Source organism: Stenotrophomonas sp. 109824_Sma, assembly GCF_056480025.1.
The window spans coordinates 2,928,598-2,982,795 of record NZ_CM151078.1 but is presented as its reverse complement, the minus strand read 5'-3'; the positions used below and the strand labels follow the sequence as shown (position 1 = coordinate 2,982,795).

General features: G+C 65.4%; 58 protein-coding genes (2 of these 58 cut by a window edge). 35 read left to right on the top strand and 23 right to left on the bottom strand.

Going from position 1 to position 54,198, the window contains the following annotated elements:
• Positions 1–871: the 3' portion of a Smlt3024 family type IV secretion system effector gene (locus ACZK1G_RS14185; protein ID WP_049444340.1), read on the top strand. The gene continues 455 nt to the left of window position 1, outside the view; only the last 871 of its 1,326 coding nucleotides appear in the window; its start codon lies off the left edge, out of view; it ends in the stop codon at positions 869–871.
• A 96-nt stretch (positions 872–967) separates the two neighbouring features.
• Entirely contained in the window at positions 968–1,423 is a 456-nt protein-coding gene (locus ACZK1G_RS14180) for a hypothetical protein (protein WP_049444338.1), read from the top strand.
• A 130-nt stretch (positions 1,424–1,553) separates the two neighbouring features.
• Here the strand turns inward: ACZK1G_RS14180 and ACZK1G_RS14175 are convergent, their stop codons facing one another.
• The 7 genes from ACZK1G_RS14175 to ACZK1G_RS14145 form a co-directional block, all read right to left on the bottom strand.
• Positions 1,554–1,931 carry an EF-hand domain-containing protein gene (locus ACZK1G_RS14175; RefSeq protein ID WP_049444336.1) on the bottom strand — a complete coding sequence of 126 codons (378 nt, stop codon included), beginning with the start codon at positions 1,929–1,931 and terminating at the stop codon, positions 1,554–1,556.
• A 30-nt stretch (positions 1,932–1,961) separates the two neighbouring features.
• Positions 1,962–2,348, bottom strand: a complete 387-nt coding sequence (locus tag ACZK1G_RS14170; RefSeq protein WP_049444334.1) for a hypothetical protein — start codon at positions 2,346–2,348, stop codon at positions 1,962–1,964.
• 91 nt (positions 2,349–2,439) lie between these two features.
• Positions 2,440–4,410 carry a MacB family efflux pump subunit gene (locus tag ACZK1G_RS14165; protein WP_424143891.1) on the bottom strand — a complete coding sequence of 657 codons (1,971 nt, stop codon included), beginning with the start codon at positions 4,408–4,410 and terminating at the stop codon, positions 2,440–2,442.
• On the bottom strand, positions 4,407–5,600 hold the full coding sequence (locus ACZK1G_RS14160; RefSeq protein WP_049444330.1) for an efflux RND transporter periplasmic adaptor subunit: 1,194 nt from the start codon (positions 5,598–5,600) through the stop codon (positions 4,407–4,409). The genes ACZK1G_RS14165 and ACZK1G_RS14160 overlap by 4 nt, the downstream gene beginning before the upstream one ends.
• 135 nt (positions 5,601–5,735) lie before the next feature.
• On the bottom strand, positions 5,736–6,185 hold the full coding sequence (locus ACZK1G_RS14155) for a hypothetical protein (protein WP_080347494.1): 450 nt from the start codon (positions 6,183–6,185) through the stop codon (positions 5,736–5,738).
• A 292-nt stretch (positions 6,186–6,477) separates the two neighbouring features.
• On the bottom strand, positions 6,478–7,827 hold the full coding sequence (locus tag ACZK1G_RS14150) for a sensor histidine kinase (protein ID WP_049444328.1): 1,350 nt from the start codon (positions 7,825–7,827) through the stop codon (positions 6,478–6,480).
• On the bottom strand, positions 7,827–8,501 hold the full coding sequence (locus ACZK1G_RS14145; protein ID WP_049444326.1) for a response regulator transcription factor: 675 nt from the start codon (positions 8,499–8,501) through the stop codon (positions 7,827–7,829). The genes ACZK1G_RS14150 and ACZK1G_RS14145 overlap by 1 nt, the downstream gene beginning before the upstream one ends.
• A gap of 214 nt (positions 8,502–8,715) precedes the next feature.
• Between ACZK1G_RS14145 and ACZK1G_RS14140 the strand changes: the two genes are divergently transcribed.
• Positions 8,716–8,997 (top strand): hypothetical protein, encoded by a 282-nt coding sequence (locus ACZK1G_RS14140; protein ID WP_049444324.1) that lies wholly within the window; start codon positions 8,716–8,718, stop codon positions 8,995–8,997.
• A 54-nt stretch (positions 8,998–9,051) separates the two neighbouring features.
• Here the strand turns inward: ACZK1G_RS14140 and ACZK1G_RS14135 are convergent, their stop codons facing one another.
• On the bottom strand, positions 9,052–11,193 hold the full coding sequence (locus ACZK1G_RS14135) for a TonB-dependent siderophore receptor (protein WP_478447600.1): 2,142 nt from the start codon (positions 11,191–11,193) through the stop codon (positions 9,052–9,054).
• A 72-nt stretch (positions 11,194–11,265) separates the two neighbouring features.
• Positions 11,266–11,910, bottom strand: coding sequence for a TetR/AcrR family transcriptional regulator (locus ACZK1G_RS14130; RefSeq protein ID WP_049444320.1), 645 nt, complete (start codon positions 11,908–11,910; stop codon positions 11,266–11,268).
• Between the two features lie 82 nt (positions 11,911–11,992).
• Between ACZK1G_RS14130 and ACZK1G_RS14125 the strand changes: the two genes are divergently transcribed.
• Complete coding sequence (locus ACZK1G_RS14125; RefSeq protein ID WP_101765728.1) at positions 11,993–13,522, top strand: FAD-dependent monooxygenase; 1,530 nt, start codon at positions 11,993–11,995, stop codon at positions 13,520–13,522.
• 45 nt (positions 13,523–13,567) lie between these two features.
• Here ACZK1G_RS14125 and ACZK1G_RS14120 read toward each other — a convergent pair whose 3' ends face one another.
• The 4 genes from ACZK1G_RS14120 to ACZK1G_RS14105 all read right to left on the bottom strand — a co-directional run bounded on the left by ACZK1G_RS14120 (position 13,568) and on the right by ACZK1G_RS14105 (position 16,118).
• Positions 13,568–13,813: a hypothetical protein gene (locus tag ACZK1G_RS14120; protein WP_049444316.1), complete on the bottom strand. Its 246-nt coding sequence runs from the start codon at positions 13,811–13,813 to the stop codon at positions 13,568–13,570.
• Positions 13,814–13,937: 124 nt separating this feature from the next.
• The gene (locus tag ACZK1G_RS14115; protein WP_014037661.1) at positions 13,938–14,207 is read right to left on the bottom strand and encodes a hypothetical protein; all 270 of its coding nucleotides are present in this window, start codon (positions 14,205–14,207) and stop codon (positions 13,938–13,940) included.
• 103 nt (positions 14,208–14,310) lie between these two features.
• Positions 14,311–14,787 (bottom strand): hypothetical protein, encoded by a 477-nt coding sequence (locus tag ACZK1G_RS14110; RefSeq protein WP_049444314.1) that lies wholly within the window; start codon positions 14,785–14,787, stop codon positions 14,311–14,313.
• 92 nt (positions 14,788–14,879) lie between these two features.
• Positions 14,880–16,118 carry an NADH:flavin oxidoreductase/NADH oxidase family protein gene (locus ACZK1G_RS14105; RefSeq protein WP_101765727.1) on the bottom strand — a complete coding sequence of 413 codons (1,239 nt, stop codon included), beginning with the start codon at positions 16,116–16,118 and terminating at the stop codon, positions 14,880–14,882.
• Positions 16,119–16,207: 89 nt separating this feature from the next.
• Here ACZK1G_RS14105 and ACZK1G_RS14100 point away from each other — a divergent pair, with 89 nt between their 5' ends.
• Positions 16,208–16,687 (top strand): MerR family transcriptional regulator, encoded by a 480-nt coding sequence (locus ACZK1G_RS14100; protein ID WP_049444310.1) that lies wholly within the window; start codon positions 16,208–16,210, stop codon positions 16,685–16,687.
• 18 nt (positions 16,688–16,705) lie between these two features.
• Here the strand turns inward: ACZK1G_RS14100 and ACZK1G_RS14095 are convergent, their stop codons facing one another.
• On the bottom strand, positions 16,706–17,917 hold the full coding sequence (locus tag ACZK1G_RS14095; RefSeq protein ID WP_049444308.1) for an MFS transporter: 1,212 nt from the start codon (positions 17,915–17,917) through the stop codon (positions 16,706–16,708).
• A 221-nt stretch (positions 17,918–18,138) separates the two neighbouring features.
• On the opposite strand from ACZK1G_RS14095, the gene ACZK1G_RS14090 reads away from it, so the two are divergent.
• The 18 genes from ACZK1G_RS14090 (at position 18,139) to ACZK1G_RS14005 (ending at position 36,018) form a co-directional block, all read left to right on the top strand.
• Positions 18,139–18,396 carry a hypothetical protein gene (locus ACZK1G_RS14090; RefSeq protein ID WP_049444463.1) on the top strand — a complete coding sequence of 86 codons (258 nt, stop codon included), beginning with the start codon at positions 18,139–18,141 and terminating at the stop codon, positions 18,394–18,396.
• Between the two features lie 35 nt (positions 18,397–18,431).
• On the top strand, positions 18,432–20,111 hold the full coding sequence (locus ACZK1G_RS14085) for a type IV secretory system conjugative DNA transfer family protein (protein ID WP_101765726.1): 1,680 nt from the start codon (positions 18,432–18,434) through the stop codon (positions 20,109–20,111).
• Between the two features lie 431 nt (positions 20,112–20,542).
• The gene (locus ACZK1G_RS14080) at positions 20,543–20,989 is read left to right on the top strand and encodes a hypothetical protein (RefSeq protein ID WP_042358796.1); all 447 of its coding nucleotides are present in this window, start codon (positions 20,543–20,545) and stop codon (positions 20,987–20,989) included.
• Between the two features lie 89 nt (positions 20,990–21,078).
• On the top strand, positions 21,079–22,125 hold the full coding sequence (locus ACZK1G_RS14075) for a VirB8 family type IV secretion system protein (protein ID WP_101765725.1): 1,047 nt from the start codon (positions 21,079–21,081) through the stop codon (positions 22,123–22,125).
• Positions 22,122–22,901 (top strand): TrbG/VirB9 family P-type conjugative transfer protein, encoded by a 780-nt coding sequence (locus tag ACZK1G_RS14070; protein WP_101765724.1) that lies wholly within the window; start codon positions 22,122–22,124, stop codon positions 22,899–22,901. The genes ACZK1G_RS14075 and ACZK1G_RS14070 overlap by 4 nt, the downstream gene beginning before the upstream one ends.
• Positions 22,898–24,151 (top strand): TrbI/VirB10 family protein, encoded by a 1,254-nt coding sequence (locus ACZK1G_RS14065; protein ID WP_101765723.1) that lies wholly within the window; start codon positions 22,898–22,900, stop codon positions 24,149–24,151. Before ACZK1G_RS14070 ends, ACZK1G_RS14065 begins: the two co-directional genes overlap by 4 nt.
• A 14-nt stretch (positions 24,152–24,165) precedes the next feature.
• Positions 24,166–25,209 (top strand): P-type DNA transfer ATPase VirB11, encoded by a 1,044-nt coding sequence (virB11, locus tag ACZK1G_RS14060; protein WP_049444303.1) that lies wholly within the window; start codon positions 24,166–24,168, stop codon positions 25,207–25,209.
• 3 nt (positions 25,210–25,212) lie between these two features.
• Positions 25,213–26,196 (top strand): lytic transglycosylase domain-containing protein, encoded by a 984-nt coding sequence (locus ACZK1G_RS14055; RefSeq protein ID WP_101765722.1) that lies wholly within the window; start codon positions 25,213–25,215, stop codon positions 26,194–26,196.
• 73 nt (positions 26,197–26,269) lie between these two features.
• Entirely contained in the window at positions 26,270–26,677 is a 408-nt protein-coding gene (locus tag ACZK1G_RS14050) for a TrbC/VirB2 family protein (protein ID WP_049444299.1), read from the top strand.
• Positions 26,670–26,978, top strand: a complete 309-nt coding sequence (locus ACZK1G_RS14045) for a VirB3 family type IV secretion system protein (RefSeq protein ID WP_080347493.1) — start codon at positions 26,670–26,672, stop codon at positions 26,976–26,978. The genes ACZK1G_RS14050 and ACZK1G_RS14045 overlap by 8 nt, the downstream gene beginning before the upstream one ends.
• Positions 26,979–27,059: 81 nt before the next feature.
• Positions 27,060–29,507, top strand: coding sequence for a VirB4 family type IV secretion/conjugal transfer ATPase (locus tag ACZK1G_RS14040; protein WP_101765721.1), 2,448 nt, complete (start codon positions 27,060–27,062; stop codon positions 29,505–29,507).
• Positions 29,504–30,355, top strand: a complete 852-nt coding sequence (locus ACZK1G_RS14035; RefSeq protein WP_101765720.1) for a hypothetical protein — start codon at positions 29,504–29,506, stop codon at positions 30,353–30,355. Before ACZK1G_RS14040 ends, ACZK1G_RS14035 begins: the two co-directional genes overlap by 4 nt.
• A 61-nt stretch (positions 30,356–30,416) precedes the next feature.
• On the top strand, positions 30,417–31,565 hold the full coding sequence (locus ACZK1G_RS14030) for a TrbL/VirB6 family protein (protein ID WP_101765719.1): 1,149 nt from the start codon (positions 30,417–30,419) through the stop codon (positions 31,563–31,565).
• 39 nt (positions 31,566–31,604) lie between these two features.
• Positions 31,605–32,147 (top strand): DUF4189 domain-containing protein, encoded by a 543-nt coding sequence (locus ACZK1G_RS14025; protein WP_101765718.1) that lies wholly within the window; start codon positions 31,605–31,607, stop codon positions 32,145–32,147.
• Positions 32,148–32,365: 218 nt separating this feature from the next.
• Entirely contained in the window at positions 32,366–32,689 is a 324-nt protein-coding gene (locus ACZK1G_RS14020; protein ID WP_101765717.1) for a DUF4189 domain-containing protein, read from the top strand.
• Positions 32,690–33,049: 360 nt separating this feature from the next.
• Complete coding sequence (locus ACZK1G_RS14015) at positions 33,050–33,586, top strand: hypothetical protein (protein ID WP_101765716.1); 537 nt, start codon at positions 33,050–33,052, stop codon at positions 33,584–33,586.
• A 57-nt stretch (positions 33,587–33,643) separates the two neighbouring features.
• A complete protein-coding gene (locus ACZK1G_RS14010; RefSeq protein ID WP_101765715.1) occupies positions 33,644–34,651 on the top strand; it encodes an XVIPCD domain-containing protein in 1,008 nt (335 codons plus the stop codon).
• Between the two features lie 98 nt (positions 34,652–34,749).
• Complete coding sequence (locus ACZK1G_RS14005; RefSeq protein ID WP_424143698.1) at positions 34,750–36,018, top strand: hypothetical protein; 1,269 nt, start codon at positions 34,750–34,752, stop codon at positions 36,016–36,018.
• A 54-nt stretch (positions 36,019–36,072) separates the two neighbouring features.
• On the opposite strand, the gene ACZK1G_RS14000 is transcribed toward ACZK1G_RS14005, so the two are convergent.
• Genes ACZK1G_RS14000 through ACZK1G_RS13990 form a run of 3 tightly spaced genes read right to left on the bottom strand, consistent with a single transcriptional unit; the run spans position 36,073 to position 38,748 of the window.
• On the bottom strand, positions 36,073–37,398 hold the full coding sequence (locus ACZK1G_RS14000) for an XVIPCD domain-containing protein (protein ID WP_101765713.1): 1,326 nt from the start codon (positions 37,396–37,398) through the stop codon (positions 36,073–36,075).
• Positions 37,395–38,048, bottom strand: coding sequence for a hypothetical protein (locus ACZK1G_RS13995; protein WP_049444281.1), 654 nt, complete (start codon positions 38,046–38,048; stop codon positions 37,395–37,397). Before ACZK1G_RS13995 ends, ACZK1G_RS14000 begins: the two co-directional genes overlap by 4 nt.
• A gap of 43 nt (positions 38,049–38,091) precedes the next feature.
• Entirely contained in the window at positions 38,092–38,748 is a 657-nt protein-coding gene (locus tag ACZK1G_RS13990; protein WP_233490785.1) for a hypothetical protein, read from the bottom strand.
• Positions 38,749–39,009: 261 nt separating this feature from the next.
• Here ACZK1G_RS13990 and ACZK1G_RS13985 point away from each other — a divergent pair, with 261 nt between their 5' ends.
• Positions 39,010–39,516: a GNAT family N-acetyltransferase gene (locus ACZK1G_RS13985; RefSeq protein WP_101766420.1), complete on the top strand. Its 507-nt coding sequence runs from the start codon at positions 39,010–39,012 to the stop codon at positions 39,514–39,516.
• A gap of 12 nt (positions 39,517–39,528) precedes the next feature.
• On the opposite strand, the gene ACZK1G_RS13980 is transcribed toward ACZK1G_RS13985, so the two are convergent.
• The 3 genes from ACZK1G_RS13980 to ACZK1G_RS13970 form a co-directional block, all read right to left on the bottom strand.
• Positions 39,529–39,735, bottom strand: coding sequence for a hypothetical protein (locus tag ACZK1G_RS13980; RefSeq protein ID WP_101765711.1), 207 nt, complete (start codon positions 39,733–39,735; stop codon positions 39,529–39,531).
• Between the two features lie 57 nt (positions 39,736–39,792).
• Positions 39,793–40,230, bottom strand: coding sequence for an acetyltransferase (locus tag ACZK1G_RS13975; RefSeq protein WP_101766419.1), 438 nt, complete (start codon positions 40,228–40,230; stop codon positions 39,793–39,795).
• A gap of 68 nt (positions 40,231–40,298) precedes the next feature.
• Positions 40,299–41,066, bottom strand: a complete 768-nt coding sequence (locus ACZK1G_RS13970) for an NAD(P)H-dependent oxidoreductase (RefSeq protein WP_101765710.1) — start codon at positions 41,064–41,066, stop codon at positions 40,299–40,301.
• A gap of 78 nt (positions 41,067–41,144) precedes the next feature.
• Between ACZK1G_RS13970 and ACZK1G_RS13965 the strand changes: the two genes are divergently transcribed.
• The 5 genes from ACZK1G_RS13965 (at position 41,145) to ACZK1G_RS13945 (ending at position 45,110) form a co-directional block, all read left to right on the top strand.
• Positions 41,145–41,504, top strand: coding sequence for a winged helix-turn-helix transcriptional regulator (locus ACZK1G_RS13965; protein WP_014037629.1), 360 nt, complete (start codon positions 41,145–41,147; stop codon positions 41,502–41,504).
• Positions 41,505–41,579: 75 nt separating this feature from the next.
• The gene (gene tadA / locus ACZK1G_RS13960) at positions 41,580–42,104 is read left to right on the top strand and encodes a tRNA adenosine(34) deaminase TadA (protein WP_101765709.1); all 525 of its coding nucleotides are present in this window, start codon (positions 41,580–41,582) and stop codon (positions 42,102–42,104) included.
• Between the two features lie 74 nt (positions 42,105–42,178).
• Entirely contained in the window at positions 42,179–42,751 is a 573-nt protein-coding gene (gene orn / locus ACZK1G_RS13955) for an oligoribonuclease (RefSeq protein WP_049444269.1), read from the top strand.
• 161 nt (positions 42,752–42,912) lie between these two features.
• A complete protein-coding gene (locus tag ACZK1G_RS13950; RefSeq protein WP_049444267.1) occupies positions 42,913–43,785 on the top strand; it encodes an EcsC family protein in 873 nt (290 codons plus the stop codon).
• 209 nt (positions 43,786–43,994) lie between these two features.
• The gene (locus tag ACZK1G_RS13945) at positions 43,995–45,110 is read left to right on the top strand and encodes an alkene reductase (RefSeq protein WP_049444265.1); all 1,116 of its coding nucleotides are present in this window, start codon (positions 43,995–43,997) and stop codon (positions 45,108–45,110) included.
• Between the two features lie 87 nt (positions 45,111–45,197).
• On the opposite strand, the gene ACZK1G_RS13940 is transcribed toward ACZK1G_RS13945, so the two are convergent.
• Both ACZK1G_RS13940 and ppsA read right to left on the bottom strand, forming a co-directional pair.
• Entirely contained in the window at positions 45,198–46,091 is an 894-nt protein-coding gene (locus tag ACZK1G_RS13940) for a mechanosensitive ion channel family protein (protein ID WP_014037624.1), read from the bottom strand.
• Positions 46,092–46,235: 144 nt separating this feature from the next.
• Positions 46,236–48,614 (bottom strand): phosphoenolpyruvate synthase, encoded by a 2,379-nt coding sequence (gene ppsA / locus ACZK1G_RS13935; protein ID WP_049444262.1) that lies wholly within the window; start codon positions 48,612–48,614, stop codon positions 46,236–46,238.
• Between the two features lie 144 nt (positions 48,615–48,758).
• Between ppsA and ppsR the strand changes: the two genes are divergently transcribed.
• The 5 genes from ppsR (at position 48,759) to ACZK1G_RS13910 (ending at position 53,010) form a co-directional block, all read left to right on the top strand.
• Entirely contained in the window at positions 48,759–49,580 is an 822-nt protein-coding gene (ppsR, locus tag ACZK1G_RS13930; protein ID WP_014037622.1) for a posphoenolpyruvate synthetase regulatory kinase/phosphorylase PpsR, read from the top strand.
• 148 nt (positions 49,581–49,728) lie between these two features.
• Entirely contained in the window at positions 49,729–50,238 is a 510-nt protein-coding gene (locus ACZK1G_RS13925; RefSeq protein ID WP_032956108.1) for a DUF1249 domain-containing protein, read from the top strand.
• A 42-nt stretch (positions 50,239–50,280) separates the two neighbouring features.
• Positions 50,281–50,769 (top strand): NUDIX hydrolase, encoded by a 489-nt coding sequence (locus ACZK1G_RS13920; RefSeq protein WP_101765708.1) that lies wholly within the window; start codon positions 50,281–50,283, stop codon positions 50,767–50,769.
• Positions 50,770–50,912: 143 nt separating this feature from the next.
• Complete coding sequence (locus ACZK1G_RS13915; protein WP_197622263.1) at positions 50,913–51,530, top strand: DUF2239 family protein; 618 nt, start codon at positions 50,913–50,915, stop codon at positions 51,528–51,530.
• A gap of 118 nt (positions 51,531–51,648) precedes the next feature.
• Positions 51,649–53,010, top strand: a complete 1,362-nt coding sequence (locus ACZK1G_RS13910) for an MATE family efflux transporter (RefSeq protein ID WP_101765706.1) — start codon at positions 51,649–51,651, stop codon at positions 53,008–53,010.
• 64 nt (positions 53,011–53,074) lie between these two features.
• Here ACZK1G_RS13910 and ACZK1G_RS13905 read toward each other — a convergent pair whose 3' ends face one another.
• Positions 53,075–53,725: a class I SAM-dependent methyltransferase gene (locus ACZK1G_RS13905; protein WP_101765705.1), complete on the bottom strand. Its 651-nt coding sequence runs from the start codon at positions 53,723–53,725 to the stop codon at positions 53,075–53,077.
• Between the two features lie 347 nt (positions 53,726–54,072).
• Between ACZK1G_RS13905 and ACZK1G_RS13900 the strand changes: the two genes are divergently transcribed.
• Positions 54,073–54,198: the 5' end (the start) of a CDP-alcohol phosphatidyltransferase family protein gene (locus ACZK1G_RS13900; RefSeq protein WP_014037616.1), read on the top strand. The gene runs 489 nt beyond the window's last position; the window shows 126 of its 615 coding nt (coding positions 1–126); its start codon is at positions 54,073–54,075; the stop codon falls past the right edge of the window.

The window sequence follows — 54,198 nt, the reverse complement described above, 5'->3', positions numbered from 1 at the left end:
GAAGCTGGAGCAGATCTGGACCAACATGCTCAACAATGACTACGCCGGGGGCCCGCGCGTAGGCAACACCAGCGTCGATGCCATCAGCCAGATGGGATGGGCGAAGGGCGGGCAGTACCTGACCCGGTTGAGCGTGCTGGAAGCCACCCAGGCACTGGAGGGCCGCTCGGCGGTCGATCCGAACGTCATCGGTGGCAACAGCTACTACGCGATGTACTTCGAAGCGGACAGGAAGTGGGTCAGCGTCAGTGCAGGCGGCGGCCACATGTCGCTGCGCGAGATCACCGATCCCGCCCGTATCGCCGAACTCAACGACGCCCGCGAGGTTCGTCTGGAGCGGCAGGAGAAGCGGACCCAGTTCCACCCGGACGACCCGTACCGGACCATTACCCGCAGCCCGCTTACCGCAGCGGTGGACGCCGTGCCGGATCCCGCACAGGCACCGATCCGTCTGGCCGACATTGGTCCCGGCCATCGTGAGTACGCATTGATGCAGCAGGTGCGCGAAGGCGTGGCCGCGATCGATGCGAGTGCTGGGCGAACCCATGATGAGAACAGCGAGCGCCTCGTGGCGAGCGTCATGGCATTGGCGCGCCGCAACCAGCTCGAACGTGCCGACCATGTGCTGCTGAGCGCGCAGACCGCCGATCACCCGGCCGGCCGCAACGTGTTCGTGGTGCAGGGCGAGTTGAATGATCCGGCGCATCTGCGGGCCTCCATGCCCACGGACCGGGCAGTGCAGACACCAGTCGAGCAGTCACTGCAGGCGCTGCAGGCCGTCGGTGCGGATCGTGAACAGGCACATGCGCAGCGCCATCAGCAGGAAATCGATGTGCAGGCACGCGACACCCCGGCCATGCGCATGGGCTAGGGTCCGGGCTTGCCGTAGCCCCTGCCTCACGCGGTCTTTGCAACTCGGTGCGCGGGCATTGCTAAGTTCGCTTGGCATCCCTCACAGGAACCTGCAATGACCCGGACGTCCCCGCTTGTCCTGCTGGGCCTCTGCCTGGCCCCGGCCCTGGCCTTCGCCCAATCCGACCGGCAGGTGGCCGAAGACATGGTCACCCGCGCCGCCAACGTCTGCCCAGGCCACAGCACCGAGCGCACGGCGCCTACGGTGAAGAAGGTACCGGTGGGCGCGCTGCGCGTCATGCTCGACCGTGGCCTGGTGATGTGCCCGGACCGCCGTCTGGATGCCTCTGCACCCGCAGTGTTCTACGGCCGCGTGGGTGTATTTGGCTGGAATCCGGAGGTGCCAGCGGCTGCGACGGTGGTTGTCGCCAAGATCGACCAGATGACCCGCAAGGATGAGTACCCGGTGGAAACGCTGGTGTGGGATGCCAAGGGCACGGCCCTCTCCCAGCAGACGGTTCCGGCGTTCGAGCCGCGCCCGGGTGCGGCGGTGCTGTACAAGGTGCGTTGAGCGCCGCGCGCTGGCGGGTAGATGCCCACCTTGGTGGGCATCCTGGTCCTCGCGCGCGGTGACGGAGCCGTGCCCACCAGGGGGGGGGCACCTGCCAAAGCGATGCGACGTGGCATCCGGTACCGGGGGGCTACTTCGCCGGGGCATCCGCGGTCTGTGCGGCCACCATGGCCTGCTGCATCTCCTTCAGCGACAGATAGCCATCGCCATCAGTATCCAGCCCCGCGAAATACTTCGCGATTTCCGGCACCACTGCGGCTTCCTTCCTGCTGATCTTCCCGTCTTTGTCGGCATCCATTTCCTTGAACGCGGCGTCGATGGAATCTGCCTGCCTGTTGAAGCGTGCTTGCTGGTACTTCGCGTACTCGGCCTTGTCGATGTGGCCATCGCCGTTGCTGTCCATGACGGCGAAGCTGGAGTCGATATAGGCCTGTTTCGGGTCGTCGCTGGCGGCGTGGCCGATCAGCGGTGCGGCGCACAGGGCGATGATGAGTAGCGTCTTGTTCATGCGGTCGGTTCCTTCGGGATGCAGGGCAGGTCAGCGGCAGGGATGGCTGTAGCCATCCGAACCGCGGTAGGTGTCGTTGCGGCGGTCGTAGTTGCCGTAGCGGTTCATGCAGTAGTCGGCGCGCTCGCGGGTCTCGCGCTCGCGCTTGGCCGCGGCGGCGATCACGCCAGCCACCACCGCTGCGCCGACCACGCCCACCACCACGCGCTTGGCCTTGGCATCGTCGCGCCGGTCGCGCTCACGCTCGCGCTCGCGGCGCTCCCAGTCTTCGCGCTGGCGGACCTGGTAGCCCTGGTCCCAGCCGGAGCGGTAACCATCGCGGTACTGTGCGTGAGCCTGGCCCGCGTAGGGCAGCAGCACCAGCAGTTGCAGTGCGGCACCCAGCAGCAACGCTGTACGTCCTGTCTTCTGAAACATCGTTCCGCTCCTGTGCGGCTGTGTCGGTCGTGCCAGTACAGCGCTCGGACATTGCGCGAACCTGTAGTCGTCTGCGCTGGCCACCTCTCGTTCAGCGCACCAGCGCCTCCACCGGGTCCAGCTGCGCCGCACGGCGCGCCGGCAGGAAACCAAAGCCGATGCCGATCAGGCTGCTGCAGGCGAACGCGGCCAGGATCGAGGTTGTCGAGAACACCAGCGAGAAGCCGATGTCGGCCAGTGCCAGCACTGCTCCCAGCGCCAGCGCCACGCCGATGCCGAGCACGCCACCGAGCAGGCAGACCAGTACCGACTCGATCAGGAACTGCTGCAGGATGTCACTGCGGCGCGCGCCCACGGCCATGCGCACACCGATCTCGCGGGTGCGCTCGGTCACCGACACCAGCATGATGTTCATCACCCCGATGCCGCCTACCACCAGCGCGATGGCGGCAATGGAACTGATCATCAGCGTCAGGATGCGGGTGGTCTGCTCGATCGACGTGCGGATCTGCGCGTTGTTGCTCATGTAGAAGTCCTGGCGCCCGTGGCGTCGCTCCAGCAGCCGGCGGATGGCGGCCTCCGCGGCCTGCATGCCCACGGTGTCGGACACCCGCACGGTGATGCTGGACACATGGCTCTGCCCCAGCATGCGCGCCATGGCGGTGGTGTAGGGCACCCAGACCTGCAGCAGCGAGGCATCGCCGACGGCGCCGGCTTCCTTCTTCACCACGCCCACCACCCGCACCGGGACATTGCCCAGCAGCAGGGTCTGGCCGATCGGGTCTTCTTGCGCGGCGAAGAACCGTGCACGCGTGTTGGCATCGATCACCACCACCTGCTGGTAGCCGGCGACGGCGGGCTGGCCAAAGAAGCGGCCTTGCCCCAGCTTCAGGCCATGCACGCGGAAGTACTGCTCACTCACGCCCTGCATCTGCACGTTGGCCGAGCGGTTGCCACGCTGCGCAGTGCCGCTGCTGGCGACGCCGGGCGTGGCGCTGTCCACGAACGGTTGCCCGGCCAGCGCCGCGCTGTCGCCGGGCGTCAAGGTCTCGACTTGTGCAGCGTGCACATCGCCGAAGCCGGAGCCCGGATAGACCTCGATGGTGGTGGTGCCCAGCGAAGCGATGTTGGACAGGATGGCCTGGCGCGCGCCGGTACCCAGTGCGACCACCGAGACCACCGAGGCAATGCCGATGATGATGCCGAGCATGGTCAGGAAGGTGCGCATGCGGTGCGCGTTCATCGCGCGCAGGGCCATGCGGAAGGCTTCGCTGAAGCGGTCGCGCAGGGCCTGCCAGCCGGTGCCTTCACTGCGCGGCTGCAGGGTGGCTGCGATGCTGCTGGCGAGGCCAGTCGCGGCAGCGGTGGGGCGATCGTCGACGATGCGTCCATCGCGGATCTCGATGATGCGCTGCGCATGCTCGGCCACGGCCATGTCATGGGTGACCAGCACCACCGTATGGCCTTCGGCGTGCAGTTCGCCCAGGATCTTCATCACCTCCTTGCCGGACTGGGTGTCCAGCGCGCCGGTGGGCTCATCGGCGAAGATCACCGCACCGCCGTTCATCAGCGCGCGCGCGATCGACACGCGCTGCTGCTGCCCGCCGGACAGCTCGCCGGGCAGATGCAGCATGCGTTCGCCCAGGCCCAATCGCTGGAGCAGGGCTTGGGCGCGGGCATGGCGCTCGGCGCTGGGTTGGCCGGCGTAGATGGCCGGCACTTCCACGTTGCCCAGCGCGGTCAGGTCGGTCAGCAGGTGGTAGCGCTGGAAGATGAACCCGAAGTGCTCGCGGCGCAGCTCGGCCAGCTCGTCCGGCGACATCTGCGCGGTCTCGCGACCGGCGATCTGATACGCGCCGGACGAGGGCCTGTCCAGGCAGCCCAGAATGTTCATCAGGGTGGATTTGCCCGAGCCGGATTGGCCGACGATGGCCACCAGCTCACCGGCGCGGATATCCAGGTCGATGCCATCGAGCACGACCAGGGTCTGTTCGCCCGCTGCGAATTCGCGACGGATGCCGCGCACACGCAGCAGCGGCGTGTCCTTCTCTGTGTCCATCATGGCTGTGCGGCGGCTGCGGCGGCGACGGCATCGCCGGTCTGGGCCAGTACCACCTGTTCGCCTTCCTGCAGGCCACTGCGTACTTCCACGTTGATCTGGTCGTCCAGCCCGGTGGTGATGCGTCGCGGGGCAGGGTGGCCGTCCGCGCCGCGCACCTGCACGCTGTAGCTACCGTCGGCGGCACGCGCACCCAGCGCGGCCGAGGGAATGGTCAGCACGCCCCTGGCACGCCCCAGCACGATGCGTACCTGCGCCGTCATGTAGCTGCGCAGGCGGCCATCGGCGTTGTCCACGTCGAACTGGCCGTTGTAGTACATGGCCGTACGGCTGGCGCCCGCCGAAGCGCTGCCGGGCGCGAAGCCGGAGGTGTCTTCGTTGGTGATCGACTCGGGTGCCGGTGCGATGTCGCGCAGCGTGCTGCTGTAACGTCGGTCACTGTCACCCAGGATGGTGAAGAACGCCTCCTGTCCCAGTGCGGTGTGGACCACGTCGGCCTCGGAGATCTCGGCGTAGACGGTCATCACGTCCTGGTTGCCGAGCATCACGATGGTCGGTGCACTCTGTACCGCGTTGACGGTCTGGCCCTGGCGAGCGACCACGGCCAGCACGGTGCCGTCGGTGGGCGCGGTGATGCGGGTGTAGCCCAGGTTGGTCTGCGCCACATCCACATCGGTCTGCCGCTGCACCACCTCGCCATCGAGCGCGGCGATCTGTTCACGGGTGGCATCGACCTTGGCCTTGGCCGCATCGTAGTCTGCGCGCGCGACCAGTTGCCTTGAAACCAGCGCCTGCTGGCGTTGCAGGGTCAGCTGGTACTGGCGGAGGTCGGTGGCCAGCGCATCGCGGTTGGCGCGCGCGGTGCGATGTGCCGCCTGCGCACTCAACAACGCGTTGCGCTGGGTGCGCGAATCGATATCGGCAATCGGATCGCCCGCCTTTACCTTGTCCCCCAACTTCACATGCAGGGTTTCGATGCGGCCGGAGACCTGCGCGCCCACGCTCACCAGTCGCGAGGGCTTCAGTGTTCCGGTGGCTTCCACGATCTGTTCGATGTTGCCGCGGGTGACCGGTGCCAACTGCAGTTGCGGTGGTGGTGCAGGCCGGAGCCACGCGAAGAGCGCCAACAGGGTGCAGAGGGTTGCGGCCGCAATGATCAGCACGCGGCGGCGGTGGCGCGGTGCGGTGCTCATCGGCACAGCATCCAGGAAAGACAGGGCATCGTGAGTCCTCGCGACAGATGGGAGTGCACGCCGGCAGGGCAGGCGTGGATGGCCGTCGAGTCTCAGTGCGCCAGATTGCGTGAACCTTGCGGAGGTGCGGGCGTTTCAGTAGGCGGCGCCCTGCGTGAGCAGTGCCATCGCGATGAACTGGAGCATGCTGCCGAGCGCCAACAGCACGTGGCGGAGGCGTTGCGCTGCCGTGGGCAGGGTCGAAAGCTGGCACAACGCGCCGACAAGCAGCACGGCGCAGATCGCAACGGGCAGCGTTGCGGTGGCGGCGATGATCGCGATGATCATCAACGTTGCAGCAAGCATCACGGCGGCTGCATGTGTATCGAGGGACCGCAGCAGCGGGGGAACGGGGCGTGGTGCAGCCCCCCGCCACACTGCCAGCATGTGCAGCGCGGCGTGCACGGCGACGAACACCACCACGGCGGTGGCCGTTGCGTGCGCGTGCCGATACGCGGAAGCCACCAGCGCAAGGCCTGGGAGCAGCAGGAACAGCGCGGCGAACAGGCGGATCAGCACGCCTGCCCGCTCGCGTTCGGGAATCATCCGCAGCCAGTGCGGCCAGTGTTCCAGCCCACGCGCGCGGCCTGCATGCGCCCGACAGTTCCACGCTGCGGCGGTCAGGCTGGGCGCATTCCGTGGAGGCGGGGTGGGTGTGGAAGAGGGCGGTGGAGAAGCTCCCTGTGTCACATGCAGGCTTCCTGTCAGATCCGGACGCAGCACCTTCAGCGGTGCTGCTCACCTGGATGCTGGGCAGCGAACATTGCCGCAACCTTGCGCATCAATCGCGATCGCTGTGCGTGGACAGCCGGTAGTCATCCACGGGGAAGGGATGTGCTCAGTTCGCCGGCGCCGACGTGCTGGTGACGCCTGGATGCAGGGGGAACTCGACGCGGATCAGGGCGCCGCCGCCAGGTGCATCCAGAATCGTGACGTGGCCGCCGTGACGGTCGATCACCTGCCGCACCAGGTTCAAGCCCAATCCGGCGCCGGTCTGCCGGGGGCGCAGGCGCTGGAAGGGTTCGAACACGCGTTCGCGCTGGTCGACCGGAATGCCGGGGCCGTCGTCTTCCACCTCAAGGCAGCTGCCCTGTACGCGCACGATGATGTGGCGTCCACCGTGCTCGGCAGCATTCAGCACCAGGTTGGAGAGCACCCGTTCGATGGCGCCGGACTCGCCCAGCACCGGGAAGTTCGGTTCCACCGCCACGGCGACTGTCTTGTCGGACTGGATCAGCAGGGGGGCCAGATCGGCGACGACCCGCTTGGCCACGCGGGCCAGGTTGAGGGAGTCCTTCGGCCCCTCTGCTTCCATGCGGTGCAGGTCCAGCAGCTGCTCGGCCAGCGTTGCCAGCCGAGCGACTTCCACGGTCAGGCTGCGCGAGGTGGAATCGTCGGTGGCATCGATCTTCACCCGCAGGATGGCGATGGGCGTACGCAGCTCGTGGGCGGCGGCGGCGATGAAACGGCGCTGCCGTTCGTGCCCTTCGTCCAGGCGGTCCAGCGCTTCGTTCACTGCGGTCACCAGGGGGGCGATCTCTACCGGTACGGCGGTCTCTGTCAGGCGGATGCCGCGACGGCTGGCAGAGATGTTGCGGGCTTCCTGCGCGATGCGTTCCACGCCGGCCAGGGCGCGGCGCACGATGATAGGGGTCAGGATGATGGTGGCCAGGCCCAGCAGCAGGAAGATCGGCAGGGTGATGATGTGCGCGGCCAGCGCCATCTGCCAGGTCAGCGAATCGGTTTCGCCATGCGCCATGATGGTCAGCTTGCCGGCCGGGCCGCTGTGCTGGCGTATCACCACGGCCAGGCCATCGTTGCGGCCGCGTCCGCGCAGGTCGCCATAGGGAATGCCGTCGAGGGCGCCGACCAGCGACGCGTAGGCGGGTGGAACGTGGCCGAACGTCACATGGTGGCCCTGCTCATCTTCGGCGATGAACCACGCGTCGGGGACGATCTTCAGCAGTTCGGCCAGCTCCGGCGTGTGTTGCACATACAGTTCGCCCTTGCTATCGCGGTGAACGGCCTCTGCCGCCACCGGGGCGAAGGTCTGGATGGTGTAGTAGCCGCCGCTGTCGACACGCACCAGCACCATCAGCAATGCGAAGAACGCCACCAGCAGTGCGAGCAGCTGGTAGATCAGCGTTTTGACGATCAGCGGGCGCTTCAGTGAGGGACGACGCGCCATTACTTCGTTTCCCGCATCAGATAGCCGACACCCCGGATGGCATGGATTTCCACTCCCGCATCGGCGTCGGCCAGCTTGCGCCGCAGGCGTGAGACATGCGAGTCCAGCGTATTGGAATGGATGCCGTCGTCGAAGCCGTACACCGCCATCTCGATGGATTCGCGCAGCACGGTGCGGCCCAGCCGGCGGGCGAGGGCCGCCAACACTCGGATCTCGCGGCGCGGAAGCTCCAGCCGCTGTCCGCCCACGCTGGCCTCGCCCGAGGTGGGGTCGAACAGCAGCCGGCCGATGCTCACCGGCTCCACCTGCATGCCGCTCGGACGGCGCCCGGCCGCGCGGATCCGCGCGAACAGTTCTTCCAGCGCGAAGGGCTTGGCCAGGTAGTCGTCGGCGCCTTCATCCAGGCCGGCGATGCGGTCCGGCAACTGCCCCAGCGCGCTGAGCACTATGATCGGCACTCCGGGATTGCGTCCGCGCAGCACGGGAATGAGCCCCAGACCGTCACCATCGGGCAGGGTGCGGTCCAGCAGCACCAGGTCGTGCGATCCGGAGAGAGCAGCCTCGCGGGCCAGGGCCACGGTGCTGGCCAGATCCACCACGTAGCGCTCGCGCTGCAGGGCAGACTTCAAGGTGGCGGCCAGTTCGGCTTCGTCTTCGATCAGCAGGATGTGCATCGGCGGGAATCGGGCGGGAAGGGGGCTCAGGGGAGGGGCGTCTGCACGCGCCGGCACCGTATTACAGGAACATTGCGTGAACATGGCGTGCCTTCGAGCCCTGCCGGTGACGCCGCAACACCGCTGCGGCGCGGACCACCCGGCGCAAGGTTCGCGCAATCCGGGCACTCCAGCCTTGGCGCTCGTCCGCTTATCCCCAACCCCTGGAGTGCCCATGAAGTTGTTCGTCCCGCTGTTGTTCGTTGCCGCGCTGAGTGGCTGCACCACCGCCAAGATGACCGTCACCCCCGATGGACGCCGTGGCGTTTCCATCGACTGCAGCGGCTCCAGCTCCTGGAGTGGCTGCTACGAGAAGGCCGGGCAGATGTGCCCAAGCGGCTATGTGGTCTTCAGCAAGGATGGCGACGACGGCAATGCCATCGCCGTGGGCAACAAAAACGGGTTCACCTCCACCCAGATGGCCACCCGCTCGATGCTGGTGTCCTGCTCACACTGACGCGGGCAGGGGAGGTGGGTTGCACCTCCCCTTGGCGCGCTCTGCCGCGCAGCGTCAGAAGCTGTAGGCTGCCTGCACATACACCCGCCGCGGCTCACCCGGGAAATGCCCGTTGCGTTCGATGAAGCCGCTGGCCGCATATACCTTGTCGAACAGGTTCTTGACGTTGGCCTGGAACTGCCACTGCTTCCACGTGGTTTTCCAGCTCATGTCGAACACGGTATAGGCCTTCACCGCCTGCCCATCCAGGCTGACACGCTCGCCGACATGATCGGCGCCGAAGCCGATGGCAGAGTTGATCGATGGCAGGTCGTAGCGCGTCCACAGGCCGAGCTTGTTGCGTGGCGCATTTGCGAAGCGGTCGCCGGAGGCATTGGTGATGCCATTCGGTCCAGCATCCTTCACCCGTGCGTCGTTGTAGGCGTAGGTCAGGTTCACCACCCAGCGCTCGGTGACGTCGGCCAGCAGGTCCAGTTCCATGCCCGTACTGCGTACCAGGCCCAGCGCGGCCAGCTGGTTCACGCCGTTCCGTACTTCACCGGTGGCCTGCACGATGTTGCTTCGGTCGATGCGGTAGGCCGCCATGTTCAAGGTCACGCGGTCGGCCAGCAGGGATTTCATGCCGACTTCCCACTGCCTGCTGCGCTCGGCATCGAACGGTCCACCGGCCGCGGGGTTCTGGTTGGCGGCACTCTGCGGCACGAAACCGCTGGCGACGTTGGCATACAGGTTCAGGCCGTCCCGCACGGTAAAGGTGGTGCCCAGGCGCCAGCTGAGATCGTTGCCGTCCACGCTGCTGCCACCCATGCGGTCCTCATCCTTGAAGCCGTCCCAGCGCAGTCCGGCCAGCACGTGCCAGCGCGTGCCCAGTGCCAGCTCATCCTGCAGATAGCCGCCGTAGCGCTTGCTGCGGGTGGAGGTGCTGCGCCAGGGCAGCGTCGCCAGGTTGTAGTCGTGCCAGGTGCTTGCGCCATAGATCGGGTTGAACAGATCGATGCCGCGCACCGGGCCGGCGCCGCGTGCCAGGTCGGCGCTGTTGGCGGTCTGCGCGGTGAATTCGGCGTCGAGCTGATACACGTCGGCACCGAACAGCACCTTGTGTTCGATACGGCCGGTGTTGATCCGCCATATGGCATTGCCGCTGGCGGTGAAGGCCTCGTTGTCACTGATCTGGTTGCGCAGCTGGCGCGTCATCCACTCGGCCACGCCGTCACGGTCACGATCAATCAGCCCCATCGGCTCGTGGTACATCTGGTGCTCGTTGTTGCTGAACCAGCGCGCGGCAATGTCCACGTCCAGGTTGTCGCGCGGTGCGAAGCGGTACTGCGCCAGCGCCACCCTGGCGCGCATGTCGAGGAAATCACTGGCTTCGTTGTGGTTCCAGCGGCGGTCGGTCAGGAAGCTGCCGGCGTCGTTCACCGGCACGCCGCGCAGGCGGTTGCCGCCCAGGTTCTGGGTGATGTCGGTGAACTGCAGCACCAGTTCGCCGGTCTGGCCAACGTCGAAGGCCAGCGATGCATCGCCGATCACGCTTTCGCTGTCGGCATTCCAGCGCAGGCCCTGCTCGCCGTCGGCATACAGGCCGGCGCGATAGCGAATGCTGCCGGTGGCATTCACGGGGCCGATGCCTTCGATCGATCCGGCGCGGAAGTCCTTGTCGCCCACCTGGAACTCGATGCGGCGTTCGGCGGTGGCCTTGGGTTTGCGTGTCACGTAGTTGATGACACCGCCGGCATCACCACCGCCATACAGCGCACCGGCTGGCCCCTTCAGCACTTCCACGCGTTCGATGTTGAACAGCTGTGGCACCGAGAAGCCTGCATAGGGATCACCGCGCAGACCGTCGTACAGCACGTTCTCCTGGCGGAAACCGCGCAGGGTGACGCCGGCATAGCTGAAGAAACTGATGCCGCTGATGCTGCGGTACAGATCGGTGACCTGGCGCGCAGCCTGGTCGTCGATCAGCTCGCGCGGCACGACCTGGATCGACTGCGGTACCAGTTCCAGCGGGGTATCGGTGCGGGTGCCGACGGCCGCATCGCTGGCGCGGTACAGGGTCTGCGCGCGGCCGCGGACTTCGACCTTGTCCAGATCCTTCGGGGCGTCAGCGGGGGCCTCGGAAGACAGTGCAGGCGGAGCCAGGGAAAGGGACAGCGCCAAGCAGAGCGCGGGCTTCAGAGGGGGAGGAAGGGGCATGAGCGGTCACGGTCGGCTGCAAATGAGAAAGATTACCATTTGTAATACTTCGTGACCTATCCCCCGAATGCGCTATGGACGCAGGCCCGGGTCGGTATAGGGGGTTCCCGCCAAAGCCACCAGCACACCGGTGCCACCCCGCAGGATCAGCTGCAGCATGGCCTCGCGTGGATCGTCGCCCTGCCGCTGGCTGGCCAGCCCTTTCTCATAGGCGGCCACCATCGACGCGAGCAGCATGGCTGCGCCCAGGCGTGCCTCCGCGTCGTGCGCCGGTCGGCCGACGGCGTCTGCCATCAGCTGCGCCAGGTCGTCGGCCAGTTGCGCCTGCAGCCGTCGCGCGTGCGCCACCAGCACAGGGCTGTCGGCCACCGTTGACCAGAAGGCCGCCGCACCGGCATTGATCCGCAGCAGGGGATGGCCGCTGGCGAGCAGCTCCCGTACCAGCGATTGAAACGCGGCCAGCGGGGTCATGCCGCGGCGCGCCGTCATGCCCTCGCGGAGCAGGGTGCGGGCCTCCTCATCGCGGTCGAACACCAGGTCTTCCTTGCTGGCGAAGTAATTGAAGACCGTTTTGCGCGAGACCCCGGCTGCATCGGCGATCTCGGACATGGACACCGACTCGAAGCCACGACGGATGATCAGCTCGGTGGCGACGTCCGAAATGGTCTGTCGGGTCTCGGTCTTGCGCTGCTCGCGGCGGCCCGGTGGCGGGGTCATGGGTGGTTCACTTGTGGAAACTTACACCGAGTGTAACATTGGTGTCGCCAGAGTGCCGACCCGGTGCTCACAGGGAATCCTCATGCTGTACGACGTCGTCATTGCCGGGGCCGGCCCGGTGGGTCTGTTCCTGTCCTGCGAGCTGGCCCAGGCCGGCTGTTCGGTCATGGTGCTGGAGCAGGCAGCATCTCCCGAGACACCGTTGAAGCGCCTGCCCTTTGGCCTGCGCGGCTTGAACGCGCCCACCCTGGAGGCACTGGATCGACGCGGCCTGCTGGACGCGGTGGCCTCGCTCCAGGTGCTGAAGCCGGACAAGGGCGCACCGCCGCCGGGCACCGCCCATTGGCTGGCGCAACCGCGACCGCCGGGCGGTCACTTCGCCGGCATTCCTTTCGCCCTGGACAACGTGGACAGTGCACGCTGGCGCCATCGCCTGCCGACGCCGGTGCCCATCCAGATGGCGGTGGAACTGCAGGCGCTGGAAGCCGTGTTGGTCGAGCGTGCGATCGCACTGGGTGTGCGCATCGAGCGCGGCTGTGCGGTACAGGCGGTCCACCCCGGTGAAATGGAGGTGGCCGTCGAGACTGCGGGAGCAACGGTTCGAGGACGCTGGCTGGTGGGCTGCGACGGCGGCCGCAGCACCGTGCGCAAGCAGTGCGGTTTCAGCTTCGTCGGCACTGCCCCTGAATTCACCGGGCACTCGTTGTTGGTCGAGCTGGACGATCCGACGATGCTGACGCCAGGTCGGCAATACACCGATCAAGGCATGTGCAATTTCAATCCACCGGGCGTGGTGGCACTGGCCGACTTCGACGGTGGCGCGGGCCATCGCACGCCACTCGACCAGGAGGCCGCACAGGCGCTGTTGCGGCGCGTCTCTGGTCGCGACGTAGCGATCACCGCGCTGCAGCTGTCGAGCACCTGGACCGATGGCGCGCGTCAGGCGGAGACCTATCGCATCGGCCGCGTGATGCTGGCCGGGGATGCGGCGCATGTGCACTCGCCGCTGGGCGGCCAGGGACTCAATCTTGGCATCGGCGATGCGATGAATCTTGGCTGGAAACTGGCGGCGGTGGTGCGCGGTACCGCCGATGATGGACTGCTTGACAGCTACACGGCCGAGCGGCACCCGATCGGTGCGAAAGTGCTGGACTGGTCGCGTGCACAGGTTGCGTTGATGCGGCCGGGCGCCGGCTCGCGCGCATTGGCGGCGGTGATCGCCGAACTGGCCGACACCCCTGACGGCGCCACGTATCTGGCCGAGCGGGTCTGGGGCGTTGTGCAGCAGGTGGACCTGGGCGGCATCCATCCACTGGTCGGGCGCAGCACGCCCGACGTCCGGCTGGCCGATGGTCGTCGCGTGGGTGAAGCACTGCGGACGGGGCAGGGCGTGTTGCTGCAGTTCGGCCCGGCCGCTTCCTCGGGTGCCGTCACCGAAGGCTGGCGACGGTGCGTTGCCAGCGTAATGGCGGCCGAAGACAGTCCGTTGGGCCTGGCTGCAATGCTGGTGCGCCCGGATGGCATCGTCGCCTGGGCCTGCAATGCCGGTGACACCGAGGCCGGGCTGCGTGAAGCCCTGCAGCGATGGTTCGGTCCGGCGGCCGCGGGTTGACCCGGGTGACAGCGGCGCAGCCGACGCCGGCTGCGCCGATCCCGGTTACAGATCCTTCTTCTTGCCGCTCAGGTCGATCGGCTTGTCACTGCCCTTGCGCTCGCTCGACCACACTTCCATGCCCTTGTTGCAGCGGCTCTCGCGGGCAGCGACCTCGCGTGGCAGGTCCTTCAGCTGGGGCGACTCCTGACAGGCCTGATGCATGTTGCTGTCGTCATAGGTGGCGCAGGCGCTGAGCGACGCCAGGGCGATGGCAATGAGGGTGGCGCGGAGCGGGAGCTGCAGGTCCATGGGGTGGTCTCGGGTGATGCCGGGATGGCCATGGAATTCAAATCCGCGACACCGGGCACGCACAATCGGACCAACTGCACTTGTTATTTTGTAACAGTTACGCGATAGTCCGGCCCTTGCCAGTTCAGGCAATGCAGATCATCAGTACCGTGCACAGCACCAACATCAGCACGAACACGCGTCGGCTCAGTGCTAGGCAGGCCAGATAGGCTGCGAGCGCCCACGCCGCCAGCAGCGCGCAGGCTGCCATCCATAGCCCGATGCCCATCATCGAACCGGCTGCCAACGCAGACAATGCGATGGCCTTGAACAACGCCACGCCCAACACGCTGCCCAGCATGCCGGCCTGCAGGGCGATGGCATCATGGCGGGCAGGTGCGTGGTGGTGGTGCATTGCGGGTCCGGTGCGGGCCGAGAGCGCGGCGTCGGCTGCACTGTGCCGAAATGCACATCCACGAAATGTGTTCATCGCGCGCGAAGACCGCGATGAAGCCCGTTCAGTCGAACTCACCCTCGGCCGATTCCAGACGCTGCCGGTACGCTGCGCGATGCTGGTACAGGCGCTGGCATTCGGCCGACCTGTGGATGCGGCTGCCGGGTTCGTTGGCCACCGAGTCGCACATCCGCGCGATGTGGTTGTTCTCCGCCAGTTCGGTGACGAAGAACACGGCGGTGATGCCGGTGCCAAGCAGCACGACATACAGCAGGCGGCTGAGCCAGCGCGACAGTTTCCGCTCGAAGTGCTGCTGGATGGTCAGGTCGAAGCGGATGATGCTGAGCACGATCCAGACGATGGCGACCAGGAAGCAGAGCGTGGGCAGCAGGCCGCGCCACATTCCTGCTTCGTATACCGACTCGCTGTAATGGACCGCGGCCCCGGCGCCTGCGATGGCGATGGCCAGCGCCCAGTTGCGGCCCAGCGAAAGCAGGTCATCGAGCAGCTTTTCGCGGTTCCTGGTTGGTCCTGCTGCCACGAGGGTTCCTTCTGCCTGTTGCGACCGGCGACGGGCTGCCGCCAATCATGCAGATGGTGGAGCATCGCTTCAGCGATGAGAAGCCTGCCCGCTCAGTATCCGCCTGCGCGTGCACCGATCCAGCGCCGGTAGCGGCGGGTCCGGCATTTGCCAGCAGCCTGTGCCAACAGCAGCGCCCACACCGGTGAGACACCCGGCGCGGTGGGGCGGCGCCGGCTCAGCCGCCCCAGCTGGTACTTCACCGCTGCCATGTGTGCGCTGGCGGCCAACGGCTTGCTGCGCCAGTCGATGGTGCGCAGTGTCGGCACCGGATCGCGTCCCTGCTGCCAGTGTTGCGGCAGATCCGGCTCGATCGCCAGCGCGGTGGCGATGCCGACCATGGCCACACCGCTGTCCCGTACCTGCTCGGCCACGGCGCGACGGCGGATACCGCCGGTGACCATCAGCGGCATCGTCGCCACCGTGGCGATCTCACGCGCGAACTCCAGGAAGTAGGCCTCGCGGGCCAGGCTGCGTTGGTCACGCGCGGCACCGGTCATGGCCGGCGCTTCGTAGCTTCCACCGGACAGCTCGACCAGGTCCACGCCGAGGGGCGCCAGCATTTCCACCACTTCGCGCGCATCCTCGGGCGAGAAGCCGCCGCGCTGGAAGTCGGCGGAGTTGAGCTTCACGGCCACCGCAAACGTGGGTGACACGGTGGCGCGCACGCCCTGCACGATCTCCCGCAGCAGGCGCGCACGGTTGTGCAGGCTGCCACCCCAGCGGTCGTCGCGGCGGTTCGACAGGGGCGACAGGAACTGGCTGAGCAGGTAGCCGTGTGCGGCATGGATCTCCACGCCACTGAAGCCGGCGCGCTCGGCCAGCTCGGCGCTGCGGATGAAGCGGGCGATCACCTCTTCGATGTCCGCCTCGGTCATCGCCCGCGGCGGTGCGAACTGCCTGGACAGCGCGCCCATCTCCAGGGCGACGGCTGACGGCGCGAGTGCGGGTTGGCCGAGCGCGGCCGGCATCTGCCGCCCGGGATGGTTGATCTGCATCCACATCTGCGCGCCCCGCGAGCGCACCGTTTCTGCCCAGGCGATGAAACGGTCGAGGTGGCGATCATCTTCCAGCACCACGCCGCCGGGCCCGGTCATGGCACGGCCATCCACCATCACGTTGCCGGTGATGATCAGCCCTGCGCCGCCATCGGCCCAACGCTGGGACAGCTGCAGCAGCGCAGCGGAAGGCGCGTGGTCGGCGTCGGCCATGTTTTCCTCCATCGCCGCCTTGGCGATGCGGTTGCGGATGACGGCACCGGAGGGCAGTGCCAGGGGCGAGAACAGCGACATCGGACAGCTCCAGGACAGGGGAATGGCGCTACGCTAACCTTCAAGTTTGATTGAAGGTCAACAGGCTCCGATGTCGAAGATTCATACAGATGAAGATCGGTGAGCTGGCCCGCCTCACGGGCCTCGCGGCGTCGCGCATCCGCTTCTATGAAGACGCGGGGCTGCTGGTGGTGCAGCGCCAGGCCAATGGCTACCGTGACTACCCGGAACAGGCGGTGCTGCTGCTGGAGCTGATCACGGGCGCGCAGCGTGCAGGCTTCAGCCTGGAAGAGATCCGCGCCCTGCTGCCGCCGGACATGGGCCAGTGGCAGCACGATGCGTTGATCACGATGCTGCAGCAGAAGGTGGCCGACATCGAGGCATTGCAGCTGCGGTTGGCAGAGAGCCGGGCGCACCTGCTGGCCCTGATCGAGGACATCCAGGCACGGCCGGACGGCATCGACTGTGCAGCCAATTCGCGGCGGGTGCTGGACCGCGTGAAGCGCGGCGAGCTGGCGCGGCCGACCCTGGCGGCCGGCGATACCGCGTTGCTGCGTCCGGATCGCCGCCGCCGCTTGGGCAGCGGCTGACGACCCGGCGCGGTTTCTTCAGTGGCTGCCGGCGACGGCAGTCTTGCGCTTCTTGTCCAGCGTCACTGCCACGCACCACAGCAGCAGGCCGCCGATCGCGGTGGCTGCGCCGACATAGCCGGTACTGGCCGGGCTGAAGCCGGCGCTGATCGCCATGCCGCCCAGCCACGGGCCGAGCGCATTGGCGGTATTGAACGCGGCGTGGTTGGAGGCCGCTGCCAGCGTCTGCGCTTCACCGGCCACGTCCATCAGGCGGGTCTGCAGCACCGCCGCCAGCGCGCCCATGGTGCCGACGGTGATGATCATCGGGCCGATGGTCCACACCGACTGCGCGGCCAGCGGATACAGCAGCAACATCACGATCGACCACAGCAGCACCACGGCGGCGGCCTTGAAGTGGAACTTGTCCACCAGCCAGCCACCGGCGATGTTGCCGATGATCGCGCCGATGCCGAACACGCCCACCGCCAGCGGCATCCACGATTCGGCCACGCCGGTGACCTGCACCAGGGTCGGTGCCAGGTAGGTGAACACACAGAACATGCCGGCGAAACCGACCGCACCGATCGCCAGCGCCAGCCACACCTGGGTGGTGTTGAAGGCGCGCAGCTCGCGCATCGGCGAGGTACGCACTTCATCCGGGTCCGGCAGCAGGAAGCGCGCGATCATCGCCACGGTGGCGATGGCCAGCACGCTGACCAGGGCAAAGGCGGTGCGCCAGCTCAGCTGCTGGCCCAGCCAGGTGGTCAGCGGGTTGCCGACCAGGATCGCGATCGACAGGCCCAGCAGCACGCGCGACATCGCCTGGCCGCGCTGGCCGGCGGGACTGATCGCCGCGGCCACCAGCATCGCCACGCCGAAGTAGGCGCCATGCGGCAGGCCGGCAACGAAGCGCGCCACCAGCATCGTGCCGTAGTTCGGTGCCAGCGCGCTGGCCAGGTTGCCAATGGCATAGAAGCCCATCAGCGCCAGCAGCAGCTTGCGGCGTGGGAAGCTGGCGCCGACGAAGGCGAGGATCGGGGCGCCGACCACCACGCCGATGGCGTAGGCGCTGATCAGATGGCCGACCTGGGTTTCGGAGATCGACAGGCCACGGCTGATCTCCAGCATCAGGCCCATGCTGGCGAACTCGCTGGTACCGATGGCGAAGCCACCTAGCGACAGGGCGAGGATGATCAGGGTGCGCTGACGGGGCGTCAGCCGCGCAGCCAGGGAAGAGTTGGGGCTCATGCGGGGGCGCGATGGGGGCGGGGAGCCGGCCATTGTACTGCTGCACCGCAGCAGGGGCAGCCACGCTGGGGGTAAATCAGTGTTTGATCGGTGGTAATGCCGCCTCCGCTGCGGGAGGGGCCGCCGATCCGTGCCGCCGGTGTGCATGTGCAGACGACATGCCAGCGGGCATGATGGCGGTGCAGGGGACTGTGGCGTTGCTCAAACAAGGAGGCGGATCGATGCAGGAGTTCAGGCACGTGCTGGAGTCGCGCGGGCGCTATCAGCTGGTAGCGGTGTCCTACGCGCCGGTGTACGCTCCGGGCGATGTGGTCGGCCATGCGGTCGTCGCCGACGATGGGGATCGTCTGACCGACCTGATATCACTGGCCGAAGCGCGCCAACGCTTGTTGCAACTGGTGCGTGAGGAGGGCGAGGAGCCCGGGCTGGAGAATGAGAACCACCTGCGGAAGAAGGCGTCGCGCTGGCGCCACCGCTAGGCCGTCGCGCCGCGTGCGCATCATGGAGGATTCGGGTGTTGCCCAGTAAGAAGTATCTGCTCATCGCCATCATCACGCTGGCGACCCTGCTGCTTGGTTTCGTGTTTTCCGGTTACCTGACCCTGCTGTTCCTGGGGCTGGACACCCAGCTGTTCACCTGGAACACCTACTACCAGTACGTCCACGCCATCGGCCAGCCGCAGGTTGCGCCCTTCGTGGGCAAGATCAAATGGGCAGGCTACGTGGGCTTCGGCCTGCCCCTGCTGGTGCTGCTGGTGACCGGCCTGGTGCTGCTGATGAAGAAGGACAAGCGCTCGCTGCACGGCGACGCGCGCTTCGCCACCGGTGCCGACCTGGCCAAGCACGGCATGTTCAAGAAGACCGGCCAGAGCATCGTGGTCGGCAGCCATGGCGGCAAGCTGGTGCGCCTCGATGGCCAGCAGTTCGTGATCCTGGCCGCGCCGACCCGCTCGGGCAAGGGCGTGGGCGTGGTCATCCCGAACCTGCTGGAGTACGGCGAATCACTGGTGGTGCTGGACATCAAGCAGGAGAACTTCGACCTGACCAGCGGCTGGCGCGCCAGCCAGGGCCAGGAGATCTACCTGTTCAATCCCTTCGCCGAGGATCGGCGCACGCACCGCTGGAACCCGCTCAGCTACGTCTCCGACGATCCGGCCTTCCGCGTCTCGGACCTGATGAGCATCGCTGCGATGCTGTATCCGGACGGGGCCGAGGACCAGAAATTCTGGGTCAGCCAGGCACGCAACGCGTTCATGGCCTTCACCCTGTACCTGTTCGAGAACTGGGACGACGAGCGCAGCAGTGGCTTCCCGGGCGGCTCGGGCACGCCCACGCTGGGCGCGGTGTACCGGTTGTCCTCTGGTGACGGCACCGAACTGAAGAAGTACCTCAAGACCCTGTCGGAGCGATCGTTCCTCAGTGCCAACGCACGTTCGGCGTTCGCCAACATGCTGTCGCAGGCCGATGAGACCTTCGCCTCGATCCTGGGCACCTTCAAGGAGCCGCTGAACCCCTGGATCAATCCGGTGCTGGACAAGGCCACCAGCTGCAACGACTTCCTGCTGACCGACGTCCGCAAGAAGAAGATGACCATCTATATCGGCATCCAGCCGAACAAGCTGGCCGAGAGCCGGCTGATCATCAACCTGTTCTTCAGCCAGCTGATCAACCTCAACACCAAGGAACTGCCCAAGTCCAACCCGGACCTGAAGTACCAGTGCCTGCTGCTGATGGACGAATTCACCTCGATCGGCAAAGTGGAGATCATCGCCTCGGCGGTGTCCTACATGGCGGGCTATAACATCCGCCTGCTGCCGATCATCCAGAGCATGTCGCAGCTCGATGCCACCTACGGCCGGGAAGTCTCGCGCACGATCATCACCAACCACGCCCTGCAGATCCTGTACGCGCCGCGCGAACAGCAGGATGCCAACGACTACTCGGACATGCTGGGCTACACCACGGTGCGCAAGAAGAACGTCACCCATGCCCGCGAGAAGACCCACAACTTCACCGAGGAACGGCGCGCGCTGATGCTGCCGCAGGAGCTGAAGGCGATGGGGCCGGACATGGAGGTGTTCCTGTACGAGGGCATACCGCATCCGGTGAAGTGCGACAAGATCCGGTACTACAAGGACCGTTACTTCACTTCGAGACTGCTGCCGAAGGTGGACGTTCCGATGCTCAAAGTCTGAATTCACAGATGTAAAAATGTGAACTTCATTCGTATTCAGTAACGTGAATTGGTGAGCTTCGTCAAAAAAATAGCACGGAGAGATAGATTTTCAGGTTTTCCTGACATGGAATTGACGCGTGGTTGTGCGACCCTATGTTTGAGGTCCGGAAATATGTGCCGGGTGTCAAAGTTTCAGCAGTAGGGTGGCCAGGAGTTTGTGCCATGGAAACAAGGATGGTTTCGACGTTGGTAAGGGTGTGCAGGTGCGTGGCGGCTGAAGTCCGTCGCTCGGCCTGCAACCTGGTTGGCAGCCGCAAGGCTGCAGGGGAGCCGGGGCAGGTGTGCTGCAATCCAGCGCGTCTCCCCGTTTCCGGCGTGCGCCATGCAGCGCCGGACGACCAGGGATCCAACGCTCGGAACTGCTTTTTCGTACGTCAAAGTGAAGCCCGTATGAATCAGGCGTTTATCGCAAAAATGTCCATCGCCGCAGTGGCGGCGCTGATGGTGGCAGGTTGTGCCACCAAGTCCGCTCCCGATTTCGGAGGCCGTTGGAAGCCGGTCAACCGCTTTGCTGCGGCAACGACCGAAATCCCGCTGTACTCCAGCTACGTCTACCAGGCCTCGCCGATGGATGGCACGCTCAAAGCCATGCTCGAGCGCTGGGCCAAGGATTCCGGACGCACGCTGGACTACCGCCTCAGCTCGGACTTCACCCTGTTTGGCGCGGTCTCGAACATCGACACCACCAATGCACAGCAGGCCGTGATCGATCTGACCGCAGCCTATGCAGCGCAGGGCATCTCCGTCTCCATCGTTGGCAACCAGATCGTTGTGCAGAGCGCAGGCTCGACGCCGACCGCGTCGGCGCAGGGCGCTGAGTCCAGCAGCGGCACCTGAGTCCACCTCGAAATCATCGAACGTGCCGCTCCCCGCGCCTGTCGCAGGGGTGCCACGCCCATTGATGTTTCAGCAGTACGGAAGAATCCATGTTCCGCAAGAAGGATCCCGGCAATAGTCCCAAGGTCGAGCAGTCGGTCGCCAAGGCGGTCAGCTACGAGATCACCGTGGCCGACATGGCACGCCGCAGCGAGCGACGTGCGTGGTGGGTTGCCACAGGCTCATTGCTGATGTCGCTCGCCCTCGCGGGCGGCTACTACTACATGCTGCCGCTGAAGGAGAAGGTGCCGTTCCTGGTGATGGCCGATGCCTACACCGGCACCGCGACCGTCGCGCGCCTGAGTGGCACCTTCCAGGGCGAGACGATCACCACCAACGAAGCGATCAATCGCAGCAATGTCGCCCAGTACGTGCTCGCGCGCGAATCGTACGACTCGGCGGTGATGGGCCTGCGCGACTGGGAACTGGTGTTCGTGATGTCCACCGATCCGGTGGCGCAGTCCATGCGCGTGCGCTATGCCGGCAACAACCCGCAGAACCCGTTCGTGATGTATGGCCGCGAGCGCGCCATCCGGGTCAAGATCCTCAGCATCACGCCGCTGGGCGCCGAGCCGAACGGCAGCTTCCGCGGCGCTTCGGTGCGCATCCAGCGCAGCCTGCTGGACAAGCGCACTGGCGTCGCCACCTACCTGGACAACCAGCTGGTGACGATGCGCTTCGGCTACAACCAGAACCTGGCGCTGTCCGAACAGGATCGCATCCTCAACCCGCTGGCGTTCCAGGTCACCGAGTACCGCGTCGACAACGACTACTCGCGTGGCGTGCCAGTGCCGGATGACGGCGCCATGCAGGCGCAGGCGCAGCAGGCCGCGCAGCAGGCGCAGGGCGTCTACGATCCGAACAATCCGGCCGCGGCCACGATGATCGATCCGGCTACCGGCCAGCCGGTCGCGGTTCCGGCCAACGGCCAGGTGCCGGGCCAGCCGATGCAGGGTCAGCCCGTACAGGGGCAACCCATGCCGGGTCAGCCGGTGCAGGGGCAAGCAATGCCGGGGCAGGTCATGCCCGGACAGCCGGCCATGAGGCCGGCGCAGAACAATTCCACCGGAACTGCTGATGGAGCAAGCAACCGATGAGTAGTCGAAATATCAGGGGAAGCGCACTGGCGCTGCTGTCGATGTTGTCGTTGCTGTTCTCAGCAGCGGCAATGGCGCAGGCGGTTGACCATTACGAGTACGAGAAGGACCGTATCTATCCGGTTCGCACCGGCCTGGGTCTGACCACCCAGATCGAGTTGAGCCCGAACGAGAAGATCCTCGACTACAGCACCGGCTTCAGCAGCGGCTGGGAACTGACCCGCCGCGAGAACGTGTTCTACATCAAGCCGAAGAACGTCGACGTCGACACCAACATGATGGTGCGCACCGAGACCCATTCCTACATCTTCGAGCTGAAAGTGGTGGCCACCGACTGGCGCCAGCTGGAACAGGCCCGTCGTGCAGGCGTGCAGTACAAGATCGCCTTCGTCTATCCGAACGACACCGTGTTCGGCGTCGCCCAGGAGGCGGTCGAGGAAGAGGCCAAGCCGTTGTTGAGCTCTGAACTGGCCAAGGACCGCCAGTACAACTTCAACTACTCCTATTCGACCAGCAAGGCGAAGAAGATGGGGTGGCTGATCCCGGTCAACGCCTATGACGATGGTCGTTTCACCTACCTGAAACTGCCGAATTCGCCGGAGTACAAGACCGGCATCTTCCCGGCGGTGTTCGGTCGCGAAACGGAATACGGTGAAGACTTCGTGGTCAACACCACGGTTGAAGGCAATACGCTGATCGTGCACGGGACGCACCCGTACCTGGTCATCCGCCACGGCGACTTCGTCGTCGGCCTGCGAAGGAACGTGAAGAAATGAGCCAGCAGAACACTCCCGGAAACGACCCGAACAACGGACGCGACGAGAGCCAGAGCCCGTACGGCGCACAGGGTGCCCCGGACGCGCAGTCGAACCCGTACTTCGGCACGACCCAGGCCGAGCCTGCGCCGGATCTGGATGCGGCCGCACCGCAGCTGCGCTCGGCCGAAGAGCAGCGGCTGAACCGCAAGGCGCTGATGTTCCTCGGTGGCATCGTGCTGCTGCTGGTGGCCATGGGCTTCCTGCTGTTCCGCAAGGGCCAGGAGGGCGATGACGCCGCGCAGAAGGTGCCGGATGTCGCACGTGCCAGCACGCCGACACTGCCGGACGTTGCGCCGCCTCCGCAGGCGCCGCCGACTGCCGCCGAACCGATTCCGATGCTTCCGCCGATGTCGCAGGACGAAGGTCCGAAGCTGGTGCCCATCGCGTCCCGGCCGGAAGCCATGGAACCCCGTGGGCCGACGCTGGTCGAGCGCCGGATGGCCGGCGTGGATGATGCCGCGCTTGCGGCAGGCAATCGCGCGCAACCGCAGCGCAGTGCGATCGACGAGCAGACCCGCCAGGCGCTGCTTGCGAACATGATGCCCAACCAGCAGGGGCAGCAGAAGATCCGCCGTGGGCCGGACGTGGAAGACGTCTCCAGTGCCACCTACATCCAGAGCCCCGATGCGCTGCTGGTGCGTGGCACCTACCTGCGTTGCGTGCTGGAAACCCGCATCATCACCGATCTCGCCGGCTATACCTCGTGCCTGCTGACCGAGCCGGTGTACTCGATCAATGGTCGCAACCTGCTGCTGCCGAAGGGCTCCAAGATCTATGGCGCTTACGGCGGCGGTCCGATGGGCAAGCGCGTGGAAGTGATCTGGGATCGCATCACCACTCCCAATGGCATCGACGTTGCGATGTCCAGCCCGGGCGTGGATCAGCTGGGTGGCGCCGGTCATCCGGGCCAGTACAGCGCGCACTGGGGCAGTCGTATCGCCTCGGCGCTGATGATCAGCCTGATTTCCGATGCCTTCAAGTACGCAGCCGCCGAACACGGTCCGGAGACGACCACCATCGCCAACAACGGCATGACGGTGCAGTCGCCCTATGAGAGTGCTACCGCACGCACGATGGAGCGCCTGGCCAACGAGGCACTCAGCAGCAACCGCCGTCCGCCGACCGTCACCATCAACCAGGGCACGATCGTGAACGTCTACGTTGCCAAGGACGTCGACTTCACCAACGTGCTCCACCCCCGCCGGTAACCCAACGAACGATCATGGACGCCGAAGTGTCACCCCTCGCCCTCGTCTCCAGCGATTTCCTGCGCTATCAGTACGAAGTGCTGGGCATCGCCGAGTACATGACGTCCCCGGAAGTGACGGAAATCTGCATCAATCGTCCCGGTGAGCTGTACCTGGAAACCCGGGCGGGGTGGCAGCGGGTAGACGTGCCGAGCCTGACCTTCGAGCGGGCCCGGCAGTTCTGCACGGCGGTGGTGAACGAGAGCAACACCGGCCAGCGCATCACCGATGCCGATCCGGTCGTGTCGCTCACGTTCCCCACCGGCCAGCGTGCGCAGTTCGTGATTCCGCCCGCATGTGACGCTGGCAAGGTGTCGATCACCATCCGTCTGCCGTCCAAGCACACCAAGTCGCTCAGCCAGTATCACGAAGACGGCTTCTTCAATCAGATCCTGGAAAGCGATGGCAGCATCAGCGAGCAGGATCGCGAACTGCTGGAGCTGCGCCATTCGCGCGAGTACGCCGAGTTCTTCCGGCGTGCGGTGATGTACCGCAAGAACATCGTGGTATCCGGTGCGACCGGTAGCGGCAAGACCACCTTCATGAAAGCGCTGGTCAATCATATCCCGGACAGCGAGCGCCTGGTCACGATCGAGGACGCGCGCGAACTGTTTCTGACCCAACCCAATGTCGTGCACCTGCTGTATTCCAAGGGTGGACAAAGCACCAGCAATGTCAGCGCCAAGAGCTGCATGGAAGCGTGCCTGCGCATGAAGCCCGAACGCATCATCCTGGCAGAGCTGCGAGGTGATGAAGCGTTCTACTTCATCCGCAACTGCGCATCGGGCCACCCGGGTTCGATCACCAGTTGCCACGCGGGCAGCCCGGAGCAGACCTGGGACCAGCTGGCATTGATGGTGAAGGCCTCGACCGAAGGTTCGGGCCTCGAATTCAACGTGATCAAGCGACTGTTGATGATGACCATCGACATCGTCGTGCATATCAAGGCGCATGCCGGTTCGCGCTACATCACCGGCATCGACTTCAATCCTGGGCGTGCCCAGGGGCAGGAGGGCTGAAGGATGCTGCCAGGACTGGAAATGATGGCGTGCCCGGAGATGGCCGTCTCGATGGATGTGATGCAGCACGTCATCAACGTCGAATCGTCGCGCAATCCCTACGCCATCGGCGTGGTCGGCGGCGCACTGGTGCGCCAGCCCAAGGCCTTGGATGAAGCGCTGGCGACGGTGCGCATGCTGGAAGAGAAGGGCTACAACTTCTCCATCGGGCTGGCCCAGGTCAATCGCTACAACCTCGGCAAGTACGGCCTGGATTCCTACGAGAAGGCCTTCCAGCAGTGCCCGAACCTGCAGGCGGGTTCGCGCATTCTCGCCGAGTGCTACAAGCGCTCCGGCGGTGACTGGGGCAAGTCGTTCAGCTGCTACTACTCGGGTAATTTCGAGACCGGCTTCCGTCACGGCTACGTGCAGAAAGTCTATGACTCGATGCGCCGCGGGCAGCAGCTTGCCAGCAATGGTGTTGCGCCGATCGACGTGGTGAGTCGCGGTGAACGCCGCAGCATGAAGGTCGAGCATCATCCGCAGTTGGCATCTCCGGCGCAGGCCCGCATCGTTGCGCAGTCCAATGGTCCGGTGTACGTGCCGTCGGAAGACCCGGCACGCGCGTATGTCGTGTATCCCTCCACCGGTGCGATGGCGCGGGGCAGCCTGCTGAACATCGCCGACCAGGCACTGTCCAAGGTAGTGCTGGGTTCGGTGGACCGGATGATGCAGCCGCAGGCGCAGCCCACCCAAGGGGCCGCCTATCCGCAGCAACAGGCCAGTGGCATGCCGCAGCAACTGCCTCAGCAGGGTGCTGCGCAGGCGATGGCCATGCCGCAGCAGTTGCCAGGCGCTGCCGGCGCCGGCAATGAGGGGCCCGTGATGCTGCGGCCCTGGAGCGAGCGCAACCAGCCTGTCGCCGGTGGCGACAATTCATTCAACGCACCGGTGCAGGCTGCGCCGGCGCAGCAGATTCCCGCAGGGGATGCGGCCTTCGTGTTCTGACGAAGTCGTGGTGCGGCCAGTCCCCCGGCTGGTCGATTCAGTTGTGTTAGTCCATCAACAAGGAAATCAATCCATGAAGCGATCCAATCTCGACCTCGTCCAGGCCCAGCGCACGCTGAAGACCCTGCTGATGGCCACGATCTTCGTTGGCGCACTGTTCGCCCCGCAGGTGTTCGCCACCGGCACCGACTTCGGCGGCACCGACAAGAAGGTCTGCGGTTTCTTCTCCAACATCAACGGCCTGCTGAACATGGCCTCGATCGCCGTGGTGACCATCGCGGTGATCTTCGCCGGCTACCAGATCGCCTTCGCGCACAAGCGCATCGGTGACGTCGCGCCGATCCTGATCGGTGGCGTGCTGATCGGTGCCGCTGGCCAGATCGCGCGCATGCTGCTGGGCGAGGGCAGCGACGGCAAGTGCACCGGCGGCAGCACGACGTACTACCTGATCAACAACGCGATCCAGTACTACAGTGCATAAGAACGTCCTGTTCCGCGGTTGCACGCGTCCAGCGATGTTCCTGGGCGTGCCCTACCTGCCATTTTTCATGGTGGCGGGCGGGCTGTTGCTCCTCAGCGTGTACACGAACTTCTGGTTCCTGCTCACCATTCCGGTGGCGATCTTCATCATGCGGCACATGGCCAAGCGTGACGAAATGATCTTCCGGTTGCTGGGCCTGCGCCTGATGTTCAAGCTGAAGGTGCGCAACGTGCCGGAACACGATGGCATGTGGGTGTTCAACCCCAATCACTACCGCAACAAGCCGGCCCGAATGGATTGAGGTCCGGATCCGGCCTGGCGGGCGTTCTCGCCCGCCAGGTCTCTTGAAACTCCTTGGCAGTACCTCTTTGGAAGCAGTCGTATGTTCAGCCCTGACACCTCCATCAGTGAGTTCATCCCGTTGTCGTCGCATGTCGCTCCGAACGTGGTCAAGACCACGGGCGGCGACTACCTGATGACCTGGCATCTGGAAGGACTGCCGTTCGTCGGCCGTGAGGAGTGGGAGCTCGAGCATCGCCACAACACGTTCAACCGCCTGCTGCAGACCCTGCGCGCACCGGACTTCGTCAACGTCGCTTTCTGGGTGCACGACATCCGTCGCCGCCGCACGCTGAAGGGCAAGAGCAGCTACAAGCAGCGCTTCAACCAGGACGTGTCCGACCAGTACATGGGCATGTTGTCCTCGCAGCGCATCATGCAGAACGAGCTGTACCTGACCATGATCTACCGCCCGGTGGTGGCCGGTAAGCGCTTTGTCGAAAAGTCGGCGAACGTAGACAAGCTGCGCGCCGAGCAGGAACAGGCGGTCGAGAAGCTGATGGAACTGGCCGGCAACGTCGAGGCCGTGATCCGCGACTACGCGCCGTATCGCCTGGGCATGTACGAAGCCAAGAACGGTGTGGTGTTCTCGGAAACGCTGGAGCTGTTCGGCTACCTGATCAATCGCATCGATGAGCCGGTGCCGGTGCTGTCGGCGCCGATCAAGGATTACCTGCCTGTCAGCCGCCACATGTTCTCGGCCAAGACCGGCGATTTTGCGATCAACACCCCCAATGGCGCCAACCATTTTGGCGCCATCCTGAACATCAAGGAGTATGCCGAGGGGACCTACCCGGGCATCCTCAACGGCCTGAAGTACCTGGATTACGAGTACGTCATCACCCATTCGTTCAGCCCGATGGGGCGTCAGGATGCGCTGAAGGTGCTCGACCGCACCAAGGGCATGATGATCTCCTCCGGCGACAAGGCGGTCAGCCAGATCGTCGAGCTGGACCAGGCCATGGATCAGCTGTCGTCGGGCAACTTCGTGCTGGGTGAATACCACTTCATCATGGCGGTCTACGGCGACACGCAGGCCAAGCTTTCGCAGAACGTCGCCTCGACCCGTGCCGAGCTGTCCAACGCCGGTTTTGTGTCGACCAAGGAAGACCTGGCGGTTACCTCGTCCTTCTATTCGCAGCTGCCGGGTAACTGGCGCTACCGCACTCGCCTGGCCAATGTCAGTTCGCTGAACTTCCTGGGCCTGTCGCCGCTGCACAACTTCGCCACCGGCAAGCAGCACAACAATCCGTGGGGCGACTGCGTCACCACGTTGCAGACCACCAACGGCCAGCCGTACTACTTCAATTTCCACGCGACCCATCCGTCGGAAAACTCGCTGGGCGAGAAGGCGATCGCCAACACCATGGTGATCGGCAAGTCCGGTACCGGTAAGACCGCGCTGATCAACTTCCTGCTCAGCCAGGTGCAGAAGTACGAGCCGTCGCCGACCATCTTCTTCTTCGACAAGGATCGCGGCGCGGAGATCTTCGTGCGTGCCTGCGGAGGCAACTACCTGGCCCTGGAGAACGGCGCGCCGACCGGCTTCAACCCGTTCCAGTGCGAGAACAACGAAGCCAACGTGCAGTTCTTGGCCGACCTGATCAAGGTCTTGGCCGGCAAGCGTGAGTACAGCGCCCGCGAGGAAGAAGACATCTATCGCGCGGTGGAAAGCATGCTCGATACGCCGATGCACCTGCGCAGCATGACCAACTTCCAGAAGAGCCTGCCCAACATGGGTGACGATGGCCTCTACGCGCGCATGCGCCGCTGGACCTCGGGCAATTCGCTGGGCTGGGTATTCGATAATCCGATCGATACCGTTGACCTGAGCAAGGCCAACATCATCGGTTTCGACTACACCGACATCATCGACAACCCAGAAGTCCGCGTGCCGGTCATCAACTACCTGCTGCACCGCCTGGAGTCGCTGATCGACGGCCGTCCGCTGATCTACGTGATGGACGAATTCTGGAAGATCCTGGACGGCGAAGGTGGCCTGAAGGAGTTCGCTAAGAACAAGCAGAAGACCATCCGTAAGCAGAATGGTCTGGGCATCTTCGCTACGCAGAGCCCGGAGGATGCGCTGAAGAGCGATATCTCCGCCGCCCTGATCGAACAGACCGCCACGCTGATCCTGCTGCCGAACCCGAACGCCAGCAAGAGCGACTACATGGATGGCCTGAAGCTGACCGAGGCCGAGTTCAATGTGGTTACCGCCTTGGACGAGCGCTCGCGTTGCTTCCTGGTCAAGCAGGGTCATGCGTCCAGTGTCTGCCAGCTCAACCTGCGCGGCATGGACGACATCCTGTCGGTGATCTCGGCGTCGACCGACAACATCGACATCATGCATCGTGTCCTGCAGACCGCCGCCGTGCGTGCACGTGTGACGGTGGATGAGCTGACGCCGGAACAGTGGCTGGAAGATTTCTACAAGAACCGCAAGGGCTCCGGAAAGCCCGCATCCAACAGCAAGGAGGTTGCAGCATGACTGTCGCAACAGACGTGAACGCAGCAAGCCCTTTGAATTCGATGGAGAAGAACATGGAAACCACTGCCCGTACTGCCAAGACGCCGAGTGCAGTCTCCCGGCTCCGTTCCACCGCCATGGCGATTTCCGTCGCCGCATTGCTCAGCTTCCCCGTGAAGGGATACACCATCCCGGTGGTTGAGGTTGGCTTGAATACCTTCAACAGCACGCTGACTGAGGTCCATACGCTTGCCGCTCAGGGGGAAGCCTTGCTCGAGTACAGTACCCAGGCGCAACGGTTTCTGGAAACAACTCAGAACTGGGCGCAGAAGCTGGCGAAGTTCAATCAGATCATCGCCTCGCCACTGATGCCTCAAGGCGTGAAGCTGGAGCCGGTTCCGCTTGAGTGGAATGTCGCCGAGCGCTGCGGCGCCGGCAATATCATGAGCCTGAGCGGTATCCTCACTGCGTTGGACTTGAGCCCGGGTGGGGACATCGTGGCCCAGCAGCGCAACATCTGCGCTGCAATCCAGGTCATGGAGAATCAGAAGTACAACGAGACCGTGGAAGTTGTGCAGAAGACGATGCCCGACATGCGCAGGGTGCTGGACAGGATCAAGGATATCCGTGATCTGTGGAGCGGCGAGGGTGCGATGGCAGAGGCCTCCGCGAATGCAGTCGTTTCTGATGCCTATATGCAGGCAGATTTTGCGACCTGGGAAAAGAAGACTGAAGGGTATGACAAGCAGATTCAGGCGCTGACCAAGATGCAGCAGATTCTTGCGCAGCGCGCATTGAAGGGTACCGGCCAGTCACCTCTCGGTACCGTAGTGAAGGCCGCGGCACTGAAGGCAGCGCTCTCCAACTGATTAGACGCTGCTCCGGTCGAGCTGCAATCACATTCTAGGTGAAGTTATGGATCTTGGGCTGATGGATGGCATCTTGGGGCAAGGCCCCCTGCACATGCTGCAGAATCTGCACGCGTCATCCTCAATTGGGGACTTTGTGTTCTTCCGGCTTATCCTCGATTACCTGCATAAGGAAATCGCGGAGTACGGCGTCAAGCTGCTTGGACGCATGATGGCGTGGGTCGGTGGCATTGCACTGACTCTCATGACGCTCTGGGTGCTGATTCAGGGTTTCCGGATCGCCACCGGTCGCAGCCGCGATTCGATGATGGTGCTCGTGACCAACATGGCCAAGGCTGCGCTGATCGTGTCGGTTGCCACGACCATGGGTATGTTCGGTCGCGAGATGCATGGCTTTCTCATCAATGACGTGAAGAACGAGATCACTTACGTCGTGACCGGGAAGAAGGACTCACCGGAGGATCTGATCGATGAGAACCTGGGGTACATGCAGCTGGCGCTATCCAGCGTTGACGCGCTGGACGTGATGAGTGACGTGACGCTGGACAACGCGAAGACCCGTGCCATGTGGTTCATTGGTATGGGCACGGGTGGTCCGGCAGTCACGGCTGGCTCAATGCTTCTGCTGTACGAGGTCGCGCTGGCGTTGTTCATCGGCCTGGGGCCACTGTTCATCCTGTGCTTGCTGTTTGACCAGACCAAGCAGCTGTTCCAGAAGTGGCTGCTCTACGGCATAGGCACGATGTTCTCCATGGCGGTTCTGGCAGCCATGACCGGCATTGCGATGAAAATGGTGTCCAAGGTTGCGTTCGCCTTTTGGGGAAGCACGTTGACGGGTACGCTGATGGGTGAGAATTTCAGCGAAGGTATGTCGAGCATGGCGCTGCAGCAAGGCGGCATGGGCCTGATCCTGACCACGCTGATTCTGACTGCGCCCCCAATGGCGGCGATGTTCTTCCAGGGAACATTGGGCAGCTTCATGGCATATTCGCAGATAGGCGGCAGCGCAGTACCGGCATCGCCGGGCCCGAATGGTCAGCCGCCGGGTTCGACGGGAGGTGGTCAGAGTTACAAGCCAGAGGCACCTTCCTCAGCTGCGGGATCTCAGTTGGGCGGGGGACAGGCGGTAATGCCAAGATTGCAAGGTGGGCATGAGCCTCAGCATCCATCTTCTGGCCTCAGAGGGAACGCCAATTCAGGAATTGCCTAGTTTGTTCGCTTGGCTGGAGACGGTGGAGGGACGCTCGCTATGAAGTTGATTGCACATTGGGTGCTGCTTGCCTCGTGTCTGTTGCTGTTGGGTGGTGTTGATCGTGCGTGGGCAGAAGGAAACTGCCCGCCCGGGTATTACCCTATTGGCGGTCAGGGCGCGCGCGGATGTGCGCCGATTCCGGGAGGTGCCGCTGGAAGCGCTGCCCCCTCTGAGATCCGTCTCGCAACTCCGACTGGCAAATGGACCAAGACCTGGGGGGCAATTGCGGAGTCGAAGAGCACTCAGGATGCCGGGGTTTCAACAGGGTTGCGATCCAAGAATGAGGCTGAGCGCGAAGCAGTTTCAAAGTGTGGGGCTTCAGGTGCCCGAGACTGCACAGTCAGCATGAGCTATTTCAATCAGTGTATTTCCTGGGTCATTCCAAGTGGGCGATCCGGTGCCGGGCGTGCGGGACTTGGGACAGGGGCTACCCCCGAGTTGGCGCATGCCGCGTCGGAAGCAATGTGCCGCAATGATCGCGCAGGACGATGTGAAGTGTTCTATTCGAACTGTACCAAGCCATTGTTTGATGAATTTTGACCAAGGGCGTGCGGCAAGGAATATCAGAGCAATGGCATACCAGGAGACGCGCGCGCCGGTCGAGTCAATGCGTTGCCTGAGTGCCCCAAGCGGTCAGCCGAGCACGAATCTCCCGAGCATGGCAGCGGTCCTGCATCGGCAGTCGCCAGACAGGCTGCGCGCCTGATTGCACGAGTGGCCTCAGCCAGACGCCGCACCGTAAAGAAAAGAACAGTCGCATGGTGGCCAATATCGCCCACTCTTGGAGCGCGATCGCCGCTGGCAGTGCGCCGAAGGGCTCCGCGATCCATTTGGGGTTGAACGAGCGTGATGCACGTGACACCGCGGTCAGTCAGTGCGGAGCAGGTGACTGCAAAGTGGTGGCTGCTGTCACGCTTGGCCAGTGCGCCGCAGTGGTCCGTGCCCGCAGTAGTGGCAGTGACGTTGAGCAGACCTATTCTGCAGTGGCCGGGACACTGCCCGAGGCGGAGGAAAAGGCAGTGGGAGAATGTATCGATGCCGATGCGAAAGCCTGTTCTCTGCTACTCAACAACTGCACGTGAGACTACGGGCGATTTGGGGGCGTTGCGCCGCCTTCGACCGTCTTGCTTCGTGGACGCAGCCCCGAATTTTGTGACTGGTAGCGCCATTTCAAGCTTTCGATCTTCGACGCAAGCGACCTCCTCGCGCTAAGCTCTCTTGGCGTCAGAAAAATGACGCTTCGGCGCTACCGATTGCAGGAGCTTTCCCGTCCATGAGGACCCTGTCCCCCCGCTCAATGGGTGACGCTTGTCACCGTCGCTGCCACGGTGCTCCCGGAGCTATCATCCGCATCTGCAGGGTGACTGGCGCGACTGGGCAACGCCACTATGCCTGCCTACGACGCGAGCATCGGCGAGACGATATTGAAGGAGTGGGAGGGGATGGAAGACAGGGCTGGCGCACACATGGACGATGCCCTGGCATTTGTTCCGTCCGGTGCGAACCTGCTGGAAGCCGTCAGGGGCGAGCTCAACGGCGATGGCATCGAGTATCAGCTGCTGGTCATCGATCAGCCGACGCCGGAAGGGCTGGTGCCTGGCCAGCACGGACCCAACCGGGTGCTGCTGTTGCTGCGCGGTGACGGGCGCGGGCGCTGGCAGCTGGCTGCGCGCAACGACAAGCTGGTGCCGTGTTCCACCCGAGGTGGCCTGGCCGGCGATCCTTTTGCGTATGCAATGGTCGAGGAAGGCACCTTCAGCGTGATCACCAACGGCGGTAGCCGCGAGCGCTGGAGCAGCACCTACCGGTTCCGCTATGCGCCCGCGGACAAGGCCTGCTGGGTGGACGGGGTGAGATGCAAGGTCGTGGATATCGAGACCGAAGCGACCAATGTCCGTGATTACTCGGTGGCGGAGCTGGGCAGGGTGCGGTTCGAGGACTTCGACCCGTCCAGTGTCGCCGAGGTGTCGCTTCCATGAGCAAAGCTCCAACCGGCGGAAGGGAATCCGCGCTGATGAAGATTCAGGAGTTGCACCGTGTCGCAGGATAGAGAGTCGCAGCTGTTGCGGCAGGCCACGGAGGCCGGCATGACCTCGTCCCGGGAACTGGCCAACTTCATGGCGCAGGCCGGGCACGAGTCCCGTGGCCTGAGCCGGCTCAATGAAAGTTTCAACTTCACCCGGGGTATCTCGCAGATCCCGGTGGAAGCGGCGTGGCGCAATGGCAATGGCGCGCTTGAGAGCGCCCGCCAGGAGGCGCTGCGTGGGCGGCCGGAGAACCTGGCCGAACTGATGTATGGCGGGCGCATGGGCAATGACGCGCCCGGTGACGCACTGAAGTATCACGGACGTGGCTATCTGCCGCTGGTCGGCAAGGAGAATTACGAGCGTGCCGGCAAGGCGCTGGATCTGGACCTGGTGAATCAGCCGGAACTGGCTGCGCAGCCCGAGCACGCAGGCCGTATTGCGGTCTGGCAGTGGCAGACGCGGGTACCCGAGGCGGCGCGCGAGGATGTGCGCGAAGCGACGCGTGCGATCAACGGCGGCCTGAACGGTATCGAGGCCCGCCAGCAGAGATTCGATGTGTGGCAGCAGAAGCTGACGCCTGATGTGATGGCGCGGCTGGAGCGGGGCGAAGTCGGGGCGCCGGCCCAGCAGGCCACCGTGCGCGACATGTCGCAGCCGGGCGAGCCGGGACACGGCCTGTTCCAGGGGGCGCGCCAGCACCTGCAGCAGATGGGACCGCAGAGCGGATTGCGCAGTGGGCAGGAGCTTGACAATGCCGCCGGCGCACTGGCGCTGAGCGCGCAGAAGGCCGGGATGTTGCGCATCGATCACCTCCTGGCCGGCAATGATGGCCGCACGCTGTTTGCGGTGCAGGGCGCGCTGGGCGATCCGGCCATGTTGCGCGCATCGGTCGATCGCGAACAGGCGGCGCAGCAGCCGCTGGCGCAGAGCAGCCAGCAGTTGGCCGCCAGCGTTGCGCAGCAGGACCCGGCGGCTGCGCTTGCCCGCGAGCACGAGCAGCGTTCGCGATCCCTGTAACACCTGACGCCGGCGGGCGGGGTGCCCGCTGGCGATCTACGTACGACGCGTGGCGCCCCCGTGGCGCCGACATGGAAACCCACTTGTAAGGACACCACATGCGAATCGTTCCCTCGAATGCCCGGCACGCCGCTGCCCGCTGCAATGCATCCATGCGCCGCCTGCCGCCGCTCTGGCTGCTGTCACTTGGACTTGCCGCAGCGTCGGCACAGGCTCAGGAGGCGGCGGCACCCGCCGTGGAGACGCCCCTCGCTGCAGAGGCAACCGTTGACGCGCCTGCAGGGGCGGCGCCCGTTGCAGCACCCATGGCGGCCGAAGCTGTGGTCGTGGCACCGGCTCCCGAAGTACCGGTTGCCGTGACACCTCCTGCGACACCTGTGGTGGACGCGCAACCGGCGCCGACTGCGGAACCGGCGCCTGCGCCCGTTCCGCCCGCAGCGGCGGCGCCTGTGGCTGCATCGCCTGCCGTCGTCGAACCAACGGTCCCGGCGGTAGCGCCGGCACCGCCTGCATTGGCCATCGTGCCGTTGCCGCCCGAGCAGGCGACCGAGCGTGCGCTTGGTGCCCGCTGCCCGGTGGATCTGGCCGGGCGCCTGGCGACCCAGGGCGACCTGCTGATCGGCGCCTGCCAGGGCACGATGCCGGCGCATCTGGCTGCGATGCTGGTCGCGCTGCCCCAGCAGGACATCCACCTGCCGCGCAGCTGGCGCGAGCGAGAGGTACAGCAGAAGGCCTGGTTCAAGGCCGTGCCGGGCTACGGCCAGCGCCCGGACTTCATCGTGCGGATGGGTGACATCTGGGTGCGTTCGCTGGAAGGGCGCGACGCCGACAGCACGTTCTATCTGGTGTCAGCGCCGTTCACCTGCAGCGACCGGGTCGCCAACCCCGATGAGTACGGCGCGGAGCCGGTACGTGTGCCAGCGGGTGACTGCCGCGAGGCCTATATGGCCCAGCGCGTGTACCAGGTGCGTGGGGACGCCGCGCCGAGGGATGTGACCGCCGATGCCATGCCGGCCATGCCCCAGGTGACGGAGGCTGAACGTGCGCGCCAGCTGTCGCGCGAGGGCCGGATCAGCCTGGACCACAGCAAGTTGCAGTACGGTCCGGCCATGCGCTGGTTCGTGCAGTACCCCGAGTCGGCGCAGAAGGGCAGTCCGCGTGCCTACAGCGACTGGAACCGCGAGCACATCGCGTTCGTGGTCTGGACCGGTGATCGCTTCGAGCTGCGAGAGAAGGTGGCGCGTGCGCAATGGCCCTGCGATCCGGTGGCACCAGGCGATCGCGCCTGTGGTGGATTCCCGGATTCCGGGCCGGATCTGTTCGTGACCGCCAATGGGTCTGGAGCGATCGCAGCCTCCAGCCCCTGAGGCGCGGTGTCGAGCTGAAGCGGGAGCCGGAATGACCGGCTCCCGTGCTGTCCGTCAGGCCTGCAGGCTGCGGGTCTGATTCTGCTGCTGCTCCAGCTGTTGGTCGCGCTCCAGTTCAAGGCGCTGGCCTGCGGCCTGCTGGTCGATGCGCTGGCTGCTCTGTTCCAGCGGTGTGTTCATTGCTACCGCCGTATCCACCGACACGCGCAGGTGGGCGGGATCACCGCCCTGGCCCTGCACGGCGAAGCTGCGCGAGGCATCGGCATTCATCACCACGTCGTCGATGCGCTTACCGCCTGCCGCGTGCATTTCGGCAGCCAGGCTGCCTGCCAGCTGCGTGCTCATTACGTCCGGCACGCGTCCGACGCGCACGTCCTGCGCGTGCACGCCGCGGATCGCATCGTTGAACAAGGGATTGCCAAGATGGTTGGCATCGTCCATGCGCAGCATGCTGGTGTGATGGCCGTTCTTCTCTGCTTCGCGGCGTGCCGGCTCACCGGGCTGCAGCGGGCCGCGGATATGGTCGTACAGATCGACGGCGCCGCCCGGAATGCCGCGTGCCGCGCGGGTGACACCACGACGCAGTGATTCGACATCGTCGCGGTACTCCTCGATCATCTTGGCGTTGTCTTTTGCCAGCTTCTGCGTTTCCGGATGTTTCAGCACTGAGCCGTCGCCGAGGAAGTTGCCCAGCTTGTGCGCGCCGAACGAGCTTCCCGCCGCGACGAGCGGGCTGTCCGGGATGAGGGCGCGCATCGGGTGATTGCTGAAGCCGTTTGCGGCGAGTGTCTTGATCTCATCCGGCTTGGCATAGATGCGCACCTGGCCGAAGTGCGGCGAGGCCGAGCTGACCGGATCGGAGGCCATGACGTGGTTGATCATGGTGTTGCCGCCTTCCGGGATGCGGTAGCTGAGGCTGACCGCGCCATAGGCGTTGAAGGTCTCGCCCTTGACGTTGAAGTGGTGCGAGGTGATCTGGGCCAGGGCGCCGCCGAGAGAGTGGCCGGTGACGGTGACTTCGGGTGCACGGCCTCCAAATGCAGCTTCCTGCTTCGCGTAGTCCAGCGCGCTCTTGGTCAAAGCGATGGCATCGGGGGCCTGCACGTTGGTGCGGGCGACGACCATGCCGCCGTCGGTCAGGATGGCATCACGAGCCATCTGCTCGGTGCCGCGATGAGCGACCACGATCTCGTTGGTGTCGGCTCGCTGATAAACCGTGCCTTGGTAACCATTGAGCCGGTTATTGACGTGATCGAGAATCTTGTAGTCATGCCCATTGATCGTGACGAGCTCTTCTTCCCCTGGACGCCTCCGACCGACAGCGCGATCCTTGTAGGCATCGTCGGAAAGCGCGGCATAATCCTGCGTGCTGATGGTCATGGGGTGACCTCGCTCGCGCTGAGACTCATCGTGAACAACTTGCCCTGCAGTTCAGCAACGTAGTCAGCCGGATCTGCCTTACCGGTGGCTGGGTAGTTGGCAGCAAGCGGTGCCCGCGGATAGGCCGCGTCTGGATAGTAAAGCGTGTGGGTCTTGCCTTCGGTCAGTGGATCGGCTTTGACGAAGGTCAGGAAGCGGGTCTCTTCCTCAGCGCCCGTTGCCTTCAGCATTGCCCCGGCACCGGTGAACTCCCACTTGCACACGCCACGACCGTAGTAGTCTTCATCCAGCATGCGGTCCACATACAACGTGCCCCGGTATTCGCCATCAGCGACCTTGCGCAGCTCCACTGGCTCCTGGCTGGTGATGCGAGCAGCCGTGCCGGTGGCCGGCTCGATGTGGCCGCACTGGTCTTCGTTGGTGACGTCGTACTGCGCAACACCTTCGACCACCGCGAAGTCGCCCGGGGCATCCTTCAGGCGCAGCACCAGTTCATAGGCCTTGCGCGGGCTGGGGTTGAGCTTTGCGAGCCCGCGCCCACCCTGGGCGACATCGGCTTCAGCAGCGGCACGTTCCTGGTTCATGGCGGTCTCCGGGTGGCAGGCGGTCAACAGAAGCAGAGCAAGGCACGGAATCATCTTGTGGCGCAATGTCGGCCTCCTTGGTGGTAGAGGTAAATGTGACACTGGCAGTTCATGGCGCGAGCTTCTGCACAGTGGTGGTGGTTGAGAACAGCGCGTCGCGCAAATCTTCGCTGTACCCCGACGGATCTTCCTCGCCACTGGCGCCAAAGTTGGCGACATTGTCGGCGCGCGGATAGATAAGGTTCGGGTAATAAAGCGTCAGAGGGGAGTCGTTCTCCATGCGTTTGTTGTCGACGAACGTCAGGAATCGCGTATCCGCCTTGTCATTCGTGGCGCGCAACATTGCACCGACACCCGTCAGCGACCAATGGCAGACGCCACGCCCGTAGTAGTCCTCGTCCTGCATACGGTCGAGGTAGAACTTGCCGCGATATTCGTTCTCGCCGATCTTGCGCAGCGTGACGGGCTCTTGGCTGGTGATGCGGCCCGCAGTGCCTGTCGCGGGTAAGATCCGCCCACAATCTGCGTAGTTGCTGGCGTCATACTGGGCCACGCCCTCAACAATCGCGAACGGGCCCGGCGCGTCCTTCAACGTCAGCACCAGCTCATAGGCCTGCTTCGGCGCCGGGTTGAGCTTGGCCAGGCCGCGTCCACCCGCGTCGACGTCACGCTCGGCATCGGCGTACGGCGAGCACGCCGCCAACGGGAGGAGGGTGAGCAATGCCAGCAATGGCCGTCCCCTGTGTGCGCGGTGTGCTACACCCATGGCCCGATCCTGCATCGTGCGTCCATGTCCATATATCCTTCCTGGGTGGCAGGTTTCTCGATTATGGAACGTGCTGGGAGCCCTGTGCCACCCCTCGAGACGGATTTTTGACGCGCCCAGGGCGCGCCGCGCCGGCAGATCGCTTGCCGCACAGGGCATCCCATCGTCGCGTTGGCTCTGCTGCCGGACGCAGGTTCGTAGCTGAATCCGTGACGGAAATCGATCATTCACATGTCCATCACTTCACCAGAGGCGCTCTTCTTGAACTGCACGATCCGCCCCGAAACCCGCGAAGACCATGCGGTCATTCACGCACTCACCGAGGCGGCCTTCCGCGAAGCCCCGCACAGCAGCCACACCGAGCAGTTCATCGTCGACGCGCTGCGTGCACGCGGAGAGCTGAGCATTTCGCTGGTCGCCGAGCGCCAAGGGCAGGTGGTCGGCCACATCGCCCTGTCGCCGGTGACGATCAGCGATGGCAGCACCGGCTGGTTTGGCCTGGGGCCCATCTCGGTGCTGCCCGGGTGGCAAGGGCAGGGCATCGGCGCGGCGCTGATGCGCGCGGCGCTCGACGCATTGCGTGGGCAGGGCGCGCACGGCTGTGTATTGCTGGGGGAGCCGGCGTACTACGGGCGGTTCGGATTCCGCGTGGAGCCGGGCCTGGTGCTGCCGGGTGTTCCGCCGGAGTACTTCCAGGCGCTGTGCCTGCGTCCGCCGATGGCTCAGGGCGAAGTGAGCTACTCCACGGCCTTTGAAGCCACCGCCTGAGAGCGCGGGAGGTCAGGGCGCACGCCAGACGGTGGGCTCGGGTTGCGGCTTGGGAATGCGGTAGCCGCCGATGTGTTCAAGCAGTTCATTGGTGCGACGCTGCTCGGCCAACAGCTCGCGCAGCAGATTGCGCACCGCGAAGATCGCGAACGGCACCAGGATCCATACCAGGCTGATTCCCAGCGCGAACAGGGTCATCAGGGCTCTGCCACCGTCCATGCACGGCACTCCTCTCCGAAAGCAGCCACGCTAGCACGTGGCGGCTGCCGATGGATGTCAGGCGTTGTACCGGAGATGGATCAGTGGATACGGACGGCCCTGCGAATCGAGCGGTGAGCGGCCGGTTTCGACGAAGCCCATGCGCAGGTAGAAGCCAACGGCCTGCGCGTTTTGTTCGTTGACGTCGGTACTCAGCTGCGGATGCAGGGCCAGCGCATGCTGCAGCAGCTGCCGGCCGGTACCAGTGCCGCGCACGTCGGGATCGATGAACAGCGCTTCCATGTGTGTGCCGTCGATCAGCATGAAGCCTACGGGCCGATCCTGCGCATCGACGGCAACGGTCATCGGCGCCTGTGGCAGGAAAGCAGCCACTTCGGCATCGATGGCCTGGCGGTCTTCGGCGCTGAGGAAATCGTGGGTGGCGTCGACGGCGCGACGCCAGAGGTCGACGATGGCGGTGCCGTCGTCGGCGCGCGAGGAGCGCAGGGTGGTCATGGGTTCACCAAGGTGCTTGACAGGAATGCGCAGTATGAAGTTTTCCGGCCGCGCCTGCAGAAGCGGATTCATCCGGTGTGGCGATGGCGGATGAAGGGGCTGTAGGCTGTGGCCTCCGCGCGCAGCACCACGCCGTCCTCGAAGTCCTCGCTGTCATTGAAAGGCACGATCGGCCACTGCGTCCACTGAGCAAGTCGTTGCCGGTAGTTGCGTGCAGCCATGGTGAGCGCCTCGTCGTGCGCCTGCACGCGCTCCGGTGCCAGCCCGGAACGCACGCCGTGCACTACATGCGGTTCCATCACGTCGAAGCCGACGTAGCGCAGGCTGTACATCAACGGCCACAGCAACAACCGGGTATCACCCTCGCGGCCGTCGACGGCGCAGGCCCGTGCCGATGAGCCGGTGGTGACGCTCAGCAACGCGCGCTTGCCGCGCATCACGCCGTGCTCGTGGCGCTGGCGACTGTTGTACATCGGCCCGTAGACCAGTACGCGGTCCAGCCAACCCTTGAGGACGGCCGGTGCCGCGAACCACCACAGTGGGAACTGCAGGATCAGCAGATCGGTGGCCTGCAGCAGCTGCAGGTGGCGGCGCACGCCGGTGGGCAGAAGATCATGCTCGGCGCTGTGGCGTTGTTCGCGCTGGGCATCGAAGCGTTCGCGCTGCAGGCGCTGAGGATGGTGGTATGCGGCTTCCAATGGATCGAAGCCTTCCGCATACAGATCGATTGCCTCCACCTGCACACCGTCACGCCGCAGCTGCTCGGCGGCCTGCGCGGCCAGATGGGCGTTGAACGAGCGGGGTTCGGGATGGGCAAGCAGGATCAGGGCGCGCATGGGGCGAGGTGTTGGTGGAGTGTGCGACCATCCTCGCGATGCCGGAGTGCCCCGGCAATTACGCACCTTGAGGTAACCATGGCCTATCCGGGCGATGTCTATGCCGCCGATTGCTCGGCACGCGATGCGCTGGCGCTGATCTCCGGCAAGTGGGTGATGCTGCTGTTGCCAGCGTTGGCGCAGGGCCCGCAACGCAACGGCGCACTGCTGCGGAAGATCGAAGGCATCTCGCAGAAGGTGCTGACGCAGACCCTGCGGCAGCTGGAGCGCAACGGCCTGGTGGAGCGCTGCGATCTGGGGAGCAAGCCGCTGCATGTCGAATACCGGTTGACCGAGGTTGCGCGCAGCCTGGTAGACACCCTGACCGCGCTGGACCGTTGGGCAGAGCACAATTTCCCGGCGCTGGACGCCGCCCGCGAGCGCTTCGACGCGCGTTAGCGGCGCCTGCACGGCCCCGGGCGTACAATGCGGCCCCGGCGGCCATCCTGGCCCTGTAGACACGCGAGAACCGCCATGACCGATGCCCTGGGTGTACCGGTGCACGACGCCGATGAACACTGGATGCGCCATGCGCTGGCGCTGGCCGAACGCGCGCAGCGCGAGTTCGACGAGATCCCGGTCGGTGCGGTACTGGTGAGCGCCGATGGCCAGCTGCTGGGCGAGGGCTGGAACCTCAACATCGCCTCGCACGACCCCAGTGCGCATGCCGAGATCGTAGCCATGCGCGCCGGTGGCAGGTTGCTGGCCAACCACCGGTTGCTTGGCAGCACCCTGTACGTGACCCTGGAGCCCTGTGCGATGTGCGCGATGGCGATCGTGCATGCACGCGTCTCGCGCCTGGTCTACGGCGCCAGCGACCCCAAGACCGGGGCCTGCGGCAGCGTGTTCGACCTGCTCGGCGATACCCGCCACAACCACCGCGTCGAGATCCACGGCGGGGTGCTGGCCAAGGAGGCCAGCATGCGCCTGACCAACTATTTCCGTGCCAAGCGTGGCAAGCCGCCGCTGCTGCTGGAAGACCATGCCGGCGAGGCCTGAGGGGCGAACGGGTATGATGGGCGCCTCTTTCCTTCACCGGTAGGCCGCGCGCCTGCCCAGCAACGAGGCGACACATGGCGGACAACGGCGCGGCCAACGAACGACTGATCTGGATCGACCTGGAAATGACCGGGCTGGATACCGACAACGATTCGATCATCGAGATCGCCACCGTGGTCACCGATGCCCAGCTGAACGTATTGGCCGAAGGTCCGGAGTTCGCCATCCACCACCCGCTTGAAACCCTGGAAGCGATGGATGAGTGGAACCGCAACCAGCATCGCCGTTCAGGCCTGTGGCAGCGCGTGGTGGACAGCACCACCACCCTCGGCCAGGCCGAGGCACAGACAGTGAACTTCCTGGCGCAGTGGATTCCGGCCGGCCTGTCGCCGATGTGCGGCAACTCCATCTGCCAGGACCGCCGCTTCCTGCACCGCCAGATGCCGCGCCTGGAGAAGTACTTCCACTACCGTAACCTGGACGTGTCCACGGTGAAGGAACTGGCCAAGCGCTGGGCGCCGAACGTGGCCGCTGGCGTCGGCAAGAACAGCAATCACACCGCGCTGAGCGACGTGCACGATTCGATCGCCGAGCTGCGCCACTACCGCCAGTTCATGGGCGCGCTGTCGGGCCTGCCGGCTGCCTGAACAACGACGCCGGGCATGGCCCGGCGCTACTACCGGGTGGCATGCGAACTGGTAGTGCCGGCCGCTGGCCGGCAATCCCACGGGGTCGGACCCCTTTCCAGCGGAAAGGGCCCTGGCCCCCGCGACGAACCGTTCAACCATCCGGCGCTAAGATCAGCGCCATGAACGAGCCCATCCTGCTTCCCCGCGACATTGCCCACGACGCCCGCGACTGGTCTGACCTGCAGCGGGCGGTGACCCTGCTGGAAGCCCCGACCCTGACCGCGCGCATGGCCAACCTGGTCGGCACGCCGCTGGAGTTCGCGGTGAAGGCGCTGCCCAAGGCGGTCTCCGGCCGCATCCACGGGGCGGTGCAGGCGGCGCTGTCCAAGTCGGCGCAGGCGGCGCTGTGGAGCATGGACAACACGCCCGGCAAGGGGGCGTCGACCCGCTGGCACAAGGTGGCCGCCGCGACCTCGGGCGCGGTGGGCGGGGCCTTCGGCTTCGCGGCCTTGTTCATCGAGCTGCCGGTGTCGACCACCATCATGATGCGCGCGGTGGCGGACGTGGCCCGCAGCGAGGGTTTCGACCTGTCCGAATTCAGCACCCGCCAGGCCTGCCTGGAGGTGTTCGCGCTGGGCGGCAACTCGCCGCGCGATGATGCCAGCGAGACCGGCTACTACCTGGCCCGCGGCTTCACCACCGACGTGATGCGCCATCTGTCGGCCGAACTGGCCGGGCGCGTGGTGACCGGCCGCGACCTGACCCTGGGCGTGGCGCCGAAGGAAGCCGGCAAGCTGCTGGCGAAGATGGTGGAAAAGGTAGCGGCGCGCTTCGGCGTGGTGGTTACCGAGAAATTCGCCGCGCAGGCAGTGCCGATCGTCGGTGCGGCCGCGGGTGCAACACTGAATACCATGTTCACCGATTACTACCAGGACATGGCGCGCGGCCACTTCATCGTGCGTCGGCTGGAGCTCAAGTACGGGGAAGATGTGGTGCGCAGCTGCTATGACCGCGTGGCACACGGCGCGGTCAAGATTGAGCCGACGCTGTAGCCGGCTTCGGGGTCAGAGCCCTTTGCGTTGCAAAGGGATCCGACCCCGGTTGCGCGCGGGGTCGGATCCCGTTCCGCAGGAAGGGGCACTGACCCCTGGGCTTGCCATCCTTGCCTCGGGGGAACAATTGTTTTGCCAGCGCATGCCTGTTGCGTGGCAGCCGGCATCCCCATCCTTTGCGGCACTCCCCCCCGCAAGAGATTGCCGCCATGATGTTCACACCCCACCGCCTGGGCGCCTTGACCCTGCCCAACCGCATCGTGATGCCGCCGATGACCCGCTCGCGCGCGGCAGGCGGCAATGTTGCCACTGCCGAGATGGCTGCCTATTACGCGCAGCGGGCCAGCGCTGGCCTGATCGTCAGTGAAGGCACCCAGATCAGCCCGGAGGGCCAGGGTTATGCCTGGACCCCGGGCATCCACAGCCCGGAACAGGTGCAGGGCTGGCGCCGGGTGACCGATGCGGTGCACGCCGCTGGCGGCCGCATCTATGCCCAGCTGTGGCATGTGGGCCGGGTCTCGCACGTGGCCCTGCAGCCCGGTGGTGCCGCGCCGGTGTCGTCGTCGGCGCTGCTGGCCGAAGGCGTGAAGGTGTTTGTCGACCCTGCCGGCGCTGGCCCGGAAGCGGGCGTGGGCGAGATGATCCAGCACTCGATGCCGCGCGCGCTGGCCGAGGACGAGATTCCGGGCATCATCGCCGACTATGCCCAGGCCGCCCGCAATGCCCTGGCCGCCGGCTTCGATGGCGTCGAGCTGCACGGGGCCAATGGCTACCTGATCAACCAGTTCATCGACTCGCAGGCCAATCAGCGCAGCGACGGCTATGGCGGCTCGCTGCAGAACCGGCTGCGTTTCCTGCGCGAGGTCGTGCAGGCGGTGACCGCGGTGGCGGGCGGTGACCGTGTGGGCGTGCGCCTGGCGCCGCTGACGACGCTGCAGGGCGCGGTGGACGATACGCCGCAGGCTACCTACCTGGCCGCGGCGCACCTGCTGGGTGCGCTGGGCGTGGGCTACCTGCACATCGCCGAAGCCGACTGGGACGATGCACCGCTGATGCCGGTGGCCTTCAAGCAGGCGCTGCGCATGGTCTACCCGGGCACCCTGATCTACGCCGGCAAGTACACCGCCGAGCGTGCGGAACAGGCACTGGCTGAAGGCTGGGCTGACCTGATCGGCTTCGGTCGCCCGTTCATCGCCAACCCGGACCTGCCGGAGCGCCTGCGTCTGGGTGCGGAATTGAACCCGCCGGATCGGGCGACGTTCTTCGGCGGAGGCGCGATCGGCTTCACCGATTACCCAACGCTGGAAGAAAGCGTCGCCGCCTGATCCCGGAGGCTGCCGGCCAGCGGCCGGCACTACCGGGGCGCGCGGGGCAGGGTAGTGCCGGCCGCTGGCCGGCATTTCTGTGTCGGATCAGGGCTTGTCGCGCACCAGCGCATCGGCCTCGACCACGCCGCCATCCTTGCCATGCAGGTACAGGTGCATGTCCTGCTGCGGATACGGGATGTTGATGCCGGCCTTGTCGAAGCCCAGCTTGAGCTGCTCCAGCAGTGTGACCTTGGTGCCGAACCAGTCGGCCGACTTCACGTAGCAGCGGATGCCCAGGTTGATTGCATGTGCGCCCAGCTCATACACCACCACATCCGGTGCCGGTGTCTGCAGCACGCGCGGGTCGGCCTTCATCAGCGCCAGCGCGGTGTCGCGCGCCAGCTGGATGTTGTCTTCATAGCCGATGCCCACCACCAGTTCGACGCGGCGGGTCGGCTCGGCGGTCAGGTTGATGATCGGCGCGGCGGTGATCAACGTGTTCGGGATGGTGGTGTGCTGGTTGTCGGCACCGGTGATGACGGTCTGGAAGATGCGCACTTCGCGCACCGTGCCGGTCTGTCCGGCCACTGTCACCACATCACCCACGCGGAAAGGACGCAGCGTCACCAGCATCACGCCCGAGGCGATGTTGGACAGCGAATCCTTCAGCGCCAGGCCCACCGCCAGGCCGGCGGTGCCGAGCACGGCCAGCAGCGGGGTGATCTGCACACCCAGCGTGCCGATTGCCAGCACCACCACGATCACCAGCGACGCGGCGTACACCACGTTGCGCAGGAAATTGCCCAGCATCGGATCCACGCCCATGCGCGCGGTGGCGCGTGGCATCGCGTTGGACAGGCGTCGCGCCACCCACATGCCGACCAGCAGCACCACGATCGCGGCCAGCAACGGTACGCCGTAGGTTTCCAGCAGGCGCTCCCAGTCGAGCGAATGGAACCAGGGGGTAGCGGCGGGAGCGGGTGCGGCGGCGACGATCATGCGGAAATCCTTTGCTGCGGGGGAAGTCTGCGCGGGGCAGGGCGTACGTGGACGCCAGAAACACGAAGCCCCGCAGAGGCGGGGCTTGCGTGCAGCAGCAGTATGGGCGGACGCCGATGAACACGACGTCAGCCCATCATGGCATCAGCCGTTGGCCTTCAGCTTGGCCAGGCGCAGCCAGGTATCGACCACGGTGTCCGGGTTCAGCGACACCGACTCGATGCCTTCCTGCATCAGCCATTCGGCCAGATCCGGATGATCGGACGGGCCCTGGCCGCAGATGCCAACGTACTTGCCCTTGGCACGTGCCGACTTGATCGCCATCGACAGCAGCTTCTTCACTGCCGGGTTACGTTCGTCGAACAGGTGCGCGACGATCGACGAGTCACGGTCCAGGCCCAGGCTGAGCTGGGTCAGGTCGTTGGAGCCGATCGAGAAGCCGTCGAAGATTTCCAGGAACTCATCGGCGAGCAGTGCGTTGGACGGCACTTCGCACATCATGATGATCTTCAGGCCGTTCTCGCCCTGCTTCAGGCCGTTCTGTTCCAGCACCTCGATGACCTTGCGGCCTTCTTCCAGGGTGCGCACGAACGGAATCATGACCCACAGGTTGTCAAGGCCCATTTCGTTGCGCACGCGCAGCACGGCCTTGCACTCCAGCGCGAAGGCGGCCGAGAAGCTCGGGTCGACGTAACGGCTGGCGCCGCGGAAGCCGATCATTGGGTTCTCTTCGTGCGGCTCGTAGTTGCTGCCGCCGATCAGGTTGGCGTACTCGTTGGACTTGAAGTCCGACAGGCGCACGATCACGGCGTTCGGGGCGACCGAGGCGGTGAGGGTGGCGATGCCTTCGGCCAGGCGATCCACGTAGAAGCTGACCGGATCACCATAGCCGGCGATCTTCTCGTCGATCTTCTTCTTCGTCGCTGCGTCCTGGCGGTCGTATTCCAGCAGCGCGTTCGGGTGGATGCCGATGTGGCTGGCGATGATCATTTCCAGGCGGGCCAGGCCGATGCCGGCGTTCGGCAGCTGGCCGAAGTCGAAGGCACGTTCCGGGTTGGCCACGTTCATCATGATCTTCAGCGGTGCCGGCGGCATGTTGCCCAGATCGGTGGTGGTGCGCTCGAAGCCGAGCTTGCCTTCGTAGATGAAGCCGGTATCGCCTTCAGCGCAGCTGACGGTGACCAGCTGGCCATCTTCGATCACCTTGGTGGCGTTGCCCGAACCGACCACGGCCGGCACGCCCAGCTCGCGCGCGATGATCGCGGCGTGGCAGGTACGGCCGCCACGGTTGGTGACGATGGCCGAAGCGCGCTTCATCACCGGCTCCCAGTCCGGGTCGGTCATGTCGGCAATCAGCACGTCGCCCGGCTGCACGCGGTTCATGTCATCCAGCGTCTTCACCACGCGGGCCACGCCCGAGCCGATCTTGGCACCGACGGCACGACCTTCGGCCAGCACGTTGCCGCCCTTTTCGGTCAGCGCGAAGCGCTCGATCTGGGTGGCATGGCTGCGCGACTTCACCGTTTCCGGGCGGGCCTGCACGATGAACAGCTTGCCGCTGACACCGTCCTTGGCCCACTCGATGTCCATCGGGCGGCCGTAGTGCTTTTCGATGACCAGCGCCTGCTTGGACAGTTCCTGCACGTCCTCGTCGCTGATCGAGAAGGTGTTGCGCAGTTCGACCGGGGTGTCCTCGATCCTGACGCGCTCACCCGGGACATCCGAGTACACCATGCGGATCGCCTTGCTGCCGAGCGAACGGCGCAGGATCGCCGGCTTGCCGGCCTGCAGGGTGGGCTTGTAGACGTAGTACTCGTCCGGGTTGACCGCGCCCTGCACAACCATTTCGCCCAGGCCGAAGGACGAGGTGACGAACACCACGTCGCGGAAGCCGGACTCGGTGTCCAGGGTGAACAGCACGCCGGAGGAACCGACGCCCGAACGCACCATCAGCTGCACGCCGGCGGACAGGAACACGTCCTCATGCTTGAAGCCGTGGTGCACGCGGTAGGCGATGGCGCGGTCGTTGTACAGCGAGGCGAACACTTCCTTGACCTTGTGCACGACATCGTCGGCGCCGGTGACGTTGAGGAAGGTTTCCTGCTGGCCGGCGAACGACGCATCCGGCAGATCCTCGGCGGTGGCCGAGGAACGCACGGCCACGGCCACGTCGCCGCCGCCGTTGTCGGCGCTCAGCTTGGCGTAGGCGGTGCGGATGTCCTGGTCCAGCTGCGGCTGCAGTGGCGCATCGATCACCCAGGTGCGGATTTCCTTGCCGGCGGCGGTCAGTGCGTTGACGTCCTCGACGTCCAGCGTGGCCAGCTTGTCGAAGATGCGCTTGGACAGATCGTTGTGCGCGATGAAGTCCTTGAAGGCTTCAGCGGTGGTGGCATAACCGCCCGGCACCGAAACGCCCAGACCGGCGAGGTTGCCGATCATCTCGCCCAGCGACGAATTCTTGCCGCCTACGCGGGCCAGATCGGCCAGACGCAGTTCGTGCAACCACAGGATGTTCTCGTTCAAGCGCGATGCTCCGTTTGGCCATCGCCCGAGGCGGGCTGAGTGGCCGCGTCCGTAGGAAGAAGCCGATATGATGCCGGGCAGAGCACCGTCGGCACAAGCTTGTGCTGGCGGCCTTTTTAAGCTTCGTAGGGGGTAAAAGCGCGCATGTCGACCATCCGTCCGGTGTTCTACGTTTCCGATGGAACCGGTATCACCGCTGAAACCATTGGGCATAGCCTGCTTACCCAGTTCTCCGGGTTCAGCTTCATTACCGACCGCATGTCGTTTGTCGACGACCCCGAAAAAGCGCGTGAAGCCTGTGCCCGGATCCAGGCGGCGGGGGAGCGGTACCAGGTCCGGCCGATCGTGGTGAACTCCTGCGTGGACCAGAGCCTGAGCCTGATCCTGGCCGACAGCGGGGCGCTGATGCTGGATGTGTTCGCGCCGTTCATCGAGCCGCTGGAGCGTGAACTGGCCAGTCCGCGCCTGGCGCGGGTCGGCCAGGCCCACGGCATGGTCGATTTCGACACCTACCACCGCCGCATCAACGCGATGAACTTCGCCCTGACCCATGACGATGGGATCGCGGTGAACTACGACGATGCCGACGTGATCCTGGTGGCGGTGTCGCGCGCCGGCAAGACGCCCACCTGCATCTACCTGGCCCTGCATTACGGGGTGCGCGCGGCCAACTACCCGCTGACCGACGAAGACCTGGAAAGTGACCGCCTGCCGCCGCGGCTGCGTGCCTACCGGCGCAAGCTGTTCGGCCTGACCATCGACCCGGATCGTCTGCAGCAGATCCGCCAGGAGCGTCGCCCGAACTCGCGCTACGCCAACCTGGACACCTGCAAGCGCGAGGTGGCCGCGGCCGAGACCATGTTCCGCATGGAGCGGATCCCGACCCTGAGCACCACGCATACCTCGATCGAGGAGATTTCCAGCAAGGTGCTGGCCACGCTGGGTCTGCAGCGCGAGCTGTATTGATCCTCACCTAGTAGAGCCGGCCGCTGGCCGGCTGGCCGATGAACCCTCGGCTGCGATGCAGGGCTGCCGGCCAGCGGCCGGCACTACCCAGGGGTTGGCTTGCACGTGTGCGCCCCCACGTTGAAGCACCAACGTGTAGGATCGACCCATGGCCCAAGCCTCGCCCCGCACCGAACGCATTCCCCGCCTGAGCCGGCTCAGCTGGCTCATGGGCCTGTACGCGGAAAACTACCGCCACCTGGTGCGCCTGTTCGAACCGGCCGGACTGGTGGCGGGCAGCTACATTTCCTCGATCGGCGACGGCCTGGATGTCCGCCTGGACGTGATCGAGTGCCACCGCTACACGGTGGAACTGCGCCTGACCTACGACCTGGCCGACCCGGTCACCGGTGAGCCGGATCCCTCGGCATATGTGCGCCTTTACCGTGACGCGCGCCAGGCCGAGACCACCCACTGCTACGTCGGTCGTCGCTGGCAGGACACCATGGGCCTGTACCCGCCGCCGGCGGAGCTGATCAGCCACCGCATGCGGATGAACACCTTCCTCGGCAAGTGGCTGGAATACCTGGCCGAGCGTGGCCACGGTGTCGCCACCCTGCGCCGCGATCCCGACGGCGCCGGCACGCCCGCCGAGCGCCGCCTGTCGCTGGTGCGCTGATCGGCCATAATCCACGGCTGACCTGCCGCTGGATGCTGCCCCATGCCGTATACCCCGATCGTCGCCACCCTGGGCTATGTGCTGTCGCCCGATCGTCGCCAGGTGTTGATGATCCACCGCAACACCCGTCCCGGTGACCACCACCTGGGCAAGTACAACGGGCTGGGCGGCAAGATCGAAGCGGACGAGGATGTGGCGGCCAGCATGCGCCGCGAGATCGCCGAGGAAGCCGGCATCCTCTGCACCGACATGCACCTGCGCGGCACCATCAGCTGGCCGGGCTTCGGCAAGCACGGCGAGGACTGGCTGGGCTTCGTGTTCGTCATCGATGGATTCGAGGGCACCCCGCACGGCGGCAACCACGAGGGCACGCTGGAGTGGGTGGACCTGGACAAGCTGGACACGCTGCCGATGTGGGAGGGCGACCGCAACTTCCTGCCGCTGGTGTTCGACGCCGACCCGCGCCCGTTCCATGGGGTGATGCCGTACAAGGACGGCCGCATGGTCAGCTGGTCCTACAGTCGTCTGTGACCCGAAGAATCGGGTGGGCGCCAACCTTTCGGGTGGGTGCCAACCTTGGTTGGCACGCTCCCCTGGTTAATTAATACCCGGGCAATATTGACTCCCGTAAATTACCCGGGCAATATTGGCGCGTCACCTCTGATGCCATTGCCATGCCTGCGTCCCGACTTCCTCCCTTCAGCTGTTTCGACGGCCATCGCCTGGTCGCTTCCGGTACCCCTGAAGTGGCTGCGCTGGCGTTGAAACAGCTGCGTGCCGACAACGCCGCCGGTCCGCTGCTGGTATTCGACAACGCCAGCGGCCGAACCCGCGATTTCGACACGCGCGGCAGCGACGCAGAACTGCTGGCGCGGGTGACCGAAGCGTTTCCCGCCGCCATGGAGGCGGAGGCCGATGCCACTGCCGAAGATGCACCCGCAACCCCGCGTGGCCGTGGCCGCCCCAAGCTGGGCGTGGTCGCCCGCGAAGTGACGCTGTTGCCGCGCCATTGGGTGTGGCTGGCCGAACAGCCGGGTGGGGCTTCCGTGGTACTGCGCAGGCTGGTGGAAGCGGCCAGCCGTGCCGGTGCCGACAAGGACCGGCAGCGCCGCCACAGCGAGCGTGCCTATCACTTCCTGCAGGCCATCGCCGGTGACCTGCCGGGCTTCGAGGAGGCCATCCGCGTGCTGTTCGCGCACGACCGCGCGGGCCTGGAAGCGGCGCTGCATTCCTGGCCCGAGGACGTGCGTGACCACGCCCTGCGCCTGGCCTTCGAAGACGCTGACGGCTGAGCCATCGCGCCGTTGCTGAGCGACGGCGTCATCTGATCGCGGGCCGCGGCCCGCTTCCCCTGTGCTTGCTTTGCTGGCGGAAACGCCGGGCAGGGCGGCGCCTTGCCCAGAGAACCCCATGAGCACCCCTGTACATCCGATACCTCCGGCAGCACCCCCGCTTTGGCGCACCTACCTGACGCTGCTGCTGCCGATGTTGCTGACCAATGCGCTGCAGCTGGCCGCAGGCACGCTGGACAACATCTATCTCGGCCACCTGCTTGGCACACAGGCGGTGGCTGCGGCCGCCGCGTTCTTCCCGGTCTTCTTCCTGCTGCTGGCCCTGGTGATGGGCCTGGCCACGGGCGCAATGGTGTTGATCGGCCAGGCCTGGGGCGCGGGTCGCCCGCAGCAGGCACGCGCGGTGGCTGGCAGCGCGGTGGCGCTGATCCTGCTGTTGTCGGTGCTGGTGATGGTCCTGGGCGGCGGTTTCGCGCCACAGCTGCTGGTGGCGCTGGGTACGCCGGCAGCGGTCCTCAGTGAGTCCATCGTCTATGCACGCGTGCTGCTGCTGGCGGCCCCGGCGTTCTTCCTGCTGTGGCTGGCCACCGCCGTGAGCCGTGCAGTGGGTGATGCGACGTCGCCGTTGCATGCGCTGCTGCTGGCCACGGCGGTCGGTCTGCTGTGCACGCCGCTGCTGATCCTGGGCGGGGCAGGCCTGCCGCAGCTGGGTTCGGCCAGTGCGGCCGTATCCGCGGCGTTCGCGTCGCTGCTGGCCCTGGCCTGGTTGCTGTGGCGCTGGCATCGGGTGCGGCATCCGCTGGCGCCGGGCCGTGACCTGCTGCGCGCCATCCGTTTCGACGGCGCGATCATCCGCGAGATGCTGCGCATCGGCGTGCCGTCTTCGTTGCAGATGCTCAGCCTGGCCATTGCCGAGATCGTGTTGCTGGGCTGGATCAACCGCTACGGCTACACGGCCACGGCCGCCTATGGTGCGGTCAACCAGTTGATGAGCTGGGTGCAGCTGCCGGCGATGTCACTGGGCATTACCGCCACCATCCTCGCGGCGCATGCGATGGGCGCGGGGCGTACGGCGCGGCTGCCCGCCATCGCCCGCGCCGGCGTGCTGCTTGGACTGGCGATGCTGAGCGCGGTGGTGCTGCTGGTGATGGTGCTGGCGCCCTGGCTGACTGGGCTGATCCTGGTGACGACCGAAGCGCGCGAACTGGCCACGCTGCAGTTGCGCACAGTAGCGTGGGGCGTGCTGGCGATGGGAGGCAGCACTGTGCTGGTCGGGGTGATGCGCGGCAGCGGAACGGTTTTGCTGCCCGCGTTGCTGGGCATGGCGGCGGTACTGCTGCTGGAGCTGCCGCTGGCGATGTGGTTGCAGGCGCGGCATGGGCTGGCCGGCGTGTGGTGGGCGTGGCCGCTGGGGTTGCTGGCGATGCTGGTGATGCAGGTGTTCTGTTTCGCGCGTTGGCGTCGGGTGCAGGCTGGGTAGTGCCGGCCTCTGGCCGGCAACCCGGAACGGTCGGGGCAGCCGGCCAGCGGCCGGCTCTACCACTTCAGCGCCGCTGTGCCAGCAGCAGGTGGAAGTGCTTTTCGCGGGTCTGGCCGTCATTGCCGCTTGCGGTTTCGCGGTGGCTGCGCCAGGCCGAGACGCGGAAGCCGGATACCCGCAGGGCCAGCTCCACCGCGTCCAGTTCATGCAGCTGGAAATCGGCGGCGAACGGCAGGCTGCGCATGAAGGCGGCATCGCCAAAGGCCAAGCACAGGCGGCCGCCCCGGCGCAGCACCCGTGCCAGCTCGTCCAGCACCGGGGCCAGGTTTGGCCAGAAGTACAGGGTATTGACCGCCAGCGCCGCATCCATCGAGGCATCGCTGACTGGCAGGGCATGGGCGTCGCCGAGGCGCATCGTGGCACGGTCGCTCAGCCCGGCGGCGTCCAGGCGCTGATTGCCGGCCTCGACCATGGCAGGGGACAGCTCGATCCCCAGGTACTGGCTGTCGGCGGCGTGCAGAAGCGCGGGCGCGAAGGCGGCGTTGCCGGGACCGATCTCCAGGATGCGTTCGCCTGCCGACACCGCCAGCAGGCCGATCGCCGCGCGGTTGAGCGCGCCGTTGCTGCGATTCATTGAATCGGCCACCGCCAGTGCGGCGTCGCCGTGGGGCTGCCGCAGCTGCGCGGCCAGGGAGGAGGCATCCAGCATCGTCATCGTCGTCCGTCGGAGGGTTTCGGACGTGGCGGCGGCGGGCCCGCCGATGACCATAGCGCCGACTCTGCGGCTTGGGAAGTAGGGAAACCCCGCGGAAGGGTGATGAGGAAATGTCCACCGTCGCAGTCGGTGAGATCTGGTTGTCCACAGGGGGTGTGGATTACGCGTGGGCAACTTTGTGGATAAGCCGCGACAGGCGCCACCCCCCTAGGCTGTCAAGATGGGTGGCGAAAAATTCACCGCCGGTGACGACGGGTGAGGGAGCGGTGAAGGATCGGCCCCGCCAGCGCTGTCGCCAGCGGCGGCGCTCGCGGTAACCTGTGGGCCTTGATGCTCCGTGAGACCCCATGAAACGTCACTTCTCGATGCTGCGCGAATTCCAGCTGGCCGACTGGTTCACCCTGGCCAATGCTTTCTGCGGCACCGGTGCGGTGTTTGCCGCGATGCGCTTCCTGCAGGACGGCGAGCGCGGC

What these genes read in the sequence shown, in the direction of transcription:
- ACZK1G_RS14180 (WP_049444338.1), top strand. Translation starts at nt 968, where the DNA reads ATGACCCGGACGTCCCCGCTTGTCCTGCTGGGCCTCTGCCTGGCCCCG.
- ACZK1G_RS14175 (WP_049444336.1), bottom strand. Translation starts at nt 1,931, where the DNA reads ATGAACAAGACGCTACTCATCATCGCCCTGTGCGCCGCACCGCTGATC.
- ACZK1G_RS14170 (WP_049444334.1), bottom strand. Translation starts at nt 2,348, where the DNA reads ATGTTTCAGAAGACAGGACGTACAGCGTTGCTGCTGGGTGCCGCACTG.
- ACZK1G_RS14165 (WP_424143891.1), bottom strand. Translation starts at nt 4,410, where the DNA reads ATGATGGACACAGAGAAGGACACGCCGCTGCTGCGTGTGCGCGGCATC.
- ACZK1G_RS14160 (WP_049444330.1), bottom strand. Translation starts at nt 5,600, where the DNA reads ATGAGCACCGCACCGCGCCACCGCCGCCGCGTGCTGATCATTGCGGCC.
- ACZK1G_RS14155 (WP_080347494.1), bottom strand. Translation starts at nt 6,185, where the DNA reads ATGATTCCCGAACGCGAGCGGGCAGGCGTGCTGATCCGCCTGTTCGCC.
- ACZK1G_RS14150 (WP_049444328.1), bottom strand. Translation starts at nt 7,827, where the DNA reads ATGGCGCGTCGTCCCTCACTGAAGCGCCCGCTGATCGTCAAAACGCTG.
- ACZK1G_RS14145 (WP_049444326.1), bottom strand. Translation starts at nt 8,501, where the DNA reads ATGCACATCCTGCTGATCGAAGACGAAGCCGAACTGGCCGCCACCTTG.
- ACZK1G_RS14140 (WP_049444324.1), top strand. Translation starts at nt 8,716, where the DNA reads ATGAAGTTGTTCGTCCCGCTGTTGTTCGTTGCCGCGCTGAGTGGCTGC.
- ACZK1G_RS14135 (WP_478447600.1), bottom strand. Translation starts at nt 11,193, where the DNA reads ATGCCCCTTCCTCCCCCTCTGAAGCCCGCGCTCTGCTTGGCGCTGTCC.
- ACZK1G_RS14130 (WP_049444320.1), bottom strand. Translation starts at nt 11,910, where the DNA reads ATGACCCCGCCACCGGGCCGCCGCGAGCAGCGCAAGACCGAGACCCGA.
- ACZK1G_RS14125 (WP_101765728.1), top strand. Translation starts at nt 11,993, where the DNA reads ATGCTGTACGACGTCGTCATTGCCGGGGCCGGCCCGGTGGGTCTGTTC.
- ACZK1G_RS14120 (WP_049444316.1), bottom strand. Translation starts at nt 13,813, where the DNA reads ATGGACCTGCAGCTCCCGCTCCGCGCCACCCTCATTGCCATCGCCCTG.
- ACZK1G_RS14115 (WP_014037661.1), bottom strand. Translation starts at nt 14,207, where the DNA reads ATGCACCACCACCACGCACCTGCCCGCCATGATGCCATCGCCCTGCAG.
- ACZK1G_RS14105 (WP_101765727.1), bottom strand. Translation starts at nt 16,118, where the DNA reads ATGTCGCTGTTCTCGCCCCTGGCACTGCCCTCCGGTGCCGTCATCCGC.
- ACZK1G_RS14100 (WP_049444310.1), top strand. Translation starts at nt 16,208, where the DNA reads ATGAAGATCGGTGAGCTGGCCCGCCTCACGGGCCTCGCGGCGTCGCGC.
- ACZK1G_RS14095 (WP_049444308.1), bottom strand. Translation starts at nt 17,917, where the DNA reads ATGAGCCCCAACTCTTCCCTGGCTGCGCGGCTGACGCCCCGTCAGCGC.
- ACZK1G_RS14090 (WP_049444463.1), top strand. Translation starts at nt 18,139, where the DNA reads ATGCAGGAGTTCAGGCACGTGCTGGAGTCGCGCGGGCGCTATCAGCTG.
- ACZK1G_RS14080 (WP_042358796.1), top strand. Translation starts at nt 20,543, where the DNA reads ATGAATCAGGCGTTTATCGCAAAAATGTCCATCGCCGCAGTGGCGGCG.
- ACZK1G_RS14075 (WP_101765725.1), top strand. Translation starts at nt 21,079, where the DNA reads ATGTTCCGCAAGAAGGATCCCGGCAATAGTCCCAAGGTCGAGCAGTCG.
- ACZK1G_RS14070 (WP_101765724.1), top strand. Translation starts at nt 22,122, where the DNA reads ATGAGTAGTCGAAATATCAGGGGAAGCGCACTGGCGCTGCTGTCGATG.
- ACZK1G_RS14065 (WP_101765723.1), top strand. Translation starts at nt 22,898, where the DNA reads ATGAGCCAGCAGAACACTCCCGGAAACGACCCGAACAACGGACGCGAC.
- virB11 (WP_049444303.1), top strand. Translation starts at nt 24,166, where the DNA reads ATGGACGCCGAAGTGTCACCCCTCGCCCTCGTCTCCAGCGATTTCCTG.
- ACZK1G_RS14055 (WP_101765722.1), top strand. Translation starts at nt 25,213, where the DNA reads ATGCTGCCAGGACTGGAAATGATGGCGTGCCCGGAGATGGCCGTCTCG.
- ACZK1G_RS14050 (WP_049444299.1), top strand. Translation starts at nt 26,270, where the DNA reads ATGAAGCGATCCAATCTCGACCTCGTCCAGGCCCAGCGCACGCTGAAG.
- ACZK1G_RS14040 (WP_101765721.1), top strand. Translation starts at nt 27,060, where the DNA reads ATGTTCAGCCCTGACACCTCCATCAGTGAGTTCATCCCGTTGTCGTCG.
- ACZK1G_RS14035 (WP_101765720.1), top strand. Translation starts at nt 29,504, where the DNA reads ATGACTGTCGCAACAGACGTGAACGCAGCAAGCCCTTTGAATTCGATG.
- ACZK1G_RS14030 (WP_101765719.1), top strand. Translation starts at nt 30,417, where the DNA reads ATGGATGGCATCTTGGGGCAAGGCCCCCTGCACATGCTGCAGAATCTG.
- ACZK1G_RS14025 (WP_101765718.1), top strand. Translation starts at nt 31,605, where the DNA reads ATGAAGTTGATTGCACATTGGGTGCTGCTTGCCTCGTGTCTGTTGCTG.
- ACZK1G_RS14020 (WP_101765717.1), top strand. Translation starts at nt 32,366, where the DNA reads ATGGTGGCCAATATCGCCCACTCTTGGAGCGCGATCGCCGCTGGCAGT.
- ACZK1G_RS14015 (WP_101765716.1), top strand. Translation starts at nt 33,050, where the DNA reads ATGGAAGACAGGGCTGGCGCACACATGGACGATGCCCTGGCATTTGTT.
- ACZK1G_RS14005 (WP_424143698.1), top strand. Translation starts at nt 34,750, where the DNA reads ATGCGAATCGTTCCCTCGAATGCCCGGCACGCCGCTGCCCGCTGCAAT.
- ACZK1G_RS14000 (WP_101765713.1), bottom strand. Translation starts at nt 37,398, where the DNA reads ATGACCATCAGCACGCAGGATTATGCCGCGCTTTCCGACGATGCCTAC.
- ACZK1G_RS13990 (WP_233490785.1), bottom strand. Translation starts at nt 38,748, where the DNA reads ATGGGTGTAGCACACCGCGCACACAGGGGACGGCCATTGCTGGCATTG.
- ACZK1G_RS13980 (WP_101765711.1), bottom strand. Translation starts at nt 39,735, where the DNA reads ATGGACGGTGGCAGAGCCCTGATGACCCTGTTCGCGCTGGGAATCAGC.
- ACZK1G_RS13975 (WP_101766419.1), bottom strand. Translation starts at nt 40,230, where the DNA reads ATGACCACCCTGCGCTCCTCGCGCGCCGACGACGGCACCGCCATCGTC.
- ACZK1G_RS13970 (WP_101765710.1), bottom strand. Translation starts at nt 41,066, where the DNA reads ATGCGCGCCCTGATCCTGCTTGCCCATCCCGAACCCCGCTCGTTCAAC.
- ACZK1G_RS13965 (WP_014037629.1), top strand. Translation starts at nt 41,145, where the DNA reads ATGGCCTATCCGGGCGATGTCTATGCCGCCGATTGCTCGGCACGCGAT.
- tadA (WP_101765709.1), top strand. Translation starts at nt 41,580, where the DNA reads ATGACCGATGCCCTGGGTGTACCGGTGCACGACGCCGATGAACACTGG.
- orn (WP_049444269.1), top strand. Translation starts at nt 42,179, where the DNA reads ATGGCGGACAACGGCGCGGCCAACGAACGACTGATCTGGATCGACCTG.
- ACZK1G_RS13950 (WP_049444267.1), top strand. Translation starts at nt 42,913, where the DNA reads ATGAACGAGCCCATCCTGCTTCCCCGCGACATTGCCCACGACGCCCGC.
- ACZK1G_RS13945 (WP_049444265.1), top strand. Translation starts at nt 43,995, where the DNA reads ATGATGTTCACACCCCACCGCCTGGGCGCCTTGACCCTGCCCAACCGC.
- ACZK1G_RS13940 (WP_014037624.1), bottom strand. Translation starts at nt 46,091, where the DNA reads ATGATCGTCGCCGCCGCACCCGCTCCCGCCGCTACCCCCTGGTTCCAT.
- ppsR (WP_014037622.1), top strand. Translation starts at nt 48,759, where the DNA reads ATGTCGACCATCCGTCCGGTGTTCTACGTTTCCGATGGAACCGGTATC.
- ACZK1G_RS13925 (WP_032956108.1), top strand. Translation starts at nt 49,729, where the DNA reads ATGGCCCAAGCCTCGCCCCGCACCGAACGCATTCCCCGCCTGAGCCGG.
- ACZK1G_RS13920 (WP_101765708.1), top strand. Translation starts at nt 50,281, where the DNA reads ATGCCGTATACCCCGATCGTCGCCACCCTGGGCTATGTGCTGTCGCCC.
- ACZK1G_RS13915 (WP_197622263.1), top strand. Translation starts at nt 50,913, where the DNA reads ATGCCTGCGTCCCGACTTCCTCCCTTCAGCTGTTTCGACGGCCATCGC.
- ACZK1G_RS13910 (WP_101765706.1), top strand. Translation starts at nt 51,649, where the DNA reads ATGAGCACCCCTGTACATCCGATACCTCCGGCAGCACCCCCGCTTTGG.
- ACZK1G_RS13905 (WP_101765705.1), bottom strand. Translation starts at nt 53,725, where the DNA reads ATGACGATGCTGGATGCCTCCTCCCTGGCCGCGCAGCTGCGGCAGCCC.